The 53171-nt window shown below is 62.2% G+C and carries 65 protein-coding genes (1 of these 65 running past the window's edge); 12 read left to right on the forward strand and 53 right to left on the reverse strand.

Annotated features, from left to right (window positions below; translation table 11 throughout):
• Positions 1-3: 3 nt before the first annotated feature.
• The 7 genes from ACEOAC_RS00005 to ACEOAC_RS00035 form a co-directional block, all read right to left on the reverse strand.
• Positions 4-729 (reverse strand): ABC transporter ATP-binding protein, encoded by a 726-nt coding sequence (locus tag ACEOAC_RS00005; protein ID WP_006464706.1) that lies wholly within the window; start codon positions 727-729, stop codon positions 4-6.
• Between the two features lie 15 nt (positions 730-744).
• Positions 745-1512, reverse strand: coding sequence for an ABC transporter ATP-binding protein (locus ACEOAC_RS00010; RefSeq protein ID WP_284079431.1), 768 nt, complete (start codon positions 1510-1512; stop codon positions 745-747).
• A 15-nt stretch (positions 1513-1527) separates the two neighbouring features.
• Positions 1528-2742, reverse strand: a complete 1215-nt coding sequence (locus tag ACEOAC_RS00015; protein WP_077235383.1) for an ABC transporter permease subunit — start codon at positions 2740-2742, stop codon at positions 1528-1530.
• Positions 2743-2832: 90 nt separating this feature from the next.
• Entirely contained in the window at positions 2833-3762 is a 930-nt protein-coding gene (locus ACEOAC_RS00020; RefSeq protein WP_039877283.1) for a branched-chain amino acid ABC transporter permease, read from the reverse strand.
• Between the two features lie 159 nt (positions 3763-3921).
• Positions 3922-4860 carry a delta(1)-pyrroline-2-carboxylate reductase family protein gene (locus tag ACEOAC_RS00025; RefSeq protein WP_413444832.1) on the reverse strand — a complete coding sequence of 313 codons (939 nt, stop codon included), beginning with the start codon at positions 4858-4860 and terminating at the stop codon, positions 3922-3924.
• Between the two features lie 25 nt (positions 4861-4885).
• Positions 4886-5896, reverse strand: a complete 1011-nt coding sequence (lhpH, locus tag ACEOAC_RS00030; protein WP_413444833.1) for a trans-3-hydroxy-L-proline dehydratase — start codon at positions 5894-5896, stop codon at positions 4886-4888.
• A gap of 261 nt (positions 5897-6157) precedes the next feature.
• Positions 6158-7294, reverse strand: a complete 1137-nt coding sequence (locus ACEOAC_RS00035) for a branched-chain amino acid ABC transporter substrate-binding protein (protein ID WP_077234943.1) — start codon at positions 7292-7294, stop codon at positions 6158-6160.
• Between the two features lie 371 nt (positions 7295-7665).
• Here ACEOAC_RS00035 and ACEOAC_RS00040 point away from each other — a divergent pair, with 371 nt between their 5' ends.
• Entirely contained in the window at positions 7666-8130 is a 465-nt protein-coding gene (locus ACEOAC_RS00040) for an Lrp/AsnC ligand binding domain-containing protein (protein WP_006464875.1), read from the forward strand.
• Between the two features lie 40 nt (positions 8131-8170).
• Here the strand turns inward: ACEOAC_RS00040 and ACEOAC_RS00045 are convergent, their stop codons facing one another.
• Positions 8171-9157 carry an AraC family transcriptional regulator gene (locus ACEOAC_RS00045; RefSeq protein ID WP_241813693.1) on the reverse strand — a complete coding sequence of 329 codons (987 nt, stop codon included), beginning with the start codon at positions 9155-9157 and terminating at the stop codon, positions 8171-8173.
• Positions 9158-9325: 168 nt separating this feature from the next.
• Here ACEOAC_RS00045 and ACEOAC_RS00050 point away from each other — a divergent pair, with 168 nt between their 5' ends.
• The gene (locus ACEOAC_RS00050; RefSeq protein WP_006464877.1) at positions 9326-9859 is read left to right on the forward strand and encodes a carboxymuconolactone decarboxylase family protein; all 534 of its coding nucleotides are present in this window, start codon (positions 9326-9328) and stop codon (positions 9857-9859) included.
• A 143-nt stretch (positions 9860-10002) separates the two neighbouring features.
• Here the strand turns inward: ACEOAC_RS00050 and ACEOAC_RS00055 are convergent, their stop codons facing one another.
• From ACEOAC_RS00055 to gpmA, 7 genes are all read right to left on the reverse strand, one after another.
• On the reverse strand, positions 10003-12069 hold the full coding sequence (locus ACEOAC_RS00055; RefSeq protein ID WP_241813694.1) for a TonB-dependent receptor: 2067 nt from the start codon (positions 12067-12069) through the stop codon (positions 10003-10005).
• A 185-nt stretch (positions 12070-12254) separates the two neighbouring features.
• Positions 12255-12650, reverse strand: a complete 396-nt coding sequence (locus ACEOAC_RS00060; RefSeq protein WP_006464879.1) for a hypothetical protein — start codon at positions 12648-12650, stop codon at positions 12255-12257.
• A 358-nt stretch (positions 12651-13008) separates the two neighbouring features.
• Entirely contained in the window at positions 13009-13494 is a 486-nt protein-coding gene (dksA, locus tag ACEOAC_RS00065; RefSeq protein ID WP_174616797.1) for an RNA polymerase-binding protein DksA, read from the reverse strand.
• A 411-nt stretch (positions 13495-13905) separates the two neighbouring features.
• Entirely contained in the window at positions 13906-14661 is a 756-nt protein-coding gene (locus tag ACEOAC_RS00070; protein ID WP_006464882.1) for a HesA/MoeB/ThiF family protein, read from the reverse strand.
• 78 nt (positions 14662-14739) lie between these two features.
• Positions 14740-16236, reverse strand: coding sequence for a S41 family peptidase (locus tag ACEOAC_RS00075; RefSeq protein WP_413444920.1), 1497 nt, complete (start codon positions 16234-16236; stop codon positions 14740-14742).
• Between the two features lie 3 nt (positions 16237-16239).
• A complete protein-coding gene (locus ACEOAC_RS00080; RefSeq protein ID WP_413628923.1) occupies positions 16240-17640 on the reverse strand; it encodes a murein hydrolase activator EnvC family protein in 1401 nt (466 codons plus the stop codon).
• Positions 17641-17756: 116 nt separating this feature from the next.
• The gene (gene gpmA, locus ACEOAC_RS00085) at positions 17757-18503 is read right to left on the reverse strand and encodes a 2,3-diphosphoglycerate-dependent phosphoglycerate mutase (protein ID WP_006464885.1); all 747 of its coding nucleotides are present in this window, start codon (positions 18501-18503) and stop codon (positions 17757-17759) included.
• Positions 18504-18657: 154 nt separating this feature from the next.
• On the opposite strand from gpmA, the gene ACEOAC_RS00090 reads away from it, so the two are divergent.
• From ACEOAC_RS00090 to ACEOAC_RS00110, 5 genes are all read left to right on the forward strand, one after another.
• Complete coding sequence (locus ACEOAC_RS00090; protein ID WP_006464886.1) at positions 18658-19071, forward strand: rhodanese-like domain-containing protein; 414 nt, start codon at positions 18658-18660, stop codon at positions 19069-19071.
• On the forward strand, positions 19068-19328 hold the full coding sequence (gene grxC / locus ACEOAC_RS00095; protein ID WP_006464887.1) for a glutaredoxin 3: 261 nt from the start codon (positions 19068-19070) through the stop codon (positions 19326-19328). Before ACEOAC_RS00090 ends, grxC begins: the two co-directional genes overlap by 4 nt.
• Before the next feature lie 51 nt (positions 19329-19379).
• Positions 19380-19874 carry a protein-export chaperone SecB gene (gene secB / locus ACEOAC_RS00100; RefSeq protein WP_006464888.1) on the forward strand — a complete coding sequence of 165 codons (495 nt, stop codon included), beginning with the start codon at positions 19380-19382 and terminating at the stop codon, positions 19872-19874.
• Between the two features lie 130 nt (positions 19875-20004).
• Positions 20005-20454, forward strand: a complete 450-nt coding sequence (locus ACEOAC_RS00105) for an SH3 domain-containing protein (RefSeq protein ID WP_006464889.1) — start codon at positions 20005-20007, stop codon at positions 20452-20454.
• A gap of 11 nt (positions 20455-20465) precedes the next feature.
• Complete coding sequence (locus ACEOAC_RS00110) at positions 20466-21470, forward strand: NAD(P)H-dependent glycerol-3-phosphate dehydrogenase (RefSeq protein WP_413444548.1); 1005 nt, start codon at positions 20466-20468, stop codon at positions 21468-21470.
• Positions 21471-21600: 130 nt separating this feature from the next.
• On the opposite strand, the gene ACEOAC_RS00115 is transcribed toward ACEOAC_RS00110, so the two are convergent.
• The 6 genes from ACEOAC_RS00115 to ACEOAC_RS00140 all read right to left on the reverse strand — a co-directional run bounded on the left by ACEOAC_RS00115 (position 21601) and on the right by ACEOAC_RS00140 (position 28106).
• The gene (locus ACEOAC_RS00115; protein ID WP_006464891.1) at positions 21601-21855 is read right to left on the reverse strand and encodes a hypothetical protein; all 255 of its coding nucleotides are present in this window, start codon (positions 21853-21855) and stop codon (positions 21601-21603) included.
• Between the two features lie 438 nt (positions 21856-22293).
• Complete coding sequence (locus ACEOAC_RS00120; RefSeq protein ID WP_241813697.1) at positions 22294-22884, reverse strand: GNAT family N-acetyltransferase; 591 nt, start codon at positions 22882-22884, stop codon at positions 22294-22296.
• Positions 22885-22958: 74 nt separating this feature from the next.
• Entirely contained in the window at positions 22959-23606 is a 648-nt protein-coding gene (locus ACEOAC_RS00125) for an HAD family hydrolase (RefSeq protein WP_241813698.1), read from the reverse strand.
• A 59-nt stretch (positions 23607-23665) separates the two neighbouring features.
• Positions 23666-24820, reverse strand: a complete 1155-nt coding sequence (gene ccsB, locus ACEOAC_RS00130; RefSeq protein ID WP_077234951.1) for a c-type cytochrome biogenesis protein CcsB — start codon at positions 24818-24820, stop codon at positions 23666-23668.
• Between the two features lie 108 nt (positions 24821-24928).
• Positions 24929-27100 (reverse strand): cytochrome c biogenesis protein ResB, encoded by a 2172-nt coding sequence (locus ACEOAC_RS00135; RefSeq protein ID WP_413444549.1) that lies wholly within the window; start codon positions 27098-27100, stop codon positions 24929-24931.
• Between the two features lie 343 nt (positions 27101-27443).
• The gene (locus ACEOAC_RS00140; protein WP_006464896.1) at positions 27444-28106 is read right to left on the reverse strand and encodes a c-type cytochrome; all 663 of its coding nucleotides are present in this window, start codon (positions 28104-28106) and stop codon (positions 27444-27446) included.
• 204 nt (positions 28107-28310) lie between these two features.
• Between ACEOAC_RS00140 and yihA the strand changes: the two genes are divergently transcribed.
• The 4 genes from yihA (at position 28311) to ACEOAC_RS00160 (ending at position 31935) form a co-directional block, all read left to right on the forward strand.
• Entirely contained in the window at positions 28311-29039 is a 729-nt protein-coding gene (gene yihA, locus ACEOAC_RS00145) for a ribosome biogenesis GTP-binding protein YihA/YsxC (protein ID WP_006464897.1), read from the forward strand.
• A 292-nt stretch (positions 29040-29331) separates the two neighbouring features.
• Entirely contained in the window at positions 29332-30351 is a 1020-nt protein-coding gene (gene hemB, locus ACEOAC_RS00150; RefSeq protein WP_077234954.1) for a porphobilinogen synthase, read from the forward strand.
• Between the two features lie 25 nt (positions 30352-30376).
• The gene (gene sigJ / locus ACEOAC_RS00155; RefSeq protein WP_413628631.1) at positions 30377-31357 is read left to right on the forward strand and encodes an RNA polymerase sigma factor SigJ; all 981 of its coding nucleotides are present in this window, start codon (positions 30377-30379) and stop codon (positions 31355-31357) included.
• Positions 31358-31473: 116 nt separating this feature from the next.
• A complete protein-coding gene (locus ACEOAC_RS00160; protein ID WP_006464900.1) occupies positions 31474-31935 on the forward strand; it encodes a carboxymuconolactone decarboxylase family protein in 462 nt (153 codons plus the stop codon).
• Between the two features lie 150 nt (positions 31936-32085).
• On the opposite strand, the gene ACEOAC_RS00165 is transcribed toward ACEOAC_RS00160, so the two are convergent.
• The 3 genes from ACEOAC_RS00165 to ACEOAC_RS00175 all read right to left on the reverse strand — a co-directional run bounded on the left by ACEOAC_RS00165 (position 32086) and on the right by ACEOAC_RS00175 (position 36289).
• Positions 32086-33300 carry an ABC transporter substrate-binding protein gene (locus tag ACEOAC_RS00165; protein WP_413445537.1) on the reverse strand — a complete coding sequence of 405 codons (1215 nt, stop codon included), beginning with the start codon at positions 33298-33300 and terminating at the stop codon, positions 32086-32088.
• Between the two features lie 116 nt (positions 33301-33416).
• Positions 33417-35006: an aldehyde dehydrogenase (NADP(+)) gene (locus ACEOAC_RS00170; protein ID WP_006464902.1), complete on the reverse strand. Its 1590-nt coding sequence runs from the start codon at positions 35004-35006 to the stop codon at positions 33417-33419.
• A gap of 143 nt (positions 35007-35149) precedes the next feature.
• Positions 35150-36289: an iron-containing alcohol dehydrogenase gene (locus ACEOAC_RS00175; RefSeq protein WP_182993476.1), complete on the reverse strand. Its 1140-nt coding sequence runs from the start codon at positions 36287-36289 to the stop codon at positions 35150-35152.
• 245 nt (positions 36290-36534) lie between these two features.
• Between ACEOAC_RS00175 and ACEOAC_RS00180 the strand changes: the two genes are divergently transcribed.
• On the forward strand, positions 36535-37479 hold the full coding sequence (locus tag ACEOAC_RS00180; protein ID WP_006464904.1) for a LysR family transcriptional regulator: 945 nt from the start codon (positions 36535-36537) through the stop codon (positions 37477-37479).
• Between the two features lie 77 nt (positions 37480-37556).
• Here the strand turns inward: ACEOAC_RS00180 and ACEOAC_RS00185 are convergent, their stop codons facing one another.
• The 29 genes from ACEOAC_RS00185 to rplW form a co-directional block, all read right to left on the reverse strand.
• On the reverse strand, positions 37557-38195 hold the full coding sequence (locus ACEOAC_RS00185) for a peroxiredoxin (protein WP_006464905.1): 639 nt from the start codon (positions 38193-38195) through the stop codon (positions 37557-37559).
• 110 nt (positions 38196-38305) lie between these two features.
• Entirely contained in the window at positions 38306-40093 is a 1788-nt protein-coding gene (gene dsbD, locus ACEOAC_RS00190; RefSeq protein ID WP_413443827.1) for a protein-disulfide reductase DsbD, read from the reverse strand.
• A gap of 30 nt (positions 40094-40123) precedes the next feature.
• Positions 40124-40471, reverse strand: coding sequence for a divalent-cation tolerance protein CutA (gene cutA / locus ACEOAC_RS00195; RefSeq protein ID WP_077234958.1), 348 nt, complete (start codon positions 40469-40471; stop codon positions 40124-40126).
• 151 nt (positions 40472-40622) lie between these two features.
• On the reverse strand, positions 40623-41018 hold the full coding sequence (gene rplQ, locus ACEOAC_RS00200; RefSeq protein ID WP_006464908.1) for a 50S ribosomal protein L17: 396 nt from the start codon (positions 41016-41018) through the stop codon (positions 40623-40625).
• Positions 41019-41204: 186 nt separating this feature from the next.
• On the reverse strand, positions 41205-42182 hold the full coding sequence (locus ACEOAC_RS00205; RefSeq protein ID WP_006464909.1) for a DNA-directed RNA polymerase subunit alpha: 978 nt from the start codon (positions 42180-42182) through the stop codon (positions 41205-41207).
• A 106-nt stretch (positions 42183-42288) separates the two neighbouring features.
• Positions 42289-42912 carry a 30S ribosomal protein S4 gene (gene rpsD, locus ACEOAC_RS00210; RefSeq protein WP_006464910.1) on the reverse strand — a complete coding sequence of 208 codons (624 nt, stop codon included), beginning with the start codon at positions 42910-42912 and terminating at the stop codon, positions 42289-42291.
• Between the two features lie 160 nt (positions 42913-43072).
• Entirely contained in the window at positions 43073-43477 is a 405-nt protein-coding gene (gene rpsK / locus ACEOAC_RS00215) for a 30S ribosomal protein S11 (RefSeq protein ID WP_006464911.1), read from the reverse strand.
• Between the two features lie 42 nt (positions 43478-43519).
• Entirely contained in the window at positions 43520-43885 is a 366-nt protein-coding gene (gene rpsM, locus ACEOAC_RS00220) for a 30S ribosomal protein S13 (RefSeq protein WP_006464912.1), read from the reverse strand.
• Positions 43886-43913: 28 nt separating this feature from the next.
• Positions 43914-44027: a 50S ribosomal protein L36 gene (gene rpmJ, locus ACEOAC_RS00225; RefSeq protein ID WP_006464913.1), complete on the reverse strand. Its 114-nt coding sequence runs from the start codon at positions 44025-44027 to the stop codon at positions 43914-43916.
• Between the two features lie 30 nt (positions 44028-44057).
• Positions 44058-44276, reverse strand: a complete 219-nt coding sequence (infA, locus tag ACEOAC_RS00230; protein ID WP_005663428.1) for a translation initiation factor IF-1 — start codon at positions 44274-44276, stop codon at positions 44058-44060.
• 33 nt (positions 44277-44309) lie between these two features.
• Positions 44310-45641, reverse strand: coding sequence for a preprotein translocase subunit SecY (gene secY / locus ACEOAC_RS00235; RefSeq protein ID WP_006464914.1), 1332 nt, complete (start codon positions 45639-45641; stop codon positions 44310-44312).
• Between the two features lie 19 nt (positions 45642-45660).
• Positions 45661-46095: a 50S ribosomal protein L15 gene (rplO, locus tag ACEOAC_RS00240; RefSeq protein WP_006464915.1), complete on the reverse strand. Its 435-nt coding sequence runs from the start codon at positions 46093-46095 to the stop codon at positions 45661-45663.
• A 26-nt stretch (positions 46096-46121) separates the two neighbouring features.
• The gene (rpmD, locus tag ACEOAC_RS00245; RefSeq protein ID WP_006464916.1) at positions 46122-46301 is read right to left on the reverse strand and encodes a 50S ribosomal protein L30; all 180 of its coding nucleotides are present in this window, start codon (positions 46299-46301) and stop codon (positions 46122-46124) included.
• A 10-nt stretch (positions 46302-46311) separates the two neighbouring features.
• Positions 46312-46830, reverse strand: coding sequence for a 30S ribosomal protein S5 (gene rpsE / locus ACEOAC_RS00250; RefSeq protein WP_006464917.1), 519 nt, complete (start codon positions 46828-46830; stop codon positions 46312-46314).
• Positions 46831-46842: 12 nt separating this feature from the next.
• Positions 46843-47205 carry a 50S ribosomal protein L18 gene (gene rplR / locus ACEOAC_RS00255; protein WP_006464918.1) on the reverse strand — a complete coding sequence of 121 codons (363 nt, stop codon included), beginning with the start codon at positions 47203-47205 and terminating at the stop codon, positions 46843-46845.
• Between the two features lie 12 nt (positions 47206-47217).
• Positions 47218-47751 carry a 50S ribosomal protein L6 gene (rplF, locus tag ACEOAC_RS00260; protein WP_006464919.1) on the reverse strand — a complete coding sequence of 178 codons (534 nt, stop codon included), beginning with the start codon at positions 47749-47751 and terminating at the stop codon, positions 47218-47220.
• Between the two features lie 10 nt (positions 47752-47761).
• Positions 47762-48157 carry a 30S ribosomal protein S8 gene (gene rpsH / locus ACEOAC_RS00265; protein WP_006464920.1) on the reverse strand — a complete coding sequence of 132 codons (396 nt, stop codon included), beginning with the start codon at positions 48155-48157 and terminating at the stop codon, positions 47762-47764.
• Between the two features lie 14 nt (positions 48158-48171).
• On the reverse strand, positions 48172-48477 hold the full coding sequence (gene rpsN, locus ACEOAC_RS00270; protein WP_006464921.1) for a 30S ribosomal protein S14: 306 nt from the start codon (positions 48475-48477) through the stop codon (positions 48172-48174).
• Positions 48478-48484: 7 nt separating this feature from the next.
• Entirely contained in the window at positions 48485-49024 is a 540-nt protein-coding gene (rplE, locus tag ACEOAC_RS00275; RefSeq protein ID WP_006464922.1) for a 50S ribosomal protein L5, read from the reverse strand.
• 5 nt (positions 49025-49029) lie between these two features.
• Positions 49030-49344, reverse strand: a complete 315-nt coding sequence (rplX, locus tag ACEOAC_RS00280; RefSeq protein WP_006464923.1) for a 50S ribosomal protein L24 — start codon at positions 49342-49344, stop codon at positions 49030-49032.
• Positions 49345-49353: 9 nt separating this feature from the next.
• Positions 49354-49722 (reverse strand): 50S ribosomal protein L14, encoded by a 369-nt coding sequence (rplN, locus tag ACEOAC_RS00285; RefSeq protein ID WP_006464924.1) that lies wholly within the window; start codon positions 49720-49722, stop codon positions 49354-49356.
• A 196-nt stretch (positions 49723-49918) separates the two neighbouring features.
• Positions 49919-50191: a 30S ribosomal protein S17 gene (rpsQ, locus tag ACEOAC_RS00290; RefSeq protein WP_006464925.1), complete on the reverse strand. Its 273-nt coding sequence runs from the start codon at positions 50189-50191 to the stop codon at positions 49919-49921.
• The gene (gene rpmC / locus ACEOAC_RS00295; RefSeq protein ID WP_006464926.1) at positions 50188-50382 is read right to left on the reverse strand and encodes a 50S ribosomal protein L29; all 195 of its coding nucleotides are present in this window, start codon (positions 50380-50382) and stop codon (positions 50188-50190) included. The genes rpsQ and rpmC overlap by 4 nt, the downstream gene beginning before the upstream one ends.
• Before the next feature lie 13 nt (positions 50383-50395).
• Entirely contained in the window at positions 50396-50815 is a 420-nt protein-coding gene (gene rplP, locus ACEOAC_RS00300) for a 50S ribosomal protein L16 (RefSeq protein ID WP_006464927.1), read from the reverse strand.
• 2 nt (positions 50816-50817) lie between these two features.
• Positions 50818-51636 carry a 30S ribosomal protein S3 gene (gene rpsC, locus ACEOAC_RS00305; RefSeq protein ID WP_006464928.1) on the reverse strand — a complete coding sequence of 273 codons (819 nt, stop codon included), beginning with the start codon at positions 51634-51636 and terminating at the stop codon, positions 50818-50820.
• A gap of 9 nt (positions 51637-51645) precedes the next feature.
• On the reverse strand, positions 51646-51978 hold the full coding sequence (gene rplV / locus ACEOAC_RS00310) for a 50S ribosomal protein L22 (RefSeq protein ID WP_008334132.1): 333 nt from the start codon (positions 51976-51978) through the stop codon (positions 51646-51648).
• Between the two features lie 6 nt (positions 51979-51984).
• A complete protein-coding gene (gene rpsS / locus ACEOAC_RS00315) occupies positions 51985-52260 on the reverse strand; it encodes a 30S ribosomal protein S19 (protein ID WP_006464930.1) in 276 nt (91 codons plus the stop codon).
• 10 nt (positions 52261-52270) lie between these two features.
• The gene (gene rplB / locus ACEOAC_RS00320) at positions 52271-53098 is read right to left on the reverse strand and encodes a 50S ribosomal protein L2 (protein WP_006464931.1); all 828 of its coding nucleotides are present in this window, start codon (positions 53096-53098) and stop codon (positions 52271-52273) included.
• Positions 53098-53171: the 3' portion of a 50S ribosomal protein L23 gene (gene rplW, locus ACEOAC_RS00325; RefSeq protein ID WP_006464932.1), read on the reverse strand. 244 nt of this gene lie beyond the right edge of the window; 74 of the gene's 318 nt are visible here — the last part of the coding sequence; its start codon lies beyond the right edge, outside the window; its stop codon occupies positions 53098-53100. The genes rplB and rplW overlap by 1 nt, the downstream gene beginning before the upstream one ends.

A 53171-nucleotide genomic window follows, 5' to 3' on the forward strand; every position in this document is an offset into this window, starting at 1 on the left:
GGATCAACCCTCACCCAGGTAAGCCGCCTTGACCCGTGGATCATCCAGCATCTGCTTGGCCTCGCCTTCCATGGTGATCAGGCCGGACTCCATCACGTAACCGCGATGCGCCGCCTCCAGCGCCAGCTTGGCGTTCTGTTCCACCAGCAGGATGGTGATGCCCTGGGCCGACACATTGCGGATCACTTCAAAGATCTTCTCCACCATGATCGGCGACAGGCCCATCGAGGGCTCGTCCAGCAACAGCAGCTTGGGGTGGCTCATCAGCGCGCGCGCCATGGCCAGCATCTGCTGTTCGCCACCCGACAAGGTACCGGCCATCTGCGCGGCACGTTCCTTCAGGCGCGGGAAGACCTCGAACCAGCGGTCGATGTCGGCCTGGATCTGGCCCTTGTCATTGCTGGTGTAGGCGCCCATCAACAGGTTTTCCTGGATGCTCATGCGCGTGAAGACGCCCCGCCCTTCCGGCACCATCGCCAGCTTGTCCTTGACCAGCTCGAAGGACTTCTTGCCCTTGAGCGGATTGCCCATGTAATACACGTGGCCATCTACCTTGCTGCTGGGCAGCGTGCCGGTGATGGCTTTCAGGGTGGTGGTCTTGCCGGCACCGTTGGCACCGATCAGGGTCACCAGTTCGCCTTCGTTGACTTCCAGGGCGATGCCCTTGACGGCCTGGATGCCGCCGTAGGCCACGCTCAGTTGTTCGACTTTGAGGATGTTCGTTGTCATGTTCTGTGGTCTCGCTTAATGGCCTGCGCCCAGGTAGGCTTCGATCACCGCCGGGTTCTTCTGTACGTCGGCCGGTACGCCCTCGGCAATCGGCTTGCCGTAGTCCAGAACCGTGATGCGGTTGCACAGGCCCATCATCAGCTTCACATCGTGTTCGATGAGCAGGATGGTCTTGCCTTCGGCCTGGATCTTCACCAGCAGCTCGCGCAGGCCCAGTTTCTCGGTGGCGTTCATGCCGGCTGCCGGTTCGTCCAGCGCCAGCAGTTGCGGGTCGGTGGCCAGCGCGCGGGCGATTTCCAGGCGACGCTGGTCACCATACGACAGGTGACGCGCCGTGCGCTTGGCGAACTGGCCGATGCCCACGAAGTCCAGCAGTTGCTGCGACTTGGCGCGGATCGCCGCTTCTTCGTCACGGGCTGCCTTGTGGCGGAAGACCGCACCAAACACGTTCTGTTTGGTGCGCACGTGGCAACCGACCATCACGTTTTCCAGCACGGTCATCTCGCCGAACAGGCGGATGTTCTGGAAGGTACGGGCGATGCCGGCCTTCGCCACTTCGTGCGGGGCGCTGGGGCTATAGGGCTTGCCGTCCAGCTCGAAGCTGCCGGTGTCCGGTTGATACAGGCCCGTGATGACGTTGAAGAAGGTGGTCTTGCCGGCACCGTTGGGGCCGATCAGGCCATAGATCTGGCCGCGCTCGATGGTGATGCCCACGCCGTTCAGGGCTTGCAGGCCGCCGAAACGCTTGCTGACGTCGCGGATCTTGAGCAGTGTCTGTGTCATGTTCTGTGCTCCAGCTTAGGCTTTGACTTCGCCGGTCGTACCGACTTTGGTATGGTCCACTTCGGGACGGTCTTCATGGCGCGGCGAGGGCCACAGGCCAGCCGGGCGGGTCAGCATGATGACCACCATGGCCAGGCCGTAGAGCAGCTGGCGCAGCACTTCGGCATCGATCCAGACACGGCCGAAAATGGCCATCTGCAGCGGCTCCACCACGTGGCGCAGCACTTCCGGCAGCGCGGCCAGGATCACGCCACCCAGCACCACGCCGGGGATGTGACCGATGCCGCCCAGCACCACCATGGCCAGCACGGCGATGGATTCGGTCAGCGAGAAGGATTCCGGCGACACAAAACCCTGGAAGGCGCCGAACATGGCACCGGCCACGCCACCGAAGGAGGCGCCCATGGCGAAGGCCAGCAGCTTGACGTTGCGGGTGTTGATGCCCATCGCCTTGGCGGCGATCTCGTCTTCGCGGATGGCCACCCAGGCACGGCCCAGGCGCGAGTCCTGCAGGCGCACCGAGAAGAAGATCACGAAGATGCACAGCACCAGGAACAGGTAGTAGTAGGCATTGACCGAGGGCAGGCTCATGCCGAAGACCTTCACCATCGAACCCGAACCGGGCTCGCCGGCCAGCGAGACGCCAAAGACGCGGATCGGGTCGATCAGGTTGATCCCCTGCGGGCCGTTGGTGATGTTGACCGGGGCGTTCAGGTTGTTCATGAAGATGCGGATGATCTCGCCGAAGCCCAGGGTCACGATGGCCAGGTAGTCACCGCGCAGCTTCAGGGTCGGGGCCCCCAGCAGCGCGCCGAAGATGGCGGCCAGCACGCCCGAGATCGGCACGATCAGCCACAGCGAGAGGTGGATGCCGTTCTGCACGATCTGCGGACCATACAGCCAGACCAGGAAGTTGCCGACGTCGGGATAGGTATTGACGAAGGACTCGATCACCGCCGCGAACTGCGGCGAGGCCAGCAGGCCTGCGGTATAGGCGCCGATGGCGTAGAAGGCGATGTAGCCCAGGTCCAGGAGGCCGGCGAAGCCCACCACCACGTTCAGGCCCAGGGCCAGCATGATGTAGAGCAGTGCCATATCCATGATGCGCACCCACGAATTGCCGAAATGCTGGGCAATCATGGGGAAGATGATCATCAGCGCCAACAGCGCCAGCAGGCTGATGCGCGCCTGCTGCGGGTTGCGCTTCATGTCGAAGGTCATGAGAGCCATAGTGTTCTCTTCCGATTCTCTAAGTTCTGTTTTTTTAAACTTTTAAGGTTTTATGTCTTCAAGGTGTGCAAGGCATGCACACCTTGAAACTCAAGCCCGATCCGCCACGCGCTCGCCCATGATCCCGGAGGGGCGCAGGGTCAGCACGATGATCAGCACGATGAAGGCGAAGATGTCCTGGTAGTTGCTGCCCAGGAAGTTGCCGGTCAGGTCGCCGATGTAGCCAGCACCGAGGCTTTCGATCAGGCCCAGCAGGATGCCGCCCAGCATGGCGCCGTAGATGTTGCCGATGCCGCCCAGCACCGCCGCCGAGAAGGCCTTCAGGCCGGGCACGAAGCCCATGGCGAACTGCGCGGTGGAATAGTTGGCCGCCCACATCACGCCGGCAATGGCCGCCAGGGCCGCGCCGATGGCGAAGGTGACGATGATGACGCGGTTGGCGTCCACGCCCATCAAGCCGGCGATGCGCGGGTTCTCGGCGGTGGCGCGCATGGCGCGGCCCATCTTGGTCTTTTCCACGATCAGCACCAGGCCGATCATGGCGGCCAGCGCCAGGATCAGCAGCATGATCTGGGTCGGCGAGATCAGGGCACCGGCGATGTGCACCGGGTCGGACGGCATGACCTGCGGGAATGGCAGGGGGCTACGGCCCCAGATCATCATGGCGAAGGTCTGCAGCAGGATCGACACGCCGATGGCGGTGATCAGCGGCGCCAGGCGCGGTGCATTGCGCAGCGGGCGGTAGGCGATGCGTTCGATCAGGAGACTGACCACGATACACACCGGGATCGCACCGACGATGGCGATGATCAGCTTGACGATGCCCGGCAGGTCCGGTGCCACATGCTGCACCAGTTTAAGCAGCGACAGGCCCACCATGGCCCCCACCATCAGGATGTCGCCGTGGGCAAAGTTGATCAGGTTCAGCACCCCGTACACCATGGTGTAGCCCAGGGCGATCAGTGCGTACATGCTGCCTAGCACCAATCCGTTGATGATCTGCTGGATGAAAATGTCCATGAAACGGTGTCTCCTTGTGGAGGATGATTTATATGAAAAACTGCAAAAGGGGAATGCGAAAAAAAGACGAAAAAAAGAGGAACAACAGCCGCAAGGAAAACCGCAATCGCATAAAACCGTAAATTATTTATCAAATTTCCTGCGATTGCACGTTCAGTTTCAGAGCCCCAAGGTTTGACGCATCACGCGCGCAGCAGCCAGGTCCCATGACGCCTGGCCCACGGTCTTGAACACCGGCAGTGCCCCGTCCTTGTGCAGCGTGGCGGCCGGCGCCTTGCCGGCCAGCACGTCGGCGATGCCCACCACCTGCGCCCAATCGACCTTGGCCTGGATCAGATCACCCGCCTCGTGGTGCGATCCGGGCAGGTCATCGACGACGATGCGACGGGCATGCAACAGCGTGGCCGGGAACTCCACCATGTCAGGCTTGAAGGCCCCCACGCCAATGGCCAGGGTATCCGCTGCGATCCCTTCGGGGATCACCGCCACACGCGAGGTGGTCATGGCGATCACCACGTCGGTGCGCGGCAATTCCTCCTGCAACATCCGTGCCGGGAGCGGACTGGCCACGGCCTGCGGATGACGTTCGCTGATAGCGCGGCAGAAAGCCTGGGTGCGTTCGAGGTCGCGTGCGGCGACCCAGAATTGCGATACGCCGAAATACTCGACCAGGGCATCGGCGTGGGCGGCGGCCTGGGCACCGGTGCCGATCAGCAGTGCCGATTGCGGCTTGCGCGGCAACAGGGTGCGTATGCCCAGCATGCTCATGGCGGCGGTGCGACGGCCCGTGACGGTGGGACCATCCATGAGCGCCAGGCGGCGGCCGGTATGGGTGTCGAAGGCGATGACCTCGCCCTGGATCGCGGGCAGGTGATGGCGCGCATTGTCGGCGTGGACGGTGATCAGCTTGGTCACCGAGAGGTCCTCGGCAATGGCCGGCATGCCCAGCAGGACGCTGGCGGCATCGATGGGAACGACCTGGCGTTCGGGCGCGCGGATGGCGCCGCTGGCCAGTTCCTGCGCGGCGCGTGCCAGGGCATCGACCAGGGCCGCATAGGGCAGCGCCTGGGCGCTCTGGTGGGGGTCGAGGATGTGCATGGAAGTCCTGTCTCGAAGGGGGCGCTCAGCGCAGGAAGAAGCCGGTCGGGAAGGGATCGGACTCTTCCAGCACCCATTGGTTGGTGCTCATGATGTGGGCGTGGCCGCTGACTTCGGTGAGTGCGCCATCGAAGTCGCCGACCTTGGTGGCGGCAGTCACGCGCACGCCGAAATTGCTGCCGACGATGCTGCCGTTGACGTAGCCCTGGTTCAGCGCCAGCTGTCCGCGCAGGAACAGTTGGGCGGCGCGGCCGGAGGTACCGGTGCCGGTGGGCGAGCGGTCCACCTCGCGGTCGGCGAAGATGCAGACATTGGATTGATCGGCACCGGGGAAATTGGGTTCGCTGTCGATGATGGTGCCGTACAGCGTATTGAGGCCGGGCTCCAGCGGATGCTGGATGGCGACCTTGGCGATGACGGCGGCCTTGGTCTCGGCGCCCAGCTGGATCAGCTGGCGCACCAGTTCGGGCTTGACGGTCAGACCGGCCTGGGCGGCGTTGATGTAGTAGTAGAAGGCGCCGCCGAAGACGATGTCGCCGGTGATCTTGCCAAAGCTGGGGGTCTGTACCTCGACATCGCGACGATAGATGAAGGCCGGTACGTTGTTGAAGCTGACCTTGCCGGCACGCACACCGTCCCACTCGACGAAGGCTTCGATGAAGCCGGCCGGGGCATCGAAGCAGATGCGGGTCTGCGGCTGCGTGCGCTCGACGTAACCCATTTCTACCAGCACCTTGCCCAGGGCGATGATGCCGTGGCCGCACATGTCGCTATAGCCTTCGTTGTGGATGAAGATGACGCCGAAGTCGGCACCGGCGGTGACCGGCGGCAGGAGGTAGGCGCCATACATGTCGGCGTGGCCGCGCGGCTCGTTCATGAGGAAACAGCGCAGGTCGTCGCGGTGTTCGCGCAGCCAGGCGCGCTGCTGCAGGATGGTGCCGGCGGGGATCTTGGGCAGGCCGGAGACGACGATGCGCAGCGGTTCGCCGCCGGTGTGGGCATCGATGGTCTGGACGGTACGGGTGTAGCTGAGCATGTGACTTCCTTCCGGGTATGCTGCGCGCCGCCAAAGGCACAGCCTAACACTGTGCCGCGCCGGCCGCCGAAATGGCCCGCCTTGCAGCCTCAAGCTGGGCACAGGCGGGGTACAAGCGGGGCCAAGCGGGTGCGACAAACCGCTCCCGAGCCGGCCTGGGCCGGCGGGAAGCGGGAATGTGCAACTCTGGAGCGGGGTAAGGGACGCCTGGCGCGCCGCCCGCAAAAGCGGGCGGCTGGATCAGGCCGTCTGGCGGACCGATCAGTAGCTGGTCAGGGGGACCGGCAGGCCGTCCTTGAAGCGATAGACGGTCACGGGCGATTGCTTCAGGTCGTGGTTGGCGTCGAAGTCGTACTGACCGGCCACGCCCTTGTAGCTGATCTTGGCCAGGGCCGGGCCGAAGGCCTTGGGCTCGATGGAGTTGGCCTGCTTCATGGCCTGGGCGATCAGCATCATGCCGTCATAGAACGAGACCGCATAGGTTTCGGCAGGACGGCTGTACTTCTTCTGGTAGTCGTCGGCGAAGATCTTGCCGTCCTTGGCCTTGTCCAGCATGGTGCCGCCTTGGGTACAGTAGACGGTCTCGCCAATGGCGTCGCCACCCAGACGACCCATTTCCGGCGAGCAGATGCCGTCGCCGCCCATCAGGGGGACGTCGATGCCCAGTTGCTTCATCTGGCGCTTGATCGGGCCGCCTTGCGGAGCGTAGCCACCGAGGAACACGGCGTCGGGCTTCTTGCCCTTGATCGAGGTCAGGATGGCGGTGAAGTCGGTGGCCTTGTCGTTGGTGAAGTCCTTGCTGACCACTTCGATGCCGTTGGCCTTGGCGACCTTGGCGAATTCCTCGGCCAGGCCCTGGCCGTAGGCGGTGCGGTCATCGATCACGGCCACGCGCTTGAGCTTGAGCTCCTTGGCTGCGTACAGGGCCATCTTGCCGCCCAGTTGGCTGTCGCTGGCGGCCACGCGGAACAGGGTGGCAAAACCTTGCTGGGTGATCTTGGGGTTGGAGGCGACGGTGGCCACCACGATGCCGGCATCGTTGTAGACGCGCGAGGCGGGGATGGTCACGCCCGAGTTGTAGGGACCGACGATGGCCTTGACACCCTGGTCAGCCAGCTTCTGTGCCACGGCCACGCCCTGCTTGGGATCGGCCTGGTCGTCTTCGGCGATGACTTCGAACTTGATCTTCTTGCCGCCCACGGTGATGGGTTGCGCATTCAGACGCTCGACTGCCATCATCAGACCGCCCTGGTTGTCCTTGCCGGCTGATGCCTGGGGACCGGTCAGGGGGCTGGAGAAACCGATCTTCACGACCTGCGCTTCTTGCGCCATGGCGAAGGCGGGGATCAGCGCCAGCGAGGCTGCGATGATGTTGAGTCCGGAGACGCGCTTGAACATGGGGTGTTTCCTCTCTTCTAGAAAGTCAGACTGCGGTTGGTGATTGCATTGAAAACGCTGGAAAAGCAGGATTTGCGCCACCCCGCGCCTTGTGGGCGCGGGTGATGCAATTCCGTTGATGCTGTACTTTCTGCGAATACAGGGGTAAGCGCAGGCAAGCCCTGGCAAAACAAAACTCGTCAACACTCTGGCCGAGATACTGCTGTCATCCGCGCAGAAGGCCGTTTCCGGCGCTTCATGCCCGCATTACGTTGTGTTTTTTATGAGGGAGGATTCTATTGACTCTTCCTTGATATTAGGCGCGTTTATTCCCTTTATAATCAGAATAAAATTCACTCTAAATTTTTTTAACTGAATAAAGTTCAGAAACCATGGCCGGACTCGACAAGATCAGCAAGAAAATTCTGGCGGAGCTGCAAAACGACGGTCGCATCAGCAACGTCGATCTCGCCGCCCGTGTGAACCTGTCGCCGGCAGCCTGCCTGGAACGGGTGCGCAAGCTGCAGGAGGCAGGCTATATCCTGGGTTTTGCGGCGCAGTTGAATCCGGAATTGCTCGATGTGTCGCTGCTGGTGTTCATCGAGGTGGTGCTGGACCGCACCACGCCGGATGTCTTCGCCGAGTTCAAGAAGAGCGTGCAGAGCATTCCCGAGATCATGGAATGCCACATGGTGGCGGGCGGCTTCGACTATCTGGTCAAGTCGCGGGTCAAGGATATGAATGCCTATCGAGAATTCCTGGGCAAGTCGCTGCTGCAGCTCAAAGGCGTGCGCGAGACGCATACCTATGCGGTGATGGAAGAGGTGAAGAACACCATCCGCCTGCCGATCCGCTGAATCCCTCCGCCCCTCCGCCGCCCCTCCTCCTCCCCCTGCGCTAGCCCCTGCCCTCTTCTCCCGCCGCCTCTGCGGCCCTGCTCCTGCGCCGGTAGGCACCCGGCCCGAGTCCGCTGTATTTCTTGAAGACGCGATTGAAGGCCGCTTCCGACTGATAACCCACTGCTTCGCCGATCTGTGCCGTGCCCATTTTGCTGTAGCTCAAGAGGCGGGCGGCGCGCGCCATGCGCAACTGCAGCAGAACCTCACCGGGTGTGGTGCCGCCCACTTCCTGGAAGCGTCGCACGAAGGTGGCACGTGACATGTGGCACAGGCCGGCCAGGCGCGGCAGCGGCCAGTCCTCCTGGGGTGATTCCAGCATGGCCTGCATCGCGCTCTGCAAGACCGGATGCGCCAGCAGCGCCAGCAAACCCGGTTGTGGACCGCCCCGTGCCAGCCAGGCGCGCAGGGCCAGGCCGAACAGGGCCGCTGCCAGCCCGGCCACCACGGCCTGGGCGCCGGAGCGCAGTTCGCCCTGTCCATCGGCGCCGCCGCATTCGTTGCGCAACAGCGTGGCCAGCGTGCGCAGGCCATCGCCTTCGGGCAGTTCGGCGCTGCGCACCAGCAGCAGCTCGGGCAGGGCCTGCATCAGAGCGTTGGAATGCGGGGCCTCGAAATGAAATTGTCCACAGAGGAAATCGGAGAGAGGCTGGCTGCCTCCGCCCTGGTCGTCGTTGACATGCAGCGTGACCGGCGCCGCCGTGCTGCCCAGGCGCACAGGACTGGCCTGGGTGGCAGGGGTGGCGGGAGCGATGGAGAGATGGTGGGCGGCGCCACGGGTGAGGATCACCAGGTCGCCGGCCTGCAGGGTCAGGGCTTCGCTATCGGGCAGTTGCAGTTGGGCCTGCCCTTCCAGAATGAAGTGATAGGGGGCCACCCCGGTGGGCAAGGCCGGATTGGGCAGGTCCCAGGGCTGGCCGAAGCGGCAGCGGATATCCAGCCCGGCTCGCACGGGGTGGAGAGAGAGGAGACGACTGAGCGCGTCCATCGGTGGATTCCTTCAACGAATTCAGGGTGGTTGAGTTTTTTGAGCAATTTTAAGTCATTTTCAAGCATTCATAATTTCAAGCTACAGGCCTACAGTACATCCATGCGCAACACGGCACTCACGGCAATCCCGCCAACGCCGGCGCTAACCTCTCACAGGAGAACTGTCATGCCCCGTCTTACCACTACCCCCGTTACCGAAGCCACCGGCCAGGCCGCCCAACTGTTTGCCGCCATCAAGTCGGCTGTCGGCATGGTGCCCAATGCCTACGCCGGCATCGGCTCGCTCAGCCCGGTCGCCCTGGAATCGGCCCTGCATCTGGATGGCGCTCTGCGCAAGAGCAGCCTGTCGGCCCAGGAAATCGAAGCCATCAAGCTGGCCGTGAGCGAAAAGGCCGGTTGCGATTACTGCCTGGCGGCGCACTCGCTGATGGGCAAGAAGGTCGGTCTGTCGGCCCAGGCCATCCAGGGCGTGCGCCACGGCCAGGCCTCCGGCGACGACAAGCTGGACGTGCTGGCCGATTTCGCCCGCCTGCTGGTGGGCAGCAGCGGCACCGTCGAGGCCGACGTGGTGGCACGCGTGCGGGCTGTCTATAGCGATGCGCAGATCGTCGATACCCTGCTGGCCGTGACTGCGATCACCTTCACCAACCTGTTCAACCGTGTGAACGACACCGTTCTGGACTTCCCGCCGGCACCGTGATGCGGCCCGGGGCGCAAAAAAAGCCCGGCGCCTCCTTGCGGAGACGGCCGGGCAAGCCGCGCTGGCGGGAGGCGCAGTCTCCCGCTCGCACTGGAGGGGCCAGCGGATCCGGGTCCGCTGGCCTGTCGGTCGTGGATCAGCGATCAGAAGGCGCTGCGCACCCCCACGATGAAGTTGCGGCCACCCAGTGGCACCGATTCACGCAGCACCGAGGTGGACAGGCGGATGTCCTGGTTCAGGAGATTGCGCGCCAGGGCGAACCAGGTCAGCTTCACGCCATTGAGGCGCTGGGTGTAGGACAGGTTGGCGTCCAGCTGGGTATAGGACGGGGTCTCGTAGTTTTCGAAGGAGGCCAGTCGATCCTGCTTCTGGGCACGCAACACCTTCACGCCGCTGGCCCAGGGGCCGGTCTTGTAGGCCATCTCGACGCCATAGCGGGTGGCCGGCTGCAGGGGCAGGTTGCCGAGGCTATCGAGGGTGCCACGCGAGGTGTCGGCAAAGACCCGGCTGGAGAGGCCTTCGCCGTTCCAGTTGTAGCTGACCTCGGCTTCCACGCCACGGATGGTGGCGTCGGCCTGCGACCAGAAGCGCTGGGTGAATTCGCCGGTGGGATCTGCAGCACCGCTGTCATCGACCTGGCCGTTGGTACGGCCGTAGATGTAGTTGTTGACCTTGTTGCGGAAGACATTGCCCTTCCAGCGCACCAGGCCTTCGGTCTTCTGCAGACTCAGTTCGATGTTGTGTGAAGTTTCCTTCTTCAGCTGGTTATCGCCGATGTCGAAGGTGGCGGTCGATTCGTGCGGGCCGTTGGAGTACAGCTCTTCCACCGTCGGTGCGCGTTGGGCGAACGAATAGGTCAGGCCCAGGCCATAGCCCGGCTGGAAGCTCCACAGGGCACCGGTGGACCAGGACAGCAGGCTGAAGTCCCGTCCTGGCAGGCCGCTGCCACTGTCGGGACTGCGCTTGACACTCTCGCCGCGCAGGCCGCCGCTGACCAGCACCTGGCCGAACTGGCGTTCTTCGACCAGGAAGCCGGCAAACGAGGTGGAACGGGTCGGCGGAGTCAGTTCGGCCGCGCCGGTGTCGGCCGACAGGGCCGAGTAATTGCTCTGCTCGGTCTGTATGCCGAAGGTACCGTGCCAACCGGCCAGCGGTGCGTGGGTCAACTCCCAGCGGGTCTGCAGGGCGCGGTTGGCAAACACCGTGGCGGGGGTGCCATCCTGCTCCTTTTCGATATGGGTGTAATCGGTATAACCCATGCGGAAGCGGAATTTCTCGATGCCGGCAAACGGGTTGTTGACGACGGTGTCGAGGTCGTAGCGGTTCTGGTGCAGGTCGATGAAGGACATTTCATCGGTGGGGATGCCGTAGTGATCATCCAGGGTTGCCGCCGACAGGCCGATATAGCCCCAGTTGGCGACGTAGGAAATGCCGGCCCCCAGGCTGGTCTCGTGGGTGAAGGAATTGGGCAGGCGACCGGAGGCGCTGGCGGTATCGCCCTGGCGCGCATTGCCGGGGATCTTGTAGTTGTCGGTGTCGCGATAGTTGCCGTCCAGGTGCAGGCCGATCTGGCCGGCCGAGGTGTCCAGCGAGAAGGAGCTGTTCTTTTCGCCGTCCACGGTGCCGTAGCGGGCTTCGACGGTGCCGGTGGGCTTGCCCACCAGTTCGGTCGGGATGCGGTCATTGACCACGTTGACCAGGCCGCCGATGGCGCCCGAACCGTACAGCAGCGCGGCCGGGCCACGCAGGATTTCGATCTGGCGCGCAGTGGCGGCTTCGGTGGCGACGGCGTGGTCGTTGGAGACGGTGGAAACATCGGAGACGCCCATGCCGTTCTGCAGGATCATCACGCGCGGGCCTTCCATGCCGCGGATGATGGGACGCGATGCACCGGCGCCGAAGGCCGAGGCCGACACGCCCAGTTCGCCGGAGAGAGTGTCGCCCAGGGAGTTGCCGAGCTTGTTGCGCAGTTCGTCGCCGGTGATCACCTTGGCGGGCGCGAGCACCTGCACGTCTTCCTGTGATGCGAAGGGGGTGGCGGTGACGACGATGGGTTGCAGGGGCGCTGGTGCGGGCGCAGCCGGCGGGGTGGAGGCCAGCGCGGCGGAGTCAGTGGTGGTCGCAGAGGTGGTCTGGGCCGTAGCGGACATGGACCAGGCAGCCAGGGCGGTGAGGACGGCCGAAGCAATGAGTTGGCGTTGGAAAGCCATTGTGAATTCCTTGTTTTGCGCGAGGCGCTGCCTGTCCTGTTCTGGTGGAGACAGGCGGCGCGGATACACCGGCCGTCAGCACGCGCCCGTACGCAGGCGCCTCGTCAGGGACGAGGGCGCGCGGCATACGGAGGCGCGAGGGACAACCGGCAACCAGTCAGATGGGTCTTGCGAGGGGAAGGAATTCAGCGCGGCGGGGCGCGGGAGGAGAAATGGCAGTTGAGCGGGGCGTCCCACGAGGAGAACGCCAGCCACAGGGCCAGCACGCGTAGCGGCGGCAACAGCGGCAAGGGAGGGAAACTGAAATGGACACCGGCCGACAGGGCTGCGGCATCGTAGGCGACGCAGGAGTGATGCAGGTCGTGGGCATGGGGACCGTGCACATGCGCATCCTGACCGGTACTGACCGAGGCCGGCTCGGCTTCGTCGAAGAGGGCGTCGCTGATCAGCGAGTGCACCGTGCCCGGTGCCCAGCCCGCGTGCGCGATGCCGTGGACAAACCCCAGCATCTGCGCGAACAGCAACGACATCGCCAGCATGGCAATGACGGTGAAGCTACGCAGGGAACGCAGTCGGTTCATGGAACGGATCGGCAAGTGGACGACAGGGCTGCAAACACACGCAACACAAAACAGGGCAGAGGCGGGCAGACCAGTGCAATACGGATGACGCAACAGCTTCGACCGCGTTTGCAGCTTTTGCAGCTTTTTCAGGGGCTACTGACGATGAACTGAAGGTACTGACATCGAACACCCTGCAATGCCGCTCAACATGCAGTACTACCGGTCGTCTTTAAATTCGGATATGAAGGATTCTACCCCGTGGCTCATAGCTGGCCAGTCCGAAAAACCGGGGTCAATGATCCTGCACCGGCAACACGGGCTGCCGGCGCCATGCCTGGCCGCGTCGCGGCACAGGCTTCATCCTGCGGGGCGGGGATCAGTCGCCGTAGAGCTTCTGCTTCAACTCGCGGCGTTGCTGCGCTTCCAGCGACAGGGTCGCGGTCGGGCGCGCCAGCAGACGCGGGATGCCGATCGGTTCGCCGGTCTCTTCGCACCATCCGTACTCGCCGTTGTCGATGGACACGATGGACTGCTGCACCTTCTTGAGCAGCTTGCGTTCACGGTCACGGGTACGCAGTTCGAGGGCGTGTTCTTCCTCGATGGTGGCGCGGTCGGCCGGATCCGGCACCAGCACGGTTTCGCGCAGGTGTTCGGTGGTTTCATCCGCGTTCTTGAGCAGATCCTTTTCCAGCTGCTGGAGACGGGCCTTGAAGAAAGCAAGCTGCGCTTCGTTCATGTAGTCCTTCTCGTCCATCTTGAGGATTTCTTCCTCGGTCAGCAACTGCGCTGCAGGGGTAGTTTTGGGAGTCTTGGTTGCCACTTCGCTTACTTTCAATACTACGGGTTTTTCAACTATATCCATTATCCCGGCTGATACTTGGCTGCCGGAACAGGTCGCTTTTGAATCCACTTCCCTAGCCGCGTGGGCACCTCTTCGATTGACGTTGACGCTCGGTGGGGCCGTTGCGGGATCTCCGGGCTGGCCTGCAGGCCGATGGCGTACGCTTTTTCGCGGTCAAGGATTGTACACCAACGATTCCGGATGCCAAGCCTCGGGCACAACAGGATCCTGACCTCGGGCAGCGACGCGCCGGCGGCGCGGTGGTTCATGGAGCGGTTCATGACTCCCCTTTGACGGGCAAGGCGGGGCGGGCTGATCGCGCTTATGAATTATGGTCGTTCCGAACATCAGCCTGGCTTGATGCCGCGTAGCAATTGCATTGCAACATCCAACCGAGTTTATACCAGAAGACCGGGCAGCAAGCTACGGCGCTCAGTCGTGCCGCTGCGCGCAGACCGGGCACTGGTGGTCGCGGCCCACGGTGATCGAGGTCCATTCCATCTCCCGGGCGTCCAGCAGCAGCAGGCGCCCGGCCAGGGAGCGACCGATGCCGGCCAGCAGCTTGATGGCCTCGGCCGCCTGCATGGTGCCGATGATGCCGACCAGCGGCGAGAACACGCCCATGGTGGAACATTGCACTTCCTCGAACTCGCGCTCGGGCGGGAACAGGCAGGCATAGCAGGGGGCCTTTTCCTGGCGGCTGTCGAAGACGCTGACCTGGCCGTCGAAGCGGATGGCCGCACCCGAGACCAGCGGCACACCGGCCGCCACGCAGGCGCGGTTGACGGCGTGGCGGGTGGCGAAGTTGTCGCTGCAGTCCAGCACCACATCGGCATCGGCCACCAGCGCCTGCAGGCGCTCGCCCTCGACCCGCTCGGCCAGTGCCGTGACCTGCACACCGGGGTTGATCTGCTGCAGCGCCTCGCGACCGGAGTCGACCTTGGGCTGGCCGACGCGCGCGGTGGTGTGCATGATCTGGCGCTGCAGGTTGGTCAGGTCCACCGTGTCATGGTCGACCAGGGTGATATGGCCCACGCCGGCCGAGGCCAGGTACATGGCCGCCGGCGAGCCCAGCCCGCCGGCGCCGATCACCAGGGCATGCCCCTGCAGCAGCCGGGTCTGGCCCTCGATGTCGATCTCGTCGAGCAGGATGTGGCGCGAATAGCGCAGCAGCTGTTGGTCATCCATGGTCAGGTCGTGTCTCGTTCCAGTAATGAAAAAGGGCCGCTAGCTAGCGGCCCGGTGTGCCAGCCCGAGGGCGGCGGATTACTTGGTGGAGTCGATCTTCTCGGCCGGCGCCTTGTTGTCCTTGCGCTCGTCCTTGACCGGGGTGGCGTTCTTGCCCTCTTCGTTGCGCACTTCCGGCTTGGCATTGGAGACCTTCACCGGCAAGCCCTTGAGGTGGTTCAGGGCTTGTCCCAGCTGGAAGTCGTCCTTGCTGCCGAATTCCAGCGGCTTGCGCTTCTTCTCGGCGGCGATCAGGCGTTCTTCCGACTGCTCGTCCAGGGCTTGCGCCTTCACTTCGGCCGACTTGTCGGTGTCGTTGGAGAGGTGCTTGGACAGGTCGGCTTCACGCAGGCGCAGGCCGTTCAGGCCATCGCCATCGGGGAATTCGTCCACCATGATGTCCGGCACGATGCCACGGGCCTGGATGGAACGACCCTTGGGCGTGTAGTAGCGGGCGGTGGTCAGCTTGACGGCGGTGTTCTTTTCCGGCGGCAGGGCGATCACCGACTGCACCGAACCCTTGCCGAAGGACTGGGTACCCATGATGGTGGCGCGCTTGTAATCCTGCAGGGCGCCGGCCACGATTTCGGAAGCCGAGGCCGAGCCGCTGTTGATCAGGACCACCATCGGCACCTTCTTGATGGCATCCGGCAGGCGCGACAGCGGGTCCGACAGCGGGTTGGCGGCGTAGTATTCGCGCTTGGCGTAGAACGTCTGCTTGGAGCTGGGCAGCTGGCCGTTGGTGGACACCACCACCGAATCCTTGGGCAGGAAGGCTGCAGCCACGCCGATGGCGCCCGGCAGCACGCCGCCCGGATCGTTGCGCAGGTCCAGCACGATGCCCTTCAGGTTGGGTTCCTGGGCGTAGATGGCGGCCAGCTTCTTGGACATGTCGTCCACCGTCGGCTCCTGGAACTGGGTCACGCGCAGCCAGGCGTAACCGGGTTCGATGACCTTGGACTTGACGCTCTGCACGCGGATCTCCTGACGGGTGATGGTCAGGATGATGGGCTTGTCCTCTTCCTTGCGGGCGATGGTCAGGGTGATCTTGGTGTTGGGTTCGCCGCGCATCTTCTTGACGGCTTCATCCAGGGTCAGGCCCTTGACCGGGGTGCTGTCCAGGCGGGTGATCAGGTCACCGGCCTTGATCCCGGCGCGGAAGGCCGGCGAATCCTCGATCGGGGAGATGACCTTGACGTAGCCATCTTCCATGCCGACTTCGATACCCAGGCCGACGAACTTGCCCATGGTGCCTTCGCGCAGTTCCTTGTAGGCCTTCTTGTCCAGATAGGCGGAGTGCGGATCAAGCGAGGCGACCATGCCGGAAATGGCTTCGGTCAGCAGCTTCTTGTCGTCGACCTGCTCGACGTAATCCGACTTGATGAGGCCGAATACGTCGGCCATCTGGCGCAGCTCCTCCAGGGGCAGCGACGCCGTTGCATTCTTCTGCGCGATGGCGTCGAACTGAATCATCGCGGTGGCGCCTGCCACCATGCCCAACCCGATCAAACCGATATTCTTGAGTTTGCTGCCCATGTGTCACCTAGTAGTTACCCACCCCAGTGGGTCGAATGCGCGGCCTTGATACCGCATTTCAAAGTATAAACCCGATTGCTCGTTACCGCCGCTGTTGCCTGCAGTAGCAATAGTGTCGCCCGCTTTTACCACATCGCCGGCACGTTTGAGCACCGACTGGTTGTTGCCATAAATCGTCATGTACTGATTGCCGTGATCCACGATGATCAGATTGCCGAAGCCGCGCAACCAGTCCGCGAAGACCACCCGGCCGGCCGCCACGGCGCGCACTTCCGAGCCTTCGTGGGCGCGGATGAACAGGCCCCGGCTGGTCGGTCCCTCACCCCGGCGACTGCCGAATTTCGATGTCAGGTCACCCTTGACCGGCAGGTGCAGCTGGCCGCGCAGGCTGGCGAAGGGCTTGCCGAAATTGTCCGACTGCGGCTCGGGCAGGGTGTCGTTGCGCGCCAGGGTGGTGCTTTGCGGCGGTTCGTCATCGTCGATGGCGTCGGCCGGGTCGGGCTGCTTCGGTACCGGCTTGCCCTCCCTGGCGGCCCGTGCCGCTTCGGCGGCGCGCTCGGCCGCCCGGGCGCGCTGTTCAGCCAGTCGCTTCTCGCGTTCGGCCCTGGCTTTGGCCAATTGTTCCTGGCGCCGCTTTTCGCGGGCTTCGGCTTCGGCCTTTTTCTGCTGTTCGATGATCTGCGCCAGCTTGTCCACCAGACTGGAGAGACGCTGCTGGTCCTGCTCGATGCGACCGACCTCCTGGCGCTGGGCATTGAGCTTGGTGGAGAGCTGCGACAACAGGGTCTGGCGACGGCCCTTTTCGCGCTCCAGGACCTTCTTCTGTTCCAGTTCTTCCTGGGCGATTTCTTCCAGTTCGTACTTGGCGTTCTGGGTGTCGGCCTTGTTGGCGCGGATGGCCTGCTGGTTGGCGCGCAGGGTTTCGATCAACCTGGCCTGGGCCTGGGAGACATAGCCCATGTACTGCAATTCACGGTTGATGCGATTGGGGTTGTCCCCGGAGAGCAGCAACTTGATACGATCTTCATTACCGGCCACGTACTGCTCGCGCAGCAGCCTGGAAAGCTGGGCCTGCTGGGCGTTGACCAGGGCGGTGAGCTCATTGAGCTGCTTGACCAGTTGTGCCAGGCGGGACTCGGTTTCCTGCTGTTCCTGGGCCAGGTCGCGCAGGGAACGATTGGCCTTGGAGATGGCCTGTTCGGAGACGGCCAGCGCGTCGGCGGCGTTGTCCTTGGCGGTTTCGGTCTGGTCGATGTCGCGCTTGAGGCTGGTCAGGCGCTGCTGCAGGTCGGCCCGTTCCTTCTCGGCGGCCTGCTTTTGCCTGGTCCGTTCGGTGATCGGCTGGGCCTGGGCTGCAGACAGTGCCAGCCACAGGCACGCCAATCCGGCCAGTGCGTGGACCAGCGGGCGCAAACGTCCCCGCAGCGCGTCGGCCAACGGGTCGGGGCGCGCCGGTGCTGTGCACTTGCCGGGAACGGGCGCGGCCAGTGCGGCCGGCGCCTTGCTGGAGAAACGCAGTTTTATTTCGACTTCCCTTGATTGGCCACGGCCTTGAGTGCTGCCTCGATGGCGGACTGGTCACCCAGGTAGTAGCTCTTGATGGGCTTCAGGTCGGCGTCCAGCTCATAGACCAGCGGCTGGCCGTTGGGGATGTTCAGGCCGACGATGTCGTTGTCGCTGATGCCGTCGAGGTACTTGATCAGGGCGCGCAGGCTGTTGCCGTGGGCGGAGATGATGATCTGCTTGCCGGCGCGGATGGCCGGGGCGATGGAGTCGTTCCAGGCCGGCAGCACGCGGGCCACGGTGTCCTTCAGGCATTCGGTCAGCGGCACCTGTTCGCGCGAGAGGCCGGCGTAGCGGGCGTCGCCGAAGGCATCGCGCTCTTCGCCCGGGGTCAGCGGGTTGGGCGGGGTGTCGTAGCTGCGACGCCAGACCAGCACCTGCTCGTCGCCATACTGGGCGGCGGTTTCGGCCTTGTTCAGGCCTTGCAGGGCGCCGTAGTGGCGTTCGTTCAGGCGCCAGTCGTTCTTGATGGGGATGTACATCTGGTCCATTTCATCCAGCGTGGTCCAGAGGGTGCGGATGGCGCGCTTCAACACCGAGGTATAGGCCAGGTCGAAGGAGAAACCGGCTTCCTTGAGCAGCTTGCCGGCCTGGCGGGCTTCGGCCACGCCTTTTTCGGTGAGGTCGACATCGACCCAGCCGGTGAAGCGGTTGGCCAGGTTCCAGGTCGATTCGCCGTGGCGCATGAATACGATTTTGTACATAGCGGGACTAGTTTTGATGATGGAGAAAGCGGTGCGGTTGCCCCAAGGTCGACTACGCGAGACCGGGTGCAGACCTTAGACTGTTCGGTCCGGATGCAAACCACGAATGCTTCTATTTTATAATGCCGGGATTCAGTAAACTCATTGGACTGCCGTGAAATTCATCATCGACAATATTTTCCTGATCGCCCTGGCCTTGGTCTCTGGCGGTACCCTGCTGGTTCCCTACCTGCAACAGCGTGGCAACAAGCTCAGCCTGCTACAGGCCACGCAGATGCTCAACCAGGGCAAGGTGCTGGTGCTGGACGTGCGTGAACCGGAACAATTCGCCGCCGGCCACCTGCGCGAAGCCCGCAATATCCCTCTGAAGGAGTTGCCGCAGCGCATCGGCGAACTGGACAAGATGAAGGGCCGTCCGGTCATCGTGGTCTGCAAGAACGGCACCCAGGCCAATCGCGCCGAGGGTTCGCTCAAGAAAGCCGGTTTTACCGAGGTCTACGGCCTGCATGGCGGCATCGACGCCTGGCAGGGCCAGGGCCTGCCGCTGACCACCAAGGAGGCAAAATGAGCGCCCCGGTCACGATGTACTGCACCGCCGTATGCCCGTATTGCATGATGGCCGAGCGCTTGCTCGCCAGCAAGGGGATCACGCAGATCGACAAGATCCGCGTGGACCTCGAACCTCAACAGCGCGAGCTGATGATGCAAAAGACCGGCCGCCGCACCGTGCCACAGATCTATATCGGCGACACCCATGTCGGCGGATTTGACGATCTGAACGCAATGGACCGCGCCGGCAAGCTGGACCCGCTGCTGCAAGCCTGACGCCAGGGCAGCAAACCTCCCCTATCGATTCACCGAACCTGAAAGAGATCCATGTCGGAACAGAACCAAGAAGCCCAAGAGCAACCCGTTTTCCAGATCCAGCGCGTCTACCTGAAGGATCTGTCGCTGGAACAGCCGAATTCGCCGGCCATCTTCCTCGAACAGGAAGCCCCCTCGATCGAAGTGTCGGTGGACGTCGGTGCCGAGGCGCTGGCTGAAGGCGTCTTCGAATCGACCGTGACCATCACCGTGACCGCCAAGGTCAAGGACAAGGTCGCCTTCCTGGTCGAGGGCAAGCAAGCCGGCATCTTCGAGATCCGCAACGTGCCCGCCGAACAGCTGGACCCGCTGCTGGGCATCGGCTGCCCCAACATCATCTACCCGTACCTGCGCGCCAACATCGCCGACGCCATCACCCGCGCCGGTTTCCCGCCGGTGCACCTGGCCGAGATCAACTTCGAGGTGTTCTACCAGCAGCGCCTGCAGGCGCTGGCCGAGCAGCAAGGCGCGACCCTGGTCAACAACGGCTCCACCGCCGTCAACTGATCCGGTTTCACCATCCTGCTTTCAGCACTTGTCCGCCTGCCGGACGGCCGCTCCCCTGCGGCCTGCCGGCACGACACCAAGCCGCCGCAGCCCACGCTGCGGCGCTTTCCCTTCTGCGGAGACTTTCTCAATGAAACGCCTGTCCCTGATTCTTTCCGCCACCCTGCTCGGCGCCTTCATGGCCAAGGATGCCCTGGCCCTGGACTTCAAGTCGGTCGGTGCGGCCCCCGCCATCATGTACGACGCCCCTTCCGAGAAAGGTCGTCGCGTCTACGTTGCGCCGCGTGGCATGCCGGTGGAAGTGGTCTTGACCTATGGCGAATGGAGCAAGGTGAGGGATGCCGCCGGGACTCTTTCCTGGGTCCAGTCCAAGACACTCACGCCCAAGCGCATGCTGGTGGTGTCGGCGACCAACGCCCGCGTCTTCAATGCGGCCGATGAAAGCAGCCCGGTGGTCTTCAGCGCCGACAAGTCGGTCCTGCTGGAAATGCTGGAGAGCCCCAACAACGGCTGGGTCAAGGTGCGCCATCGCGATGGCCAGAGCGGCTTCGTGAAGGCCGGCGACGTCTGGGGCGACTGAACGGACCTGCCATGAAGATCACCATTCTGGGCGCCGGCGCATGGGGAACCGCGCTGGCCATCCCGCTGGCGCGCAAGCATCAGGTCGTGCTGTGGGGCCGCAATGCCCAGGCCATGCAGGAAGCCGACCAGCAGCGCGAAAACCGCCTCTACCTGCCCGGATTTGCACTGCCGCCGGAGCTGCAGGTCGGTTCCGATTTCGACGCCGCCGTACGGCACGTCTGCGCCGACCCAGCCGAGTCGCTGCTGATCGCCGCCTCGTCGGTCTCCGGCCTGCGTGAACTGGCCGGCCATCTGCGCCATCACGCGATTCCCAACCTGGTCTGGCTGTGCAAGGGGCTGGAAGAAGGTACGCGCCTGTTGCCGCATCAGGTTGTGCAGGAGGTCCTGGGCAGCGACCTGCCGGCCGGCGTGCTGTCGGGGCCGTCCTTTGCGCAGGAAGTGGCGCGCGGCCTGCCTTGCGCGCTGACCATCGCCGGTGCCGACGCTGCCCTGTGCGAGCGCGTGGTCAGGGCCGTACATGGCAACAATATCCGCATCTATTCCAGCGATGACCTGGTGGGGGTGGAGATTGGTGGTGCGGTCAAGAACATCCTGGCCATCGCCACGGGCGTGGCCGATGGCCTGCAACTGGGATTGAATGCCCGCGCTGCGCTGATCACCCGCGGTCTGGCAGAAATCACCCGGCTGGGGGTGGCGCTAGGCGGGCGTCCCGAGACCTTCATGGGACTCTCGGGCGTGGGTGACCTGATCCTGACCTGCACCGGCGACCTCTCCCGCAACCGTCGCGTGGGGCTGGGGCTGGCGCAGAACAAGAAGCTGGAAGATATCGTGACCGAGCTGGGTCACGTTGCCGAAGGCGTGCGCTGTGCACAGGCGGTGCGCGCACTGGCACGCGAAAAAGGCATCGACATGCCGATCACCGATGCAGTGGCGGCGGCCCTGTTCGATGGCGTGTCGGTGCAGGAAATGGTCGCCCGGCTGCTGGCACGGGACCCGCGCGAGGAAAATCTCTAGACCTGGACCTCCAGGCTTGGCCCCCAGGGCTGCGTGGCGAAAATTCAGAAAACCTCACGCCAGCGGCCCATGCTGGAGAAAATGACAGCCGGAGCAGACCTGCCTCCGGCTGTTTTTCATTGTGCAGGCATCAACGCGCGATGATGTCGCTTTCCATCTTGGGACGTTTGAAGCGCTGGGGCGAACCGCCCTCCAGCGCGTCATCCATCTGCTTGGAGATCTTGTCGTAACGCGCGTTGCAATCATCGTCCTGATGTACCGCCTCGGCACCCTTGAGGCGCTTGGCCAGGCGGGAAGTACGCGCTTCCCCGCCCATGACGTATTGTTGGGCGGCGCGGCCGGCGTGGTTATTGTTCGTGGTCTTGTTGCGTTGTATGGCTTGCATCGTATTTCCTCTTACGTCGCTGACGCTCAACGTTCTCCCGTCCTGAGTTTTTTTCGGGAGAACACGCAGCGCCCCGGAAGATGTTGCTTGCTGCCTGATTCCGGGAAACTGCTCCAGATACACAAAGCGCTACGTTTCTTGACAGCGCTTTAGCTATGTAACGCCCGAGCAGCGATTTGGAATACGTGAAAAGTCAGTATTTTGTCAGCCAAATCGAAATTACTTCACGACAATCTTTTTATGCGGCCCCGCAAAAACGGCGCAAACCCGCAGCCATCAAGGCTGACAGCGCTGTCAGAATGGACGGGATTGTGCAGGTTTTCTGACCAAAGACTGATCAAAAATTTTGTTGCGAAACGTATCTTTATTTCAGTTCAGACGACGAAAAAGCGACAGAAAATTACCTGCCGGCATTTTTATCGGGGGATGCGACAGGGGTCAGGTATGCACCGGTACCGGCCGTCCCAGGTCGCTTGGGACCAGTGAAAAGACGGTGGCATCGCGTGGCTCGCCATGAAAGACCAGGCGATTGCGGGCCAGGCATTCCAGCGTCGCCCCGGTTTTCTCCGCGACCCGCTGGCTGCGCAGATTGCCGGCCTGGGCCACGATCTCCAGGCGGGTGAGGCCGGTCTTGGCAAAGGCGAAGGCGGCCGCGGCCCGGGCCGCCACGGCGGCGATGCCGCGGCCGGTATAACCTTCACGGATCCAATAGCCCAGGTTGGCCATCTGGTTCAGCTGGCTGACCTGATTGACGGCAACCGACCCGATCACCAGGCCATTGGTGCGATCGATGATGTTGAAGTCATAGGCAGCATGGACCTGCCATTGCTCGATGGCGCGCTGCAGGAACAGCTTGGCGTCGACCAGGCTGTAATCCGGGGTGCACCAGGCCTCCCACTGACTGATCGCCTGCATCGATTGGCGCACGGCGTCGAACAATGCCGGCGCTTCGCGCAAACCCAGGGGGCGCACTTCGATGGCCCGGTCGCAATAGATGATCTGCCGTTCGCGGTCGATGGGGTGGAGCATGCTTGCCAGGGTTACCCAGGGTGAAAAGTGTGAGTGATCTTACCGAAGCCGGCCATGGCTTGGAAAGCCTGCGCTTAGGCAAGCTGCGCATGCAGTTGCCCGAGGTGGGTGATAACGGCCACGCCGGCGGGCAGCTCCGGGTGCAGCGCATGCTCCTGCAGGGCGATCACCTTCATGCCGGCCGCCAGACCCGCCTGTACGCCCGGCAGGCTGTCCTCCACCACGGCGCAGCGCTGCGGCGGCACGCCCAAGCGTTCGGCGGCAAACAGGAAGAGCGCGGGATCGGGTTTCCAGCGCTGCACATCGTAGGCGCTGAAGATACGCCCGGCGAAATGCGGCAGCAGGCCGGTGACGCGCAGGCACAACTCGATCTTGTGATGCGGCGCGTTGGAGGCCAGGGCGAAGGGCAGGTGCAGCTTTTCCAGCATCTCCACGGCACCGCTGATCGGCTGCAGGTGCTGCTCCAGCAGGCTGCCCATCAGCGCGCGCAATTCTTCTTCGAAATGGGCGGGCAGCACCTGGCCCCGCAATTGTTCGATGTGGGAAATGCACCACTTCATGCTGACGCCGCGAAAGCGCGCCAGCGCTTCTTCCGCGCTCAGGCTCACGCCATAGTTGGCCACGTACTCGGACCAGGCCCGCGCCGCCACCACTTCACTGTCGACCAGGGTGCCGTCGCAATCGAAGATGACCAGTTCCGGCGTCAGGGTGCTGTCGTTCATGCTTGCTCCTTATGGTTCAGGGGGGCGAGGCCGCCCTGATCAAGGAGCCGCCGACGCCGTCAAAGTTCGCCGTAGGAATGCAGACCCGAGAGGAACATATTGACTCCCAGGAAAGCGAAGGTGGTCACCAGCAGGCCGACCAGCGCCCACCAGGCCGCGGCACGGCCGCGCAGGCCCTTCATGAGGCGCATGTGCAACCAGGCCGCGTAGTTGAGCCAGACGATGAGCGCCCAGGTTTCCTTCGGGTCCCACGACCAGTAGCCGCCCCAGGCTTCGGCCGCCCACAGCGCACCCAGGATGGTGGCGATGGTGAAGAAGGCGAAACCGACGGCAATGGCCTTGTACATCACATCATCCAGCACCTCCAGCGGGGGCAGGCGATCGGCCAGGTAACCGCGCTCGCGCAGCAGATAGGCCACGGCCACCATGGCGGCCAGGGCGAAGGTGCCATAACCGATGAAATTGGCCGGCACGTGGATCTTCATCCACCAGCTTTGCAGCGCCGGTACCAAAGGCTGGATCTCGGCCGCATCCCGCGAGACGGTATACCACATCAGGAAGCCCACCGCCGCCGTGATGACGGTCAGCACGAAGGCACCCAGCTGGCGGGTGGCGTAGCGCTCTTCGTAATACAGATAGAACAGCGCCGTGATCAGGCAGAACAGGATGAAGACTTCATACAGGTTGGAAATGGGGATGTGGCCCACGTCCGGCCCGATCAGGTAGGACTCGTACCAGCGCACCATCAGGCCGGTAAAGCCCAGCACCACGGCCGCCCAGCACAGGCGCGAGCCGATGGCGTTGCCGGTGCCGGCGGTGGTGGCCAGGCCGCCCCAGTAGAACAGGGTGGACAGGCAGAACAGCGCGCTCATCCAGAGAATGGCGGACTGGCTGGAGAGCATGTATTTCAGGAAGAACTTCTTGTCGGCCAACTCCAGTGCGCCGCCGTACATGGCGATGGCACCCAGCGAGAGCACCGCGATCACCACCATCAGCAGGCGTACCGGCTTCCAGTGCCAGCCCAGCCAGGCGAAGGTGGGTGCGGCCAGCAGCAGCACCGCCTTCTCGTAGTAATCCATGTAGGCGCCGAAGCGCCCGAAGGCGTACAGCGCGCCGGCCACCAGCAAGGCGGCGTAGAGCCAGTCCACGATGCCAAGGCGGCGGAAGAAGCCCTGTTCTTCAGAATAGGCCTGGTTTGCTTGGGTCAGTTCCATTGTGTTCTCCACTGCTGCTGTCCCGGGCGGTGCCAGCCAAAGCGGCTGGCGCGCTGATCTGCCCCGGATGATAACCGCCATACGTCGGCGGCATGTTCAATCGCATGTTCAATCTTTACCGGTCCCGCTTGCGGCCGGCGATGCCGTCCCCGAGAGGCGGCCCTTCATCTGCTCGAATTCCTTGTCGAAGTCCAGCGTACGGCGCTGGGTGCTCATGGCCATCAGCGCCTGGCTGCCCTGGCCATCGGCGGCCGGCTTGATCCAGATCCACAGACGGCGCTCGCGGATGTACAGCATCGCGAACACCCCCAGCACCAGGAACAGACAGCCCAGGTAGACCACCTTCTTGCCCGGCGAACGCGTCACCTGCAGCACCGATGCCTTGATCTCCTGGAAGCCCGATAGTTGCAGGAACACCGGGGCCGGATAGAAGGCGGCATCAGCCAGCGCATTGATGGAAAGCTGCAGGAAGCGACCATGCTTCTCGTCGCTGCTCACCGCCGCCAGGCCATCCTTGGCGCGGGCCGCCTGCCAGAGCTCCCACATGCTGCCGTTGAGGATCTTCATGAAGATATCGGCGGCCTTTTCCTGTTCGGCCGACGGCAGTTGCTCCAGGAAGCGGGTCACGGCGATATAGCCGGACACCTTGCCGTCACCGGCGAAGATGGACAGGCCGCGCAGCGCCGACTGCTGCAGCTGCTCGCGCAGCACCGGCGAGGCGTCGCGCCCGCTGCTGATGGCCTGCTGGGCATAGCGGCGAGCCGCTTCCTCGCGTAGCGCCGGATTGGCCAGGGCGGCGCGCAGGCGCATCCACTCGGCCACGCTGTCATTGTCGTCGGCCGGGATGCGCAGGTAGCGGAAAGGCTGGTCGGGCTGCTCGCGCATGCCGGCCAGGAAGACGTCGGCGCCGTCGATGGGCAGCGACTGCATGTAGTTGAAATACTCGCGGGCCTGGCCGGTCTTGTCGCGCAACTTGTATTGCACACTCGGGCCGACGTTCTTGAAGTCCTTGCTGTTGGCATTCTTGGCACTGGAGCCCAGGTGCTTGTCCAGGCCCTCGATGAAGCCGCGATTGACGTTCTTGCCGACGTTGACCGCGCGTGCATCACCCGAGGTGGAGCCGGCAGTGGAGCCCGAGGCCGCGGCCTGCATGTTTTCCACATTGAAGGGACGGAAGCCGCTCCATTCGATGGTGTAGTCGCCCAGCGCGGCGGGCAGCGCAGTGGTGCCGTTGACCTCACCGGCCAGTTCGAAACGACCGTTGGCACCGCCCCGCATCGGATAGCCGACCAGCTTGAGCTTGCTGCCGCCGTCCTCGAAGCTGGACTGGTAGATCGCCACGCCCTTGTAGATCAGCGGCTCGTTGACCTTGATGGTGGCGGCGGTCTCGCGGCCGGTCTCATGGTCGCGCACCACCACTTCGCTGGCGAACAGCTTGGGCATGCCGGTGGAGTAGAAATCGATGATGAAGCGCTTGAGCGTGATGGTGAAGGGCAGGTCCTGGATCATCACGCCATCCTTTTGCGGGATGATGGCCGTGCTGCTGCTGGAGCCTTCCGGGATCAGCGTATTGCCACGGAAGGTCGGGTTGTTCAGGCCCAGGCGATAGCGTTCAGGAATCTCGGAAATGATGCCGTTGCCGGCGAAGGCCTGCTTGCCATAGAACCACTGCTGGAAGCGGATCGGCAGATCCGAGTCGAGCAAGCCACCCAGGCAGATGATGACGATGGCCGCGTGCGCGAAGATATAGCCCCACTTGTTGGCCGCACCCTGCTTGGCCGCCAGCAGCATTGCGCCATCCCGGTCGGCCAGCTTGGTCTTGTAGCCCTTGGACGCCACCTGCCGCACCAGTCGGGCCGCAGCCTCGGCCGGCGTCTCGCCGCTCTGCCACTCGTGCTTGTGATGGAAATTGCGCAGCGACTGCTCGCGCACGTTGTCGCGCCAGCTTTTGGCGTCGCGCAGCATCTTGGGACCGTTGCGGGCGATGCACAGCGAGGTCGACAACACCAGGAAACCCATGATCAGCAGGAACCACCAGGCCGAGTAGACCGCGTACAGCCCCACCTTGGCGAAGATCTCGAACCAGAACGGGCCGAACTGGTTGACGTAGTTGGGCATCGGCTCGTTCTGCTTCATCACCGTACCGATCACCGAGGCGATGGCGATCAGCGTCAACAGGCTGATGGCAAAGCGCATCGATGAGATCAGTTCGACCGCCTCTCCCAACCAGCGCTGGCGGGTCCTGATCTGGATTCCTTGGGTACTGCTGCCCGTCGTCATATTCCTGCCTTACCGGACCGGGCCTGCCGGTTCCGCTTACCTGGGGGGCACCTTGCCGGTCGGCAAAGCGATGCGAACCCGGATTTTACCGCTCCGGGAGAAAGTCCGTGATATGCCATCGGCAATAGACGCCAACGCCATCCGGGTATGTCGGTGCGCTGGGCCGCAGCCGGACCAGCGCGACGGGCGATATCTTCGGCCAGGCGGGCCCGGAATGCTACGACCTGCATCAAGGCAGGTGAAGGCAGATGGTGGCAAAGGGAGGGCCAATGAAGCCGATGAAAAAAGGCGGCACGGGGCCGCCTTTGATATTGCCATCCCTCTGCGCAATCCCGCAGATGGCTTATTTCAGGCCGGCGATGTAATCGGCCACTGCCTTGATTTCCTTGTCCGACAGGCGTTCGGCAATGCTGGTCATCTGCACGCTGTTGGTACGCGCGCCGCCGCGGAAGTTGGTCAACTGGGCCACCGTGTAATCCTGGTGCTGGCCGGCCAGGCGCGGATACTGGGCCGGGATGCCGGCACCATTGGGGCTGTGGCAGCCGGCACAGGCCGGCACGTTCTTGGCGGCGATGCCACCGCGCCAGATGTGCTTGCCCAGGTCGATGGTGTCCTTGTTCTTGGCCGCGCCGGGCTTGGGTGCCTGGGTAGCCAGATAAGCCGCGACGTTGTGGATGTCCTCGTCCGACAAGGCCTTGGCCATCGGCGACATCACCGGGTTGTTGCGATCCGGGGTACGGAAGTTCAGCAACTGCTTGGCGATGTAGGCCTCATGCTGGCCGGACAGTTTGGGATTCTGGGTGATGGTCGAATTGCCTGCCGCGCCGTGGCAGGACACGCAGGCCACGATGTTGCGCGCATTGTCGCCATTGGTGTAGAGCGCTTCGCCCTTGGCCGGATCGGCCTTGATCGGGGTCTTCTTGTCGTCAGCCGCGTGGGCTGCGCTGGCCACTGCCAGGATGGCAGCAAAAACGGAGTACAACAGTGGGGAAAAGGCACGGTTCATTCGTCACCCTAATACTTATTGTGGAATTGAGAGATTTTGCCCGTTCGGCGGCTAGCTGCCCCTAAACCAAATGCCCGTCGTTTGACCTGTCTCCAATGGCCGCCATATTTTTTACTTGCCCGGCGTCAACGAGGCGTTGGGTTTCGGGCCATTGTACAATAGCTTCTCCGCGTTTTTCCCTCCTCTTTCGGATTTCCCCCCACCATGTCGCAACTTTGGCAAGCCCGTTTCTTCACCACCGTCAATCACCTGCGGGACCTGCCCAAGACCAGCGTACCGGAGATCGCCTTCGCCGGGCGTTCCAATGCCGGCAAGTCCAGTGCCATCAACGTGCTGTGCAACCAGAAGCGCCTGGCCTTCGCCTCCAAGACGCCGGGACGCACCCAGCACATCAACTATTTCTCCATCGGCGGCGCCCACGTCGGGCAGCACCGCAACGACGAGGCGCGCCCGGATGACATCCGGGCCATGCTGGTGGACTTGCCAGGCTATGGCTATGCCGAAGTGTCCGGCTCGGCCAAGCACCACTGGCAAGCCCTGCTGGGCGACTACGTACGACAGCGCGAACAGCTGGCAGCGCTGGTGATGATCGTCGATTCGCGCCGTCCCTTCACCGACCTGGATATCCAGATGATCGAGTGGTTCGCACCGACCGGCAAACCCATCCATTGCATTCTGAGCAAGGCCGACAAGCTCAACCGCAATGAGTCCACCAACGCCCTGCGCCAGGCCCAGACCTACCTGCAGAGCTACGTCGATGAAAACGGCCAGCCCTTCCCGTTCACGGTGCAACTGTTTTCCGCCCTCAAGCGGACCGGCCTGGAAGAGGCCAACGACAAGATCGTGGAACTGGCCGGCCTGAACCAGCCAGCAGCCTCGGCCGCGGTGGCCGACGACGACGTCGCCCAAGATCAGGACACACAGCAAGCCTGATCGCCGACAAGGCGACATCCTTCGGACCGGAGTAAAACGTCATGACGAAAAAAACCCCGGAGAACAGGGATATTCTCCGGGGCGAACGCCTATCGCTAGCGCGATCGGCCCCGCTCAGGGAGGGAAGGGGAAGCGGGGGGCAAATGAATTACCCGCAGCAAAGATAAGCCATACCGAGGGAAAGTTGTTCGCCGCTCGAATCTAAGCAGGCAATTTTCCGAAGTTAGCGATATTTGCCTAGAAAATATTTCAAGATAGCGTCATACAACATCTCTTTATTGAAAGCGAACCTATGTCCTTGACCGATTTCAGTTCCAACGCCGCCTACCCTGCCCTGCGCATGCGCCGCATGCGTCGCGATGCCTTCTCGCGCGCGCTGATGGCCGAAAACGTCATCACCAGCGCCGACCTGATCTATCCGGTATTCGTGCAGGAAGGTCAGAACCTGCGCACCCCCGTGGCCTCGCTGCCGGGCGTGGAACGCCTGTCGCTGGATGCGCTGCTGCCGGTGGCCGAAGAATGCGTGAAGCTGGGCGTGCCGGTGCTGGCGCTGTTCCCGGTGATCGATCCGGCCCTGAAGACGCCCGATGGCATCGAAGCCACCAACCCGGATGGACTGGTCCCGCGTGTGGTGCGGGCGCTGAAAGAGCGCTTCCCCGAACTGGGCGTGCTGTGCGACGTGGCGCTGGACCCCTACACCAGCCACGGCCAGGACGGCGTGCTGGACGAGACCGGCTACATCCTCAACGATGAAACCCTCGCGCTGCTGGTCAGGCAGGCGCAAACCCAGGCCGATGCCGGCGTGGACGTGGTCGCCCCCTCGGACATGATGGACGGCCGCATCGCCGCCATCCGCGCCATGCTGGAAGCAAAGGGCCATATCTACACCCGCATCATGGCCTACTCGGCCAAGTATGCCTCGGCCTTCTACGGCCCCTTCCGCGATGCGGTCGGCTCGGCCGCCAACCTGGGCAAGGGCAGCAAGGCCACCTACCAGATGGACCCGGCCAACAGCGACGAGGCCCTGCGCGAAGTCGCGCTGGACCTCAAGGAAGGCGCCGACATGGTGATGGTCAAGCCGGGCATGCCTTACCTGGACATCGTGCGCCGCGTGAAGGACGAATTCCGCGTGCCCACCTTCGCCTACCAGGTCAGCGGCGAATACGCGATGATCAAGGCCGCCGCCCAGAACGGCTGGCTGGATCACGACAAGACCATGATGGAAGCCATGATGGCCTTCAAGCGCGCCGGCGCCGATGGCGTGCTGACCTACTTCGCGCTGGACATCGCGCGCAAGCTCAAGCAGGGCTGATCCTCGGCACCCGCCGGCTGCGCTGATGGCAGACGATCTCGACCTCTTCACCCGCCACCGGCCGCGCCTGTTCGGCGTGGCCTACCGCATGCTGGCCTCGCGCAGCGACGCCGAAGACGTGCTGCAGGACGCCTGGCTGCGCTGGCATGCCCAGGACCGGCAGCAACTGGAATCGGCCGAGGCCTGGCTGGTGACGGTGGTGACGCGGCTGTGCATCGATCGCCTGCGCCAGCTGCAGCAGGAGCGCCAGCACTACGTCGGCCACTGGCTGCCGGAACCCCTGGTGGACCTGGCCGAACCGGCCGCCGAGATCGACCTGTACGGCCAGGCCAGCCTGGCGCCTTCGCCGGAGGCGCTGCTGGAGCAGCATAGCGATGTGTCCTTTGCCTACCTGTTGCTGCTGGAGCGCCTCAAACCCGAGGAGCGCGCCGCCTTCCTGCTGCGCGAAGTATTCGACAACGACTACCCCGACATCGCCGCCATCCTGCAGAAATCTGAGGCCAGCTGTCGCCAGCTGGTGCACCGCGCCCGCGAACGCCTGTCGCGCCATGATGCCAAATCGGCCGGCGCGCCCGGCAGCGTGACCCCGCGCGCCACCCTGCGCGCGGCCTCCAGCCCGGTCACCCGCGAAACCCACGCCCTGTTGCTGGAAAAGTTCATGCAAGCGGTCCAGAGTGGCCAGCGCGACGCCATGCTGGGCCTGCTGGCCGAGGATGCCCGCCTGATCGGCGACGGCGGTGGCAAGGTCGCTTCCTTCCCCCATCCGCTGGCCGGCGCCGAGCGCATCTCCTGGCTGTACTACGCCAACCTGCGCCGCTTCGGCGAGCGCATCGCCTATCGTGCAGCCTCGGTCAACGGCACGCCGGGCCTGCTGCGCTACGTCGATGGCACGCTGGAATCGGCCCAGGTGCTGGAAACCGAGGGTGGGCGCATTCGCGAGATCTACGTGGTCCGCAATCCGGACAAGCTGGCGGCCATTGCCCGTCAGCAGCTGGACCCGGCCTGAAGATTATTTCGCTTCTTTTTTCCGAAAACTGTCACAAGACGACACCCCGCTCCGTCTAGTGGAGGAACACCGGCGATTCGCGCCGCTGTCACCTCACCCACTGATGGAGAATTGTCATGTCCGACTTCAAGCAACGTCTGCCCCACGCCAAGCTCGCCGCTCCCGCCTTCAACGCCCTGCTCAAGGCCAGCGAAGCGGTGCACCAGAGCGGGGTCGATCCCAAGCTGCTGGAACTGGTATTCCTGCGCGTCTCCCAACTCAACGGTTGCGCCTTCTGCGCCGACATGCACTCGCATGACCTGCTCAAGAATGGCGAAGACCAGCAGCGCCTCAACACCCTGGCCGCCTGGCGCGAAATCCCCTTCTTCACCGAACAGGAGCGCGCCGCGCTCAACTGGGCCGAACGCTTCACCTATCTGCACCAGCAGGATGGCGAGAAGGACGATGCCGCCTTCGCCCTGCTGCAACAGCACTTCAGCGAGGCCGAGATCGCCAACCTGACCTTCGCAGTGGCCATCATCAACGCCTGGAACCGCCTGGGCGTGGCCATGCGTCCGCAGGTACCGCGCCGCGCCTGAGAGCGCAGCATCCGGGCGAAAAAAAACGCACCCCGGTCACCCGGGATGCGTAGAACATGGTCCGATCCACATCAGACTTTCTGCTCAAAAAGGGGCGGGCGGCGCACTCACGGGCGGCGCCCTGCTGGGCGTTTCAATATCGGCGCTGGCTTACTTCCAGAGCGCGCACTTGGATTCGGCCTTGGTCATGTAGGCCTGCTCGCCGGGAATGGTCTGCACCAGCTTGTAATAATCCCAGGGGCGCTTGGATTCTGAAGGTTTCTTCACCTCCATCAGATACATGTCATGCACCATGCGGCCGTCCGGACGCACCACGCCATTGCTGGTGAAGAAATCGTTGATGCGGTTCTTGCGCAGGTAATCCATGACCTGGTCCGGATCGGTGCTGCCCACGGCCTTCACCGCCTTCAGATACTGCCCCACAGCCGAGGCATCACCAGCCTGGAACATGGACGGCATCTTCTTCATCTTCATGAAGTAGCGATTGGCCCAGGCGCGGCTCTGGTCGTTGAGGTCCCAGTACCAGCCATCGGTGAGGTACATCCCTTGCGTGAGCTGCAGGCCCAGCGAGTGGGTATCGTTGATGAAGATCAGGAGCCCCGCCAGCTTCATGGTCTTGTTCACGCCGAATTCATTGGCCGCCTTGATGGCATTGATGACGTCGCCACCGGCCACCGCCAGCCCGAGGATCTGGGCCTTGGAGGATTGCGCCTGCAGCAGGAAGGACGAGAAATCCGAGGTCGCCAGCGGGACCCGGGTGGCGCCCACGACATTGCCACCATTGCTCTTGACGACATCGCTGGTGTCTTTTTCCAGCGAGGTGCCGAAGGCATAGTCGGCCGTCAGGAAGTACCAGGACTTGCCGCCCTGACGGGTGATGGCAGCCCCCGTGCCGCGCGCCAGGGCCGTGGTGTCGTAGGCGTACTGGATGGTGTAGGCATTGCATTCCTCGTTGGTCTGGCGCGTGGTGCCGGCGCCGACCGAGATGAAGACCTTCTTCTTTTCGCCCGCCACCTTGCCCATGGCCAGGCTGGCCGCCGAGTTCACGCCACCGACCAGCATGTCCACGCCGTCGCGGTCGAACCACTCACGCGCCTTGTTGGCGGCGATGTCGGCCTTGTTCTGGTGGTCGGCAAAGACCAGTTCCACTTTCTTGCCGTTGATGGTGCCGCCGGCATCGGCGATGGCCATGCGGATCGCCTCGACGCCGCCCTGGCCGTCGAAGTCGGCATAGGTGCCCGACATGTCGGTGATGAAGCCGATCTTGATGGTGTCGCCCGCCGCCTGGGCGGAAGGGATGGTCGCTGCGCCGAACAGCGCGCAGACGGTAGCAGACAGCGCAGCGCGCTGGATGGATTTCATCATGAGTCTCCTCCTCTTGGGGTCTTGGGATATTGTTGTTGCGACCCCGCAATCGAGTGCGGGGAAGGGGGAACAGGACCGACGACAGGGCGCCGGTCCGGGTGCTGCAACGTGCTGGATCAGGCGACGGTGGCGCGGGTCTGCTCGCCATCGACCAGGCGCATCAGGCCCAGCGGGTTGGCGTTCTGCAGCGGTGCCGGCAGCATCGCGTCGGGGTAGTTCTGGTAGCACACCGGACGCAGGAAGCGCTCGATGGCCAGCGTACCGACCGAGGTGCCACGGGCGTCCGAGGTGGCCGGATAGGGGCCACCGTGAACCATCGCATCACACACCTCGACACCGGTCGGGAAGCCGTTCAGCAGCAGGCGGCCGGCCTTCTGTTCCAGGATCGCGATCAGGTCCTGGTTGCCTTGCAGATCACCGATCTCGGCTTGCAGGGTGGCGGTCAGCTGGCCGTTCATCTTGGCGGCGAAGTCCAGCAGTTGCTCGCGGCTTTCCAGTTCGACGATGACGGTGGAGGGGCCGAAGACTTCCTCTTCCAGCGGCGCTTCCTTGGAGAACAGCAGCGCGGCGTCGGCCTTGAACAGATGCGGCACGGCCTGGGTGTAGCTGGTGCCGCCGGTGGCGATCACCTTCACGCCCGGCAACTGGGTCAGGCGCGCGACACCGCCGTTGTAGTGGGTCAGGCCGCCGCTGTTGAGCATGGTGGCCGGATTGCTGCCGCCGAAGGCCGCCGACAGCTTTTCGATGAAGGCGGTCAGCTCGGGCGAACGCACACCCAGCAGCAGGCCCGGGCTGGTGCACAGCTGGCCCACGCCGACCGTGACCGAACCGGCCAGGTCCTTGGCAATGGCGTCACCACGCACCTTCAGTGCTTCCGACATCAGGATGATGGGGTTGATGCTGGACATCTCGGCAAACACCGGAATCGGTTGCGGACGGGCAGCCGCCATGTCGCACAGGGCGCGACCGCCACGCAGCGAACCGGTGAAGCCGACTGCCTGGATGCCGGCGCTCTTGACCAGCTGGGCGCCCACGCGGTCGCCATAGACCATGTTGAAGGTACCGGCCGGCATGCCGGTCTTCTTGACGGCGCGCTCGATGGCATCGGCCACCAGTTCGGAGGTCACCAGGTGGCCGCTGTGGGCCTTGAAGACCACCGGGCAGCCTGCTGCCAGGGCGGCGGCGGTATCACCACCGGCCACCGAGAAGGCCAGCGGGAAGTTGCTGGCACCGAACACGGCCACCGGACCCACGCCGATCTTGTATTGGCGGATATCCGGGCGCGGCAGCGGTTGGCGCTGCGGCAGGGCGGTATCGATGCGCGCGCCGTAGAAGTCGCCACGGCGCAGGACCTTGGCGAACAGGCGCATCTGGCCGCTGGTGCGGGCGCGTTCACCGGCCAGGCGCGGCGTGGCCGGCAGGGCGGTTTCACGGGCCACGGCGGCGAGGAAATCGTCACCCAGGGCATCGATCTCGTCGGCGATGGCTTCCAGGAACTGGGCACGCTGTTGCGAGGTGGTGGCGCGGTACAGGGGATAGGCCTTCTCGGCCGCATCCACGGCGGCGGCCACTTCGTTTTCGGTGGCGGTCAGGAAGGGGGTCTCGAAGAGCGCGCCGGTGGTCGCGTCCACGCTATGCAGGGCGACGTCGCCCTGACCGCTGCGCTGGCCGCCGATGTAGTTGTGTCCAAGGATCTTGTAGCTCACGATGTGCTCCTGCTGGTTTCGTTGATGCCGCCCGGGTTCGGGTCAGGCATGAGAGCCGCGCCCGCGCAATGCGGGAGCAGCTGAGGGGGACTTGCAGGACAGGCCGGCCGTGGCCGCTGCCCTGCGCCGGTCATTGTCGGCCATCACATGGATTGCTGCAGCATCTGCAGGTAATCCTGTTCCGAGGCCTCGCGCGGATTGGTTTTGTGGCTGTGATCGGCCAGCGCGCCCTTGATGATCTGCGGGAACATGGACTCGCTCACGCCCAGTTCACCCAGGCCGGCCGGCAAGCCCAGGCGACGGCTCATGTCGCGGATCGCCGGGCCGATCTCGGCACCGCTGGCCAGGCCCATGGCATGGGCCATGCGCGCCATCTTGTTGTCCTTGACCATGGTCGGCGCGCTTTCGTTGAAGGCGATGATGGCCGGCAGGAAGATGGCATTGAGGGTGCCGTGGTGCAGCTTGGGATTGATGCCGCCCAGCGAGTGCGACAGGCTGTGCACGCAACCCAGGCCCTTCTGGAAGGCCATGGCGCCCTGCATCGAGGCACTCATCATGTTGAGTCGTGCTTCGCGGTCGCCCGGCTCACGGGTGGCGCGTTCGATATGCGCCCAGGCGCGCCACAGGCCATCCAGCGCGATGCCATCGGCAGGCGGATTGAAGGACGGTGCCATGAAGGTTTCCAGGCAGTGGGCGATGGCGTCCATGCCGGTGGCGGCGGTCATCAGCGGCGGCAGGCCCAGCGTCAGCTCAGGGTCGCAGATGGCCAGCCGGGGCACCAGGTAGGGCGAGATGATGCCGACCTTGCGGCCGTCGTCCAGGATCAGGATGGCGCCACGGCCGACTTCGCTGCCGGTACCGGCGGTGGTCGGAATGGCGATCACCGGCGCGGTCCGGGCGGTGATGTTGGACAGGCCGCCTTCGATCAGCGCGAACGACTTCAGCGGTCCCTCATGCGTACCGCAGACCGCCACGCCCTTGGCCAGGTCGATGGAAGAGCCACCACCCACGGCCACGATGCCGTCGCAGCCCTGCTCGCGGAACAGCGCCACGGCCGCACGTACGGCAGCTTCGTTGGGGTTGGGCGGGGTCTGGTCGTAGACCACGGCCGCACTGCCTTCCTTGAGCTGCGCCAGGACCTTGTCCAGCAGACCGGCATTGCGGATGCCCATGTCGGTGACCACCAGCGGCTTCTTGATGCCGATGCGATCGCATTCCTGCTGCAGCAGCGCCAGTGCGCCGTAGTCGAACTGGACCTGGGTGATGTAGTTGATGAGTGCCATTAGGGTGCCGTTAGGTGCAATTAAGCTTCGAATCATGCTGTGATTACATAGCCATGATTCATAGATGTCGCCAGCCAGGCCGCGGTCTGGGGGTGTCGACGCCGTCCTGCGAGCCCGACCTTTTCCCTCTGCGACCTGCTTTTGAAAGCGAGACTCTAAGCCATCGCCCGGCCCTTGGCTAATGAGAGCTGTTGATATGGGTATAACCAAAGCTCATACTGGAGACCTATTCGAGGATCAACGCCATGCACAATACCCTGCCCTCCCTGGCCTCCATCACCTCCCGCCTGCACCTGCGCCAGTTAAGGCTTCTGATTGCCCTGTCCGACCACGGCTCGCTGCTCAAGGCGGCCGAGCAGGTGGCCCTGACCCAGCCCGGCGCCAGCAAGGCGCTGCAGGAGATCGAAAGCACCCTGGGTGTGCAACTGTTCACCCGCACCAACCGCGGGCTGGAGCCCACCGAGCTGGGCCATTGCGTGATCCGCTATGCAAGGCTGATCCAGACCGACCTGACCCACCTGCGGGAAGAGATGCTGTCGATCATGCAAGGTCACGGCGGCCGGCTGGCAGTGGGGACCATCATGGGAGCAGTGCCGTTGTTGACCGATGCGCTGACGCGCCTGCTGGAGAGCCATCCCTCGCTGTCGGTGGAGATCGTGGAAGACACCAGTGCCCGATTGCTGCGCCTGCTCGACCAGGGCCGGCTGGATCTGGCGATCTGCCGCACCAGCATCAGCCAGCGCCCGGACCTGTATGACGCCTTCAACATCCATGACGAACAACTGGCGGTGGTGGCCAGTGTGCAGCATCCCCTGGCCGGAGCATCCAGTCTGCAACTGGCGGATCTGGCCGATTCGCGATGGGTGGTGTATTCGGCCAACATGCCGATGCGGCTCACGCTGGAGCGGGAATTCCACGACGCCGACCTGCGCTTCCCGCTGCACCTGATGGAAACCACCTCGGCCTTCACCACGCTGTCGCTGCTGCAGAAGAATCCGCACTTCGTGGCCCTGCTGTCGGTGGACGTGGCGCAGTTCTGCACGCGTTTCGGCATGACGCGCATCCTGCCGCTGCAATTGCATACCCGCAGCGAACCCTACCAGCTCGTGACACGACACGGCACCATGCTCTCCCCGGTGGCGCGGCTGTTCATCGACGACTTTGCGCGCACGGTAGCGCCGCAAGAGTGAGCCCGGCCTGGCGCGCGCCAAACAAAAAGCGCTCCCGCAGGAGCGCTTTTCTTTGGTCCGGCCGACCGCTTGCCGGATTATTTGTTCGGTTGCGGGGTGATGCGCAGGTAAGGGCGCGGCGACTTGTAGCCCTTGGGATATTTCTGCTTGATGACTTCCTCATCCTTGACCGACAGCGGGATGATGACGTCGTCGCCGTCCTTCCAGTTACCCGGGGTGGCCACGGTGTAGCCATCGGTCAGTTGCAGGGCATCGATGACGCGCAGCACTTCGTCGAAGTTGCGGCCGGTGCTCATCGGGTAGGTGATGATGAGGCGCACCTTCTTCTTGGGATCGATGACGAACAGCGAACGCACCGTAGCCGTCTCGGACTGGTTGGGGTGGATCATGTCGTAGAGACCAGCGACCTTCTTGTCGACGTCGGCCACGATGGGGAAACCGACCACGGTCTGCTGGGTTTCCTCGATGTCCTTGATCCACTGGTTGTGGGCTTCGGCACCGTCGACCGACAGGGCGATGGCCTTGACGTTGCGCTTGTCGAATTCGGGCTTGAGCTTGGCCGTCAGACCCAGCTCGGTGGTGCAGACCGGCGTGAAGTCAGCCGGGTGGGAGAACAGCACGACCCAGGAATCACCCGCCCAGTCGTGGAATTTGATCTTGCCGATCGAGGATTCTTGCTCGAAATCCGGTGCAGTATCGCCCAGGCGCAGCGTCATGGTGGTCTCCTTGGTTGAACGGTTGAAAACAGAAAGGCTGACTATAACGCGATGCCCGCGTCAGGCCAACGACTATAAAGTGGTATCCAAATAACGCAGCGCAATGATTTCTACAGGTTTTGCAGCGTGGACACGAACTTGTCTGCATCCTGGTAACCGATCACGCGGCGTTGTACCAGCTCGCGTCCATCCGCATCGAAAAACATGATCCCGGGCGGGCCGAAGAGATTGAAGCGCTTGAGCATGGCGCGGTCATCGGCATTGTTGGCGGTCACATCGATCTGCAGCAGCAGCATCTGGCCGAAGCGTTCCTTCACGCGCTGGTCACTGAAGGTGAAGCGTTCCATTTCCTTGCAGGAGACGCACCAGTCGGCGTAGAAGTCCAGCATCACCGGACGGCGCTCACCGGCGGCATTCTGCTGCAGGGCCGCGTCCAGCTCGGCGCTGGAACGGATGCGCACAAAGTCCGTGCCGACCACCGCGGTACCCTGCGCGCGCAGATGCGACAGCGGCGCCAATGGGTCGCGACCACCGGTCACCACGCTGACCAGTTGCAGCAGACCCAATGTGACCACCGCCAGGCCGAGTCCACGTGCGATCCAGCCTCCCGGGCGGGACCACAGCAGGAAGGCGCCATAGCCGATGCCCAGCATCGCCCAGCCCGCCATCTGCAGCCAGGACGGGATCACCGGCGAGACCATCCACAGCGCCGTACCCAGCATGAGCACGCCAAAGAAGCGCTTGACCGCATCCATCCAGGCGCCTGCGCGAGGGAGCAGCGCACCTGCAGACGCACCGATGAGCAGCAGCGGTACGCTCATGCCGGCGGCCATCGCAAACAGGGCGCTACCGCCCAGCACCACGTTGCCGGTCTGGCTGATGTAGAGAAGTGCCCCGGCCAGCGGCGCGGCCACGCAGGGGCCGACGATCAGTGCCGAGATCGCGCCCATCAGGAACACGCCAAGCCATTTGCCGCTGCCATTGCCCGAGGCCGACGACAGGCGGGATTGCACGGAGGCCGGCACCTGCAGCGTGTAGACGTCGAACATCGACAGGGCCAGTACCGCCATCAGCAGCGCAAAGCCGGCCAGCATCCACGGGTTTTGCAGATAGGCCGACAAGCCCTCGCCCAGCATCCCGGCGGCCACACCCAGGGCGGTATAGACCAAGGCCATACCAAGCGAGTAGGCGACCGACATCAGGAAGCTGCGAGCGCGGCCACCGCCGGCGGCAGTCTGCTGGCCGACGATGATCGAGGACAGGATGGGCAGCATCGGCAGCACGCAAGGCGTGAAGGAGAGTCCAATACCCAGCACGAAGAACAGCGACAGGATGCTCCACAGCTTGCCGCTCTTCAGTACGGCGGCAATTCCGTCGATATCGCTGCCGCCGGTGGCCTGCATCGCATCACCGCCGCCCGCGCCCACGCTCTGGCCGGTCGCCTGGGGCGACATGGTCAGCTTGAGCGTCATCGGTGGATAACATAGCCCCTTGTCGGCGCAACCTTGCGACACCGCCACCACGGTAAATCTGCCCACAGCGCCGCTGACCGGCATGCGGGCCGTCACCGATTGGTGATAGGTCTCCACTTCCTTCTGGAAGTTGTCGTCATATTTGCGCTTGCCGGGGGGAAATTGTGGCTCGCCCAGCGTCGCGCCCTCGGCGCTGAAGTGGAAGCGGTCGCGGTACATGTAATAGCCATCGGCGATGCGATAGCTCAATTCCAGGGTCCCGGCATCGACCATGCGTCCGCTGAGCTGGAAGGCCTGCTCCGGCGGAAGATAATCTTCGGCGGCATGCGCCACGATCGTGGACAGCGTGGCCACCAGCATCAGCAGACACTGCAGGGAGAGCAGCCACAAGCGCTGCAGGCGCCGGCCAATCCGGTGGCGCGTCATGATGAGATTCAACGGAGTTCCTTGTCTGCCTTACAGGCGTAATGGCCGGGCGGTTTCATCCTGCATCCAGGCGAGGTAGGCCGGAAGACCTGCCGTGAGCGGCAAGGCGATGATCTCCGGCACATCATAGGGATGCAACTGCAGGATGGTTCGCTCCAGCTCCTGGTAGCGCGCCTGCGTGGTCTTGATCAGCAAGGGGATTTCGCTCTCACGCTGCATCTTGCCTTGCCAGCGATAGACCGAGCTCACCGGCGCCAGGATATTGACGCAGGCTGCCAGCCCTGGTTCCACCAGGGCTGTGGCGATCTTTTCGGCCAGCGCCTGATCCGGCACATTGGCCAGGACCAGAAGCGGTTGGTTCAACAGGGACGAGGTCATGTCAGCATCTCCTTGCGCATGCCGTATTCAACCACAGACTGTGCCGGCGCGCCGCCATGCAAGATCAGGACATGCCATGAAAAATGGCTACCAAAAAACAAAAAAGCCAGGCTGAGCCTGGCTTTTCTGCAGAGACGGACAACCGAGTGATTTACTCAGCGGTCGGGGCATCCGCGGCGTCGCTGACTTCCGGACGGTCCACCAGCTCGACGAAGGCCATCGGAGCGTTGTCGCCTTGGCGGAAGCCCATCTTCAGGATGCGCAGGTAGCCGCCGTTACGGGCAGCGTAGCGCGGGCCCAGTTCGGAGAACAGCTTGCCGACGATTTCGCGATCGCGCAGGCGGTTGAAGGCCAGACGCTTGTTGGCCAGGGTGTCGGTCTTGCCCAGGGTCAGGATCGGCTCGACGACGCGGCGCAGTTCCTTGGCCTTCGGCAGGGTGGTCTTGATGGCTTCATGACGCAGCAGGGAGACAGTCATGTTGCGCAGCATGGCCAGACGGTGGGACGAAGTACGATTCAGTTTGCGGAGACCGTGACGGTGACGCATGGTAATTTCCTTTCAGGTTACAGTTTTGATCCAGTTCTTCTATCGGCAGGCCAGCTTCGCTGTCCGGACCGCGGACCGGTAAATGACGGATAAAAGTATTGCTACGGGTACGACGGGTGCGACAGATACAGCGTCTTGCCAGCCTGGCCGGCGGGATGGTGCTCCACGCCAGCCAGGCAGCAGGAATTACTTCTCCAGACCGGCCGGCGGCCAGTTTTCCAGCTTCATGCCCAGGGTCAGGCCACGCGAAGCCAGGACTTCCTTGATTTCGTTCAACGACTTGCGACCCAGGTTCGGGGTCTTCAGCAGTTCGTTTTCGCTGCGCTGGATCAGATCGCCGATGTAGTAGATGTTCTCGGCCTTCAGGCAGTTTGCGGAACGAACGGTCAGTTCCAGGTCGTCCACCGGACGCAGCAGGATAGGATCGACCTGCGGTGCGCGCGACGGTGCTTCTGCAGTCGCTTCGGTGCCTTCCAGGGCAGCGAACACGTTCAGTTGATCAACCAGCACGCGAGCCGACTGGCGGATCGCTTCTTCCGGAGTGATGACGCCGTTGGTCTCGATGTTCATGACCAGCTTGTCCAGGTCGGTACGCTGTTCCACACGTGCGGATTCCACAGCGTAGGACACGCGACGCACCGGCGAGAAGGACGCGTCCAGGATGATGCGACCGATGGTCTTGTTGGTGTCTTCGGACAGGCGACGCACGTTGCCCGGCACGTAGCCACGGCCCTTTTCGACCTTGATCTGCATGTCCAGCTTGCCGCCACCGGTCAGGTTGGCGATGACGTGATCCGGGTTGATCAGTTCGACGTCGTGCGGCAGATCGATATCGGAAGCCAGGACGGCGCCTTCGCCTTCCTTCTTCAGGGTCAGGGTGACTTCGTCACGGTTGTGCAGCTTGAAGACCACGCCCTTCAGGTTCAGCAGGATATCCACGACGTCTTCCTGCACGCCGTCCAGCGAGGAGTACTCGTGCACGACACCGGCGATGGTGACTTCGGTGGGAGCGTAACCGCTCATGGTCGACAGCAGCACGCGACGCAGCGCGTTGCCCAGGGTGTGACCATAACCGCGCTCGAACGGCTCCATCACGACCTTGGCGTGACCGGGAGCCAGTGTTTCCACTTCGATGATGCGGGGCTTCAACAAACTGTTTTGCATGAATTGTCCTTTTCAATACCCTCGGCTCGTTACACCGATAAGGCTGATGGCAGTTCGGAAAAATGCCCACCATGAGGTGGGCACAGAGGTACAGCGGTACAGCGGATTAACGCGAGTACAGTTCGACGATCAGCGATTCGTTGACGTCGGCAGCGATTTCGCTACGGTCCGGAGCGGACTTGAAGGTGCCTTCCAGCTTCTTCGAATCCACGGAAACCCACTGCGGGAAACCGTTCGATTCGGCCAGCGACAGGGCTTCGGCGATACGCACTTGCTTCTTGGCCTTTTCGCGGATGGCGACGACGTCACCAGCCTTGACCGAGTAGGAAGCGATGTTCACGACTTGACCGTTCACGGTCAGGGCCTTGTGGGACACCAGCTGACGCGCTTCAGCGCGGGTCGAGCCGAAGCCCATGCGGTAGACGACGTTGTCCAGGCGCGATTCCAGCAGCTTCAGCAGGGTTTCGCCGGTGTTGCCCTTGCGGCGGTCGGCTTCAGCGAAGTAGCGGCGGAACTGACGCTCGAGGACGCCGTACATGCGCTTGACCTTCTGCTTTTCACGCAGCTGGTTGCCGTAGTCGGAAGTGCGGGCGCCGGAGGTGCGGCCGTGTTGACCTGGCTTGGAATCCAGCTTGCACTTGGAATCCAGCGAGCGGCGTGCGCTCTTCAGGAACAGGTCGGTGCCTTCGCGGCGGGAGAGTTTTGCTTTGGGTCCGATATAACGTGCCACGGTATTTCCTTTATCAATGACGTCCCAGACTGCCGGACGCTAGTCTGACCTGCATGCGGTCAGACAGTGGTCTTAAGAACAAAACCCGCCAAGGCGATTGGCGGGTGATTTCCAGCGCTTTCACCTGAAGCCAGGCGAAAGCGCAAGATTATACTACAACTTAGATGCGACGGCGCTTCGGCGGACGGCAACCGTTGTGCGGGACCGGGGTCACGTCCTGGATCTGGGTGATCTTGATACCCAGGTTGTTCAGAGCGCGCACTGCGGATTCACGGCCCGGGCCAGGGCCCTTGATACGCACTTCCAGGTTCTTGATGCCGCATTCGATCGCGACCTTGCCGGCGCTTTCAGCGGCGACCTGGGCGGCGAACGGAGTCGACTTGCGCGAACCCTTGAAGCCAGCACCACCCGAGGTCGCCCACGACAGGGCATTGCCCTGACGGTCGGTGATCGTGATGATGGTGTTGTTGAATGAAGCGTGAACGTGCGCGATGCCTTCAGCAACGTTCTTCTTAACTTTCTTACGAACACGCGATGCTGCTGCGTTGTTGGGGGACTTTGCCATAATTTCTTCCTTGAATCCGACCAGTGCTTGCGCCTGCCGGGATTATTTCTTCAGCGATTGAGCGGCCTTGCGCGGACCCTTGCGAGTACGGGCGTTGGTGCGGGTGCGTTGACCACGAACCGGCAGGCCGCGACGGTGACGCAGACCGCGGTAGCAACCCAGGTCCATCAAACGCTTGATGTTCATGGACAACTCACGGCGCAGATCGCCTTCCACGACGAACTTGGCGATTTCGTCACGCAGCTTTTCCAGCTCGTTATCGTCCAGGTCCTTGACCTTCTTGTTGGTCGGAACGCCGGTAGCAGCGCAAATGTCTTGTGCGCGCGGACGGCCAATACCATAGATGGCGGTCAGGCCGATTACGGTGTGCTGATGGTTGGGGATGTTGACCCCTGCAATACGTGCCATTCGTTATTCCTCGATCAATAACGTTAAGTTAACCCTGGCGCTGCTTGTGACGGGGTTCGGTGCAGATCACACGAACGACGCCATTGCGCTTGATGATTTTGCAGTTGCGGCAGATCCGCTTGACTGATGCGAGCACTTTCATTGTGGCCCTCTTTCTTTCAATGTTTCACTGTTACTTGGTTCGGAACACGATACGTGCCCGGCTCAAATCGTAAGGCGTCAGTTCCACCGTTACCTTATCGCCAGGCAGGATACGGATGTAATTCATGCGCATCTTGCCGGAAATATGGCCGAGTACAACGTGACCGTTTTCCAACTTAACCCTGAATGTCGCGTTGGGCAGATTTTCAAGAATCTCGCCCTGCATCTGAATAACGTCGTCTTTTGCCATTCCGTGTCTTCTTCCTCTGGGGCATGAGGCCGCTTATCGCGGTGTCATGCCACCCTTGAAATTAGCTTTGCGGAGCAACGATTCATACTGCTGAGACATCACATAGTTCTGCACTTGGGCCATGAAATCCATCGTCACGACCACAATGATCAGCAGCGATGTGCCACCGAAATAGAACGGTACCTTCCAGCGTGCGATCAGGAACTCTGGCAACAGGCACACCAGAGTGATGTACACGGCGCCGGCCAGGGTCAGGCGCATCAGGATCTTGTCGATATAACGCGCCGTCTGATCACCCGGACGGATACCCGGAACAAACGCACCACTCTTCTTCAGGTTGTCTGCCGTTTCCTTGCTGTTGAACACCAGTGCGGTGTAGAAGAAGCAGAAGAAGACGATAGCCACCGCATACAGCAAGGCATGGATCGGTTCGCCTGGTGCCATCGATGCCGCCAGATCCTTCAGAAAACGAATGAAGGGATTTGACGAATCACCCGATGTGAACCAGCTGGTGATCGTGGCCGGGAACAGGATGATCGACGATGCAAAGATCGGCGGGATCACGCCAGCCATGTTCAGCTTCAGCGGCAGGTGGCTGCTTTGACCACCGTAGATCTTGTTGCCGACCTGACGCTTCGCATAGTTCACCAGGATCTTGCGCTGACCACGTTCGATGAAGACCACCAGGAACGTCACCAGAGCCACGATCACGCAGATCAGGATCGCCGACAGGGCATTCATCGAACCGGTACGAACCAGCTCGAACAAGCCGCCCAGAGCATTCGGCAGGCCTGCTGCAATACCCGCGAAGATGATGATCGAGATGCCATTGCCCAGACCCCGTTCGGTGATCTGTTCGCCCAGCCACATCAGGAACATCGTGCCGGTGATGAGCGTCACCACCGTGGTCATACGGAAGGCCAGACCCGGATCCAGCACCAGGCCGGCTTGCGATTCCAGCGCCACCGCAATGCCCAGCGCCTGGAAGGTCGCCAGCACCAGGGTGCCGTAACGGGTGTACTGCGTGATCTTGCGACGACCGGCCTCACCCTCTTTCTTCAATGCTTCCAGCTGCGGCGAAACCACCGACAGCAGCTGCATGATGATCGATGCCGAGATATACGGCATGATCCCCAGTGCGAAGATCGTAAAGCGCGACAGGGCACCACCGGAGAACATGTTGAACATGCCCAGAATGCCGCCCTGATTCTGCTTGAACAGCTGCGCCAACTGCGTCGGATCAATACCCGGAACCGGGATATGTGCACCGATGCGATAAACGATCAACGCTCCCAGCAGGAACCACAAACGCCCCCAGGGGAAGCCTTTTGCGGCACCTTTCGCTAATTGAGGAGTAGTTGCCAATTAATGCTCCGGGACCGGATCACTCAGCGATGGAACCACCGGCTGCTTCGATAGCGGCCTTGGCACCAGCAGTTGCGATCAGACCCTTGACGGTTACCTTCTTGGTCAGTTCGCCAGCCTTGATGATACGCACGACACGAGCCAGTTCCGACACCAGGCCGGCTTGCTTCAGTGCCAGCACGTCGATCTCGGCGACGGGCAGCTTTTCCAGGTCGGACAGGCGAACTTCAGCCTTGTAAGGCGTAGCCAGCGACTTGAAACCGCGCTTGGGCAGACGGCGTTGCAGGGGCATCTGGCCGCCTTCGAAGCCGACCTTGTGGAAACCGCCCGAACGCGACTTCTGACCCTTGTGACCACGACCGGCAGTCTTGCCCAGGCCAGAGCCGATACCACGACCGACGCGACGCTTAGCGTGCTTCGCGCCTTCTGCGGGTTGGATAGTGTTTAATTGCATGATTCGCTCCGTTCGCAAGCTGACGCTTACGACACCACTTTCACAAGATAGGACACTTTGTTGATCATGCCACGCACCGACGGGGTGTCTTCCAGTTCGGACACCGAGTTGACGCGACGCAGACCCAGACCGCGCACGGTTGCGCGGTGGTCCTGACGAGTACCGATCAGACCCTTGACCAGCTTGACTTTGATTGTGTTAGCCATCTCGATCACCTTAGCCCAGGATTTCTTCGACCGACTTGCCGCGCTTGGCAGCAATTTCAGCCGGAGTGTTCATCTTCGACAGACCGTCCAGGGTGGCACGGACCATGTTGTAGGGGTTGGTCGAACCGGTCGACTTGGCCACCACGTTGGTCACGCCCATCACCTCGAAGATCGCGCGCATCGGACCACCGGCGATGACGCCAGTACCGTCCTTGGCCGGCGAGATCATCACCGACGAAGCGCCGTGCTTGCCGATGACGGTGTGCTGCACGGTACCGTTCTTCAGGGTGACCTTGATCAGCTTGCGACGTGCTTCTTCCATTGCCTTCTGCACGGCGACGGGCACTTCCTTGGACTTGCCCTTACCCATGCCGATGCGGCCATCGCCGTCACCAACCACTGCCAGCGCTGCGAAACCCATGATACGGCCACCCTTCACCACCTTGGTGACGCGGTTGACTGCGATCATCTTTTCGCGCATGCCGTCATCAGGCTTGTCGCTTTGCGTTTTCGATTGCATTTTTGCCATGATCGATAATCCTTAGAACTTCAGGCCGGCTTCACGCGCAGCCTCAGCCAGCGCCTTGACGCGACCGTGATAACGGAAACCGGAGCGGTCGAATGCGACTTCAGTCACACCGGCCTTCAGAGCCTTCTCTGCAACGCGCTTGCCGATCAGGGCGGCAGCGGCGGCATTGCCACCCTTGCCGGATTGACCAGCCAGCTCGGCGCGGACTTCTGCTTCCAGAGTGGAAGCGGAGGCCAGCACGTTGGCGTCGGGGCCGATGACGCTGGCGTAGATGTGCGTGTTGGTACGGTGCACAGCCAGACGATTCACCTTCAGTTCTGCGATCTTGGCGCGAGTCTGAGTCGCACGGCGCAGGCGAGATTGTTTCTTGTCCATCGTCAACCCCTATTACTTCTTCTTGGTTTCTTTGAGCGTCACCACTTCGTCAGCGTAGCGCACACCCTTGCCCTTATAGGGTTCGGGTTCGCGGTACGCGCGAATTTCAGCGGCGACCTGGCCAACCACCTGGCGATCGATACCCTTGATCAGGATTTCGGTCTGGGTCGGGGTCTCAACCTTGATGCCGGCAGGCATCTGGTGAACGATGGGGTGCGAGAAGCCCAGCGACAGGTTCAGCTTGTCGCCTTGTGCTTGTGCACGGAAACCCACGCCGACCAGGTTCAGCTTCTTTTCGAAGCCCTTGGTGACGCCGTTGACCATGTTGTTGACCAGAGCACGCAGGGTGCCCGACATCGCGTTGGCTTCGCGGCTGTCGTCAGCCACTTCGAAGCTCAGCGAGCCATTGTTGTTGACCACCTTGACCTTCTTGGTCAGCGGTTGGGTCAAGGAGCCCAGCGGGCCCTTGACGGTGATTTGCTCTGCAGTGATGGTCGCTTCCGCGCCACTCGGCAGTGCAACAGGCATTTTACCTACACGAGACATCTTGCACTCCTTAGGCCACGTAGCAAATCACTTCGCCACCGACACCGGTTGCGCGTGCTTTGCGATCAGTCATCACGCCGCGCGGGGTGGACACAATCGCCACACCCAGGCCATTCATGACGTTCGGAATATCATCCTTGCCCTTGTAGATGCGCAGACCCGGACGGGACACGCGCTCCAGGCGCTCGATGACCGGACGGCCAGCGTAATACTTCAAACCGATTTTCAATTCAGCCTTGCCATCTGCGGCAACCACGGCGAAATCTTCGATATAACCCTCGTCCTTGAGGACGTTGGCAATGGCAACCTTCACCTTGGAAGACGGCATGACGACGGTGGTCTTGTTCACGCCTTGTGCATTGCGGATACGGGTCAGCATATCGGCGATAGGATCGCTCATACTCATTGCTTCTTCTCCTATTACCAGCTAGCTTTGGTCAAACCCGGGATTTCGCCGCGCATGGCGATTTCACGGACCTTGATACGGCCCAATCCGAACTTGCGGAAAGTACCACGGGGACGGCCAGTCAGCGCGCAACGGTTACGTTGGCGGGTCGGAGCCGAGTTACGGGGCAGCGCCTGCAGCTTCAGACGTGCTTCGTAACGCTCTTCATCCGACTTCGATTGGTCGTCGATAATAGCCTTCAACTCGGCGCGCTTGGCAGCATACTTCTTCACCATTTCTGCGCGCTTCTGTTCACGGTTAATCAGTGCCAGTTTTGCCATGGCATCCTCAGTTTCTGAACGGGAATTTAAATGCGGCGAGAAGCGCCTTCGCTTCGTCGTCGGTCTTTGCAGTCGTGGTGATGCTGATGTTCATGCCACGCAGTGCATCGATCTTGTCGTACTCGATTTCGGGGAAGATGATCTGCTCTTTCACACCGATGTTGTAGTTGCCACGACCGTCGAACGCACGACCCGACACACCACGGAAGTCACGCACGCGCGGCAGGGCCACGGTGATCAGACGATCCAGGAATTCGTACATGCGGGCGCCACGCAGGGTCACCATGCAACCGATCGGATAGCCTTCGCGGATCTTGAAACCTGCGATAGCCTTGCGAGCCTTGGTCACCACCGGCTTCTGGCCAGCGATCTTGGTCAGATCGCCAACGGCGTGCTCGATGATCTTCTTGTCCGCAACTGCTTCCGACAGACCCATGTTCAGGGTGATCTTCAGGATGCGCGGAACTTCCATCACCGACTTGTACGAATACTTCGTAGTCAGATCGGCGACGACCTTATCTTTATAAAACTGTTGAAGACGTGCCATGATGTTTAAACCTTAACGACTTCGCCGTTGGACTTGTAAGCGCGGACCTTCTTGCCGTCCACTTCCTTGTAAGCCACACGATCTGCCTTGCCGGTCGCCGCGTTGAACAACGCGACGTTCGACACATGAATTGGCATCAGCTTATCGACGATGCCGCCAGTTGCACCAGTCATCGGATTGGGACGGGTCGCCTTCTTTGCGACATTCACGCCTTCCACGACGACATAATCGGCGCTGACGCGAGCAGTCACGACACCGCGCTTGCCCTTGTCTTTGCCGGTCAACACGATGACTTCATCGTTTTTACGAATCTTTGCCATGACCACTCCTTACAGAACTTCAGGTGCCAGGGAGACGATCTTCATGAAGCGCTCTGTACGCAGCTCACGAGTCACCGGCCCAAAGATACGGGTGCCGATGGGCTCGAGCTTGGCGTTCAGCAGGACGGCAGCATTACCATCGAACTTGACCAGCGAACCATCCTGACGACGCACGCCCTTGGCGGTGCGAACGACGACAGCGTTATAAATTTCACCCTTCTTGACGCGACCACGCGGTGCTGCGCTCTTGACAGTAACCTTGATCACATCGCCAATGCCCGCATAGCGGCGCTTGGAACCACCCAAGACCTTGATGCACAGAACTTCGCGCGCACCAGTGTTGTCGGCCACTTCGAGCCGGCTTTCAGTTTGAATCATGATATTTTCTTTCCCAACTTAATCCGCTTCGCACGATGCGCTGGCGGTCAGTCTTGGTCCTGTTAGCAAGCGAACTCGCTAGTTAGGGGACGAATAGAGCTACTCTTGAGCCTCTCTTTGCAGGCTTATGCTTACAAAGAAAGAGCTCGATATTATGGCAGCATAATATCGAGCACGCAAGTACTACATTTACTGCTTAGACGATTTGTGCTTCCTGCACCACACGGGTCACAGTCCACGACTTCGTCTTGGAGATCGGACGGCTTTCGGTGATTTCCACCACATCGCCGGCCTTCGCCGAGTTTTGCTCATCATGCGCATGGTACTTCTTGGTGCGCTTGATGATCTTGCCGTACAGCGGGTGCTTCATTTGACGCTCGATTTCGACAGTGACGGTCTTGTCCATCTTGTCCGACACAACTTTGCCAATCAGCGTGCGCTTGAGCGCTTGTTTCACTTGATCGTTCATTGTTGGCCATCCTTCGAGTTGATCACAGTTTTCACACGTGCGATGTCGCGACGTACCTTCTTCAGCTGTGCGGTATTGTTCAGTTGCTGGGTCGCAATTTGCATGCGCAGGCTGAACTGGGCCTTCAACAGCTCGCCCAGTTCCTTTTCCAGCCCTGCCTTGTCCTTACCGCGGAGTTCCGATGCTTTCATGTTCCGCTCCTAATTATTGACCGACTTGGCGAACAACGAAAGTCGTCGCAAGCGGCAATTTGGCAGCAGCCAAACGGAACGCCTCGCGAGCCAGGGTTTCGTCCACACCGTCCATCTCGTACAGTACCTTACCCGGCTGGATTTCAGCCACGTAGTACTCCGGATTGCCCTTACCGTTACCCATACGCACTTCAGCAGGCTTCTGGGAGATTGGCTTGTCCGGGAAAACGCGGATCCAGATACGACCACCGCGCTTGATGTGACGGGTCATCGCGCGACGAGCAGCTTCGATCTGACGAGCAGTAATACGGCCGCGGCCAACTGCCTTCAGACCAAAATCGCCGAACGAGACGGCGGTTCCGCGGGTGTGCGAAATGCCGGTGTTACGACCTTTTTGTTCTTTACGATATTTTCTACGTGCTGGTTGCAGCATGATTATTCTCCTGCTTTCTCAGCCGACACACCGGCATCGGCAGCTTGAGGACGACCACCGCCACGCTTTGCACCGGCGCCAGGAGCACCAGTCTTGGAGCGGGGACGTGCACCCGGCTTGCCGTCGTCACGACGGGGACCACGACGCTTCTTGTCGTCTTCCGGTTCACCGACCAGCACCGGCGCTTCGCCGTTTGCCAGGCGATCGCCCTTGTAGACCCACACCTTCACACCGATGATGCCGTAGGTGGTTTCAGCTTCGCCGAAGCCATAGTCGATATCGGCGCGCAGGGTGTGCAGGGGCACACGGCCTTCACGGTACCATTCGGTACGTGCGATTTCGATGCCGTTCAGACGACCCGACGACATGATCTTGATGCCTTGGGCGCCCAGACGCATGGCGTTCTGCATCGCACGCTTCATGGCGCGGCGGAACATGATGCGCTTTTCCAGCTGCTGACAGATCGAGTCAGCGATCAGCTGAGCATCGGCTTCCGGCTTGCGGATTTCTTCGATGTTGACGTGCACGGGCACGCCCATCAGCTTGGCCAGTGCCGACTTCAGCACTTCGATGTCTTCACCCTTCTTGCCAATCACAACGCCCGGACGGGAGCTGTAAATGGTGATGCGGGCATTCTTGGCCGGACGCTCGATGACCACACGGCCGACCGAGGCGTTCTTCAGCTTCTTCTTCAGGTAAGCACGGACCTTCAGGTCCTCGTTGAGCATGTCGGCAAAGTTGTTGTTGCCTGCATACCAACGCGAGCCCCAGTTACGTGTAACCGCCAGACGGAAACCGGTTGGATGAATCTTCTGTCCCATCGTGACTCCTTAGTTTCCGACGGTCACGTAGATGTGACACGACTGCTTGGAAATACGATCACCACGGCCCTTTGCACGCGCTGTGAAGCGCTTCAGGACCGCACCCTTTTCCACATAAATGGTCTTGACTTTCAGCTCGTCAATGTCGGCACCATCGTTGTGCTCGGCGTTCGCGATTGCGGACTCCAGAACCTTCTTGATGATGACCGCGCCCTTCTTGGGGCTGAAGGCCAAGATATTCAGTGCCTGATCAACTTTTTTACCGCGGATCAGGTCTGCAACCAGGCGGCCTTTCTGGGCCGACAGGTGCACACCGCGCAGAGTAGCTTTAGTTTCCATCATAGGACCTTATTTCTTAGCCTTCTTATCGGCAGCGTGACCCTTGAAAGTACGGGTCAGCGCGAATTCGCCGAGCTTGTGACCAACCATGTTTTCCGACACATAGACAGGCACGTGTGCCTTGCCGTTGTGCACGGCGATGGTCAGACCGATGAAGTCGGGCATGATGGTCGAACGACGCGACCAGGTCTTGATCGGCTTCTTGTCCTTGGTAGCCTGGGCAGCCTCAACCTTTTTCACCAGGTGGGCGTCGCAGAAAGGACCTTTTTTCAATGAACGTGTCATGTTTTATCCTTTATTTCTTGCCGCGACGCGAGACAATCATCGAAGTCGTACGCTTGTTGCTACGAGTCTTCTTGCCCTTGGTCTGCTGGCCCCACGGCGAAACCGGGTGACGGCCAGCGGCGGTCTTGCCTTCACCACCACCGTGCGGGTGATCCACCGGGTTCATGACAACGCCACGAACGGTCGGACGCACACCGCGCCAACGGGTTGCACCGGCCTTACCGATCTTGCGCAGGTTGTGCTCGCCGTTACCGACTTCACCGATGGTGGCGCGGCATTCGATGTGAACGCGACGCACTTCACCGGAGCGCAGGCGAACCTGAGCGTAGGTACCTTCGCGTGCCATCAGCACGACAGCGGCACCGGCGGTACGGGCGATTTGCGCGCCCTTGCCCGGCAGCATTTCCACGCAGTGGATAGTGGTACCGACTGGGATGTTGCGGATCGGCAGGGTGTTGCCCGACTTGATCGGAGCTTCAGAACCGCTGATCAGCTGATCGCCAACCGACACGCCCTTGGGAGCGATGATGTACTTGCGCTCACCGTCCGCGTAGCACAGCAGTGCGATGTGCGCGGTACGGTTCGGGTCGTATTCGATACGCTCGACCTTGGCAGGAATGCCATCCTTGTTGCGACGGAAGTCGACAACACGGTAGTGCTGCTTGTGACCACCGCCGATGTGGCGGGTGGTGATGTGACCGTTGTTGTTGCGGCCGGCGGTCTTGGACTTCTTTTCGACCAGCGATGCCAGCGGACGGCCCTTGTACAGGTCGGGATTGACGACCTTGACCATGCCGCGCCGACCGGGCGAGGTCGGCTTCACTTTTACGAGTGCCATTATTTAGCCTCCTCGGTGAAGTTGATTTCTTGACCCGGCTTCAGGCTGACGAAAGCACGGCGGGTGTGGTTGC

Origin of the sequence: Herbaspirillum frisingense (assembly GCF_047325095.1) — a bacterium.
Taxonomy (GTDB): Bacteria; Pseudomonadota; Gammaproteobacteria; order Burkholderiales; family Burkholderiaceae_D; genus Herbaspirillum; species Herbaspirillum frisingense.

What these genes read in the sequence shown, in the direction of transcription:
- rpsH (WP_006464920.1), bottom strand. Translation starts at nt 48,157, where the DNA reads ATGAGTATGAGCGATCCTATCGCCGATATGCTGACCCGTATCCGCAAT.
- ACEOAC_RS00185 (WP_006464905.1), bottom strand. Translation starts at nt 38,195, where the DNA reads ATGACGCTGCGCCTGGGCGATACTGCACCGGATTTCGAGCAAGAATCC.
- ACEOAC_RS00045 (WP_241813693.1), bottom strand. Translation starts at nt 9,157, where the DNA reads ATGGACGCGCTCAGTCGTCTCCTCTCTCTCCACCCCGTGCGAGCCGGG.
- ACEOAC_RS00025 (WP_413444832.1), bottom strand. Translation starts at nt 4,860, where the DNA reads ATGCACATCCTCGACCCCCACCAGAGCGCCCAGGCGCTGCCCTATGCG.
- rplR (WP_006464918.1), bottom strand. Translation starts at nt 47,205, where the DNA reads ATGGACAAGAAACAATCTCGCCTGCGCCGTGCGACTCAGACTCGCGCC.
- dksA (WP_174616797.1), bottom strand. Translation starts at nt 13,494, where the DNA reads ATGGATATAGTTGAAAAACCCGTAGTATTGAAAGTAAGCGAAGTGGCA.
- rpsK (WP_006464911.1), bottom strand. Translation starts at nt 43,477, where the DNA reads ATGGCAAAGTCCCCCAACAACGCAGCAGCATCGCGTGTTCGTAAGAAA.
- rpmJ (WP_006464913.1), bottom strand. Translation starts at nt 44,027, where the DNA reads ATGAAAGTGCTCGCATCAGTCAAGCGGATCTGCCGCAACTGCAAAATC.
- ACEOAC_RS00165 (WP_413445537.1), bottom strand. Translation starts at nt 33,300, where the DNA reads ATGATGAAATCCATCCAGCGCGCTGCGCTGTCTGCTACCGTCTGCGCG.
- ACEOAC_RS00020 (WP_039877283.1), bottom strand. Translation starts at nt 3,762, where the DNA reads ATGGACATTTTCATCCAGCAGATCATCAACGGATTGGTGCTAGGCAGC.
- rpsS (WP_006464930.1), bottom strand. Translation starts at nt 52,260, where the DNA reads ATGACACGTTCATTGAAAAAAGGTCCTTTCTGCGACGCCCACCTGGTG.
- ACEOAC_RS00125 (WP_241813698.1), bottom strand. Translation starts at nt 23,606, where the DNA reads ATGAACGACAGCACCCTGACGCCGGAACTGGTCATCTTCGATTGCGAC.
- ACEOAC_RS00015 (WP_077235383.1), bottom strand. Translation starts at nt 2,742, where the DNA reads ATGGCTCTCATGACCTTCGACATGAAGCGCAACCCGCAGCAGGCGCGC.
- rpsM (WP_006464912.1), bottom strand. Translation starts at nt 43,885, where the DNA reads ATGGCACGTATTGCAGGGGTCAACATCCCCAACCATCAGCACACCGTA.
- ACEOAC_RS00050 (WP_006464877.1), top strand. Translation starts at nt 9,326, where the DNA reads ATGCCCCGTCTTACCACTACCCCCGTTACCGAAGCCACCGGCCAGGCC.
- rplQ (WP_006464908.1), bottom strand. Translation starts at nt 41,018, where the DNA reads ATGCGTCACCGTCACGGTCTCCGCAAACTGAATCGTACTTCGTCCCAC.
- ACEOAC_RS00010 (WP_284079431.1), bottom strand. Translation starts at nt 1,512, where the DNA reads ATGACACAGACACTGCTCAAGATCCGCGACGTCAGCAAGCGTTTCGGC.
- rplO (WP_006464915.1), bottom strand. Translation starts at nt 46,095, where the DNA reads ATGCAATTAAACACTATCCAACCCGCAGAAGGCGCGAAGCACGCTAAG.
- ACEOAC_RS00160 (WP_006464900.1), top strand. Translation starts at nt 31,474, where the DNA reads ATGTCCGACTTCAAGCAACGTCTGCCCCACGCCAAGCTCGCCGCTCCC.
- ACEOAC_RS00120 (WP_241813697.1), bottom strand. Translation starts at nt 22,884, where the DNA reads ATGCTCCACCCCATCGACCGCGAACGGCAGATCATCTATTGCGACCGG.
- grxC (WP_006464887.1), top strand. Translation starts at nt 19,068, where the DNA reads ATGAGCGCCCCGGTCACGATGTACTGCACCGCCGTATGCCCGTATTGC.
- cutA (WP_077234958.1), bottom strand. Translation starts at nt 40,471, where the DNA reads ATGACCTCGTCCCTGTTGAACCAACCGCTTCTGGTCCTGGCCAATGTG.
- ACEOAC_RS00175 (WP_182993476.1), bottom strand. Translation starts at nt 36,289, where the DNA reads ATGGCACTCATCAACTACATCACCCAGGTCCAGTTCGACTACGGCGCA.
- rpsE (WP_006464917.1), bottom strand. Translation starts at nt 46,830, where the DNA reads ATGGCAAAAATGCAATCGAAAACGCAAAGCGACAAGCCTGATGACGGC.
- ccsB (WP_077234951.1), bottom strand. Translation starts at nt 24,820, where the DNA reads ATGGAACTGACCCAAGCAAACCAGGCCTATTCTGAAGAACAGGGCTTC.
- ACEOAC_RS00035 (WP_077234943.1), bottom strand. Translation starts at nt 7,294, where the DNA reads ATGTTCAAGCGCGTCTCCGGACTCAACATCATCGCAGCCTCGCTGGCG.
- ACEOAC_RS00135 (WP_413444549.1), bottom strand. Translation starts at nt 27,100, where the DNA reads ATGACGACGGGCAGCAGTACCCAAGGAATCCAGATCAGGACCCGCCAG.
- ACEOAC_RS00115 (WP_006464891.1), bottom strand. Translation starts at nt 21,855, where the DNA reads ATGCAAGCCATACAACGCAACAAGACCACGAACAATAACCACGCCGGC.
- hemB (WP_077234954.1), top strand. Translation starts at nt 29,332, where the DNA reads ATGTCCTTGACCGATTTCAGTTCCAACGCCGCCTACCCTGCCCTGCGC.
- rpsC (WP_006464928.1), bottom strand. Translation starts at nt 51,636, where the DNA reads ATGGGACAGAAGATTCATCCAACCGGTTTCCGTCTGGCGGTTACACGT.
- lhpH (WP_413444833.1), bottom strand. Translation starts at nt 5,896, where the DNA reads ATGCTCAGCTACACCCGTACCGTCCAGACCATCGATGCCCACACCGGC.
- yihA (WP_006464897.1), top strand. Translation starts at nt 28,311, where the DNA reads ATGTCGCAACTTTGGCAAGCCCGTTTCTTCACCACCGTCAATCACCTG.
- ACEOAC_RS00040 (WP_006464875.1), top strand. Translation starts at nt 7,666, where the DNA reads ATGGCCGGACTCGACAAGATCAGCAAGAAAATTCTGGCGGAGCTGCAA.
- rplE (WP_006464922.1), bottom strand. Translation starts at nt 49,024, where the DNA reads ATGGCACGTCTTCAACAGTTTTATAAAGATAAGGTCGTCGCCGATCTG.
- sigJ (WP_413628631.1), top strand. Translation starts at nt 30,377, where the DNA reads ATGGCAGACGATCTCGACCTCTTCACCCGCCACCGGCCGCGCCTGTTC.
- ACEOAC_RS00205 (WP_006464909.1), bottom strand. Translation starts at nt 42,182, where the DNA reads ATGCAAAACAGTTTGTTGAAGCCCCGCATCATCGAAGTGGAAACACTG.
- rplP (WP_006464927.1), bottom strand. Translation starts at nt 50,815, where the DNA reads ATGCTGCAACCAGCACGTAGAAAATATCGTAAAGAACAAAAAGGTCGT.
- rpmC (WP_006464926.1), bottom strand. Translation starts at nt 50,382, where the DNA reads ATGAAAGCATCGGAACTCCGCGGTAAGGACAAGGCAGGGCTGGAAAAG.
- infA (WP_005663428.1), bottom strand. Translation starts at nt 44,276, where the DNA reads ATGGCAAAAGACGACGTTATTCAGATGCAGGGCGAGATTCTTGAAAAT.
- ACEOAC_RS00105 (WP_006464889.1), top strand. Translation starts at nt 20,005, where the DNA reads ATGAAACGCCTGTCCCTGATTCTTTCCGCCACCCTGCTCGGCGCCTTC.
- rpsN (WP_006464921.1), bottom strand. Translation starts at nt 48,477, where the DNA reads ATGGCAAAACTGGCACTGATTAACCGTGAACAGAAGCGCGCAGAAATG.
- ACEOAC_RS00070 (WP_006464882.1), bottom strand. Translation starts at nt 14,661, where the DNA reads ATGGATGACCAACAGCTGCTGCGCTATTCGCGCCACATCCTGCTCGAC.
- rplN (WP_006464924.1), bottom strand. Translation starts at nt 49,722, where the DNA reads ATGATTCAAACTGAAAGCCGGCTCGAAGTGGCCGACAACACTGGTGCG.
- ACEOAC_RS00140 (WP_006464896.1), bottom strand. Translation starts at nt 28,106, where the DNA reads ATGAACCGTGCCTTTTCCCCACTGTTGTACTCCGTTTTTGCTGCCATC.
- rpsQ (WP_006464925.1), bottom strand. Translation starts at nt 50,191, where the DNA reads ATGAACGATCAAGTGAAACAAGCGCTCAAGCGCACGCTGATTGGCAAA.
- rplV (WP_008334132.1), bottom strand. Translation starts at nt 51,978, where the DNA reads ATGATGGAAACTAAAGCTACTCTGCGCGGTGTGCACCTGTCGGCCCAG.
- ACEOAC_RS00060 (WP_006464879.1), bottom strand. Translation starts at nt 12,650, where the DNA reads ATGAACCGACTGCGTTCCCTGCGTAGCTTCACCGTCATTGCCATGCTG.
- ACEOAC_RS00055 (WP_241813694.1), bottom strand. Translation starts at nt 12,069, where the DNA reads ATGGCTTTCCAACGCCAACTCATTGCTTCGGCCGTCCTCACCGCCCTG.
- secB (WP_006464888.1), top strand. Translation starts at nt 19,380, where the DNA reads ATGTCGGAACAGAACCAAGAAGCCCAAGAGCAACCCGTTTTCCAGATC.
- dsbD (WP_413443827.1), bottom strand. Translation starts at nt 40,093, where the DNA reads ATGACGCGCCACCGGATTGGCCGGCGCCTGCAGCGCTTGTGGCTGCTC.
- rplF (WP_006464919.1), bottom strand. Translation starts at nt 47,751, where the DNA reads ATGTCTCGTGTAGGTAAAATGCCTGTTGCACTGCCGAGTGGCGCGGAA.
- rplX (WP_006464923.1), bottom strand. Translation starts at nt 49,344, where the DNA reads ATGGCAAAGATTCGTAAAAACGATGAAGTCATCGTGTTGACCGGCAAA.
- ACEOAC_RS00005 (WP_006464706.1), bottom strand. Translation starts at nt 729, where the DNA reads ATGACAACGAACATCCTCAAAGTCGAACAACTGAGCGTGGCCTACGGC.
- gpmA (WP_006464885.1), bottom strand. Translation starts at nt 18,503, where the DNA reads ATGTACAAAATCGTATTCATGCGCCACGGCGAATCGACCTGGAACCTG.
- ACEOAC_RS00110 (WP_413444548.1), top strand. Translation starts at nt 20,466, where the DNA reads ATGAAGATCACCATTCTGGGCGCCGGCGCATGGGGAACCGCGCTGGCC.
- rplB (WP_006464931.1), bottom strand. Translation starts at nt 53,098, where the DNA reads ATGGCACTCGTAAAAGTGAAGCCGACCTCGCCCGGTCGGCGCGGCATG.
- ACEOAC_RS00075 (WP_413444920.1), bottom strand. Translation starts at nt 16,236, where the DNA reads ATGGGCAGCAAACTCAAGAATATCGGTTTGATCGGGTTGGGCATGGTG.
- ACEOAC_RS00180 (WP_006464904.1), top strand. Translation starts at nt 36,535, where the DNA reads ATGCACAATACCCTGCCCTCCCTGGCCTCCATCACCTCCCGCCTGCAC.
- rpmD (WP_006464916.1), bottom strand. Translation starts at nt 46,301, where the DNA reads ATGGCTAACACAATCAAAGTCAAGCTGGTCAAGGGTCTGATCGGTACT.